This is a genomic window from Mesorhizobium sp. B2-5-7, from assembly GCF_006440875.1.
GTDB classification, from domain to species: Bacteria; Pseudomonadota; Alphaproteobacteria; order Rhizobiales; family Rhizobiaceae; genus Mesorhizobium; species Mesorhizobium australicum.
The window spans coordinates 56234-111012 of record NZ_VFUO01000006.1; the positions used below are offsets into that span (position 1 = coordinate 56234).

Annotated in this window: 62 protein-coding genes and 1 pseudogene (2 of these 63 running past the window's edge); 28 read left to right on the top strand and 35 right to left on the bottom strand. The window is 62.4% G+C overall.

What is annotated here, in order from left to right:
• The 6 genes in view from FJ543_RS24215 to FJ543_RS24240 are tightly spaced (at most 14 nt apart) and all read right to left on the bottom strand, a layout consistent with a single transcriptional unit that may run on beyond the window.
• Window positions 1-923 carry the 5' portion of a beta-xylosidase gene (locus FJ543_RS24215; protein WP_140665703.1) on the bottom strand. Its footprint begins 10 nt before the window's first position, so the window shows 923 of its 933 coding nt (coding positions 1-923); the start codon lies at window positions 921-923; the stop codon falls past the left edge of the window.
• Window positions 916-1677, bottom strand: a complete 762-nt coding sequence (locus FJ543_RS24220) for a TIGR04290 family methyltransferase (RefSeq protein WP_140715391.1) — start codon at window positions 1675-1677, stop codon at window positions 916-918. Before FJ543_RS24220 ends, FJ543_RS24215 begins: the two co-directional genes overlap by 8 nt.
• A gap of 2 nt (window positions 1678-1679) precedes the next feature.
• On the bottom strand, window positions 1680-2483 hold the full coding sequence (locus tag FJ543_RS24225) for a sugar phosphate nucleotidyltransferase (RefSeq protein WP_140665708.1): 804 nt from the start codon (window positions 2481-2483) through the stop codon (window positions 1680-1682).
• Window positions 2483-3583, bottom strand: coding sequence for a glycosyltransferase (locus tag FJ543_RS24230; RefSeq protein ID WP_140877822.1), 1101 nt, complete (start codon window positions 3581-3583; stop codon window positions 2483-2485). Before FJ543_RS24230 ends, FJ543_RS24225 begins: the two co-directional genes overlap by 1 nt.
• A 14-nt stretch (window positions 3584-3597) precedes the next feature.
• Window positions 3598-4194 (bottom strand): histidine phosphatase family protein, encoded by a 597-nt coding sequence (locus FJ543_RS24235; RefSeq protein WP_140877824.1) that lies wholly within the window; start codon window positions 4192-4194, stop codon window positions 3598-3600.
• A complete protein-coding gene (locus FJ543_RS24240; RefSeq protein ID WP_140877826.1) occupies window positions 4191-5294 on the bottom strand; it encodes an inositol-3-phosphate synthase in 1104 nt (367 codons plus the stop codon). Before FJ543_RS24240 ends, FJ543_RS24235 begins: the two co-directional genes overlap by 4 nt.
• 156 nt (window positions 5295-5450) lie before the next feature.
• Here FJ543_RS24240 and FJ543_RS24245 point away from each other — a divergent pair, with 156 nt between their 5' ends.
• Window positions 5451-7208 carry a hypothetical protein gene (locus tag FJ543_RS24245; protein ID WP_140877828.1) on the top strand — a complete coding sequence of 586 codons (1758 nt, stop codon included), beginning with the start codon at window positions 5451-5453 and terminating at the stop codon, window positions 7206-7208.
• A 6-nt stretch (window positions 7209-7214) separates the two neighbouring features.
• Here FJ543_RS24245 and FJ543_RS24250 read toward each other — a convergent pair whose 3' ends face one another.
• The 9 genes from FJ543_RS24250 to FJ543_RS24290 form a co-directional block, all read right to left on the bottom strand.
• The gene (locus FJ543_RS24250; RefSeq protein ID WP_224582624.1) at window positions 7215-7415 is read right to left on the bottom strand and encodes a hypothetical protein; all 201 of its coding nucleotides are present in this window, start codon (window positions 7413-7415) and stop codon (window positions 7215-7217) included.
• Window positions 7416-7495: 80 nt separating this feature from the next.
• Window positions 7496-8542, bottom strand: a complete 1047-nt coding sequence (locus FJ543_RS24255; RefSeq protein WP_140617540.1) for a UDP-glucuronic acid decarboxylase family protein — start codon at window positions 8540-8542, stop codon at window positions 7496-7498.
• Between the two features lie 23 nt (window positions 8543-8565).
• Window positions 8566-9669 carry a glycosyltransferase gene (locus FJ543_RS24260; RefSeq protein WP_140877830.1) on the bottom strand — a complete coding sequence of 368 codons (1104 nt, stop codon included), beginning with the start codon at window positions 9667-9669 and terminating at the stop codon, window positions 8566-8568.
• Window positions 9666-10760: a glycosyltransferase gene (locus FJ543_RS24265; protein WP_140715377.1), complete on the bottom strand. Its 1095-nt coding sequence runs from the start codon at window positions 10758-10760 to the stop codon at window positions 9666-9668. The genes FJ543_RS24260 and FJ543_RS24265 overlap by 4 nt, the downstream gene beginning before the upstream one ends.
• Window positions 10757-11887: a glycosyltransferase gene (locus tag FJ543_RS24270; protein WP_140878163.1), complete on the bottom strand. Its 1131-nt coding sequence runs from the start codon at window positions 11885-11887 to the stop codon at window positions 10757-10759. The genes FJ543_RS24265 and FJ543_RS24270 overlap by 4 nt, the downstream gene beginning before the upstream one ends.
• A 2-nt stretch (window positions 11888-11889) precedes the next feature.
• Window positions 11890-12990, bottom strand: a complete 1101-nt coding sequence (locus tag FJ543_RS24275) for a glycosyltransferase family 4 protein (RefSeq protein WP_140793140.1) — start codon at window positions 12988-12990, stop codon at window positions 11890-11892.
• On the bottom strand, window positions 12975-14267 hold the full coding sequence (locus FJ543_RS24280) for a TIGR04295 family B12-binding domain-containing radical SAM protein (RefSeq protein WP_140877832.1): 1293 nt from the start codon (window positions 14265-14267) through the stop codon (window positions 12975-12977). Before FJ543_RS24280 ends, FJ543_RS24275 begins: the two co-directional genes overlap by 16 nt.
• Window positions 14264-15343 (bottom strand): NAD-dependent epimerase/dehydratase family protein, encoded by a 1080-nt coding sequence (locus FJ543_RS24285; protein WP_140877834.1) that lies wholly within the window; start codon window positions 15341-15343, stop codon window positions 14264-14266. Before FJ543_RS24285 ends, FJ543_RS24280 begins: the two co-directional genes overlap by 4 nt.
• A complete protein-coding gene (locus tag FJ543_RS24290) occupies window positions 15340-16446 on the bottom strand; it encodes an NAD-dependent epimerase/dehydratase family protein (RefSeq protein ID WP_140877836.1) in 1107 nt (368 codons plus the stop codon). The genes FJ543_RS24285 and FJ543_RS24290 overlap by 4 nt, the downstream gene beginning before the upstream one ends.
• Window positions 16447-16661: 215 nt before the next feature.
• Between FJ543_RS24290 and FJ543_RS24295 the strand changes: the two genes are divergently transcribed.
• Window positions 16662-16934: a hypothetical protein gene (locus FJ543_RS24295; RefSeq protein ID WP_015319143.1), complete on the top strand. Its 273-nt coding sequence runs from the start codon at window positions 16662-16664 to the stop codon at window positions 16932-16934.
• Window positions 16935-17069: 135 nt separating this feature from the next.
• On the opposite strand, the gene FJ543_RS24300 is transcribed toward FJ543_RS24295, so the two are convergent.
• Window positions 17070-17666 carry a response regulator gene (locus FJ543_RS24300; RefSeq protein ID WP_015319142.1) on the bottom strand — a complete coding sequence of 199 codons (597 nt, stop codon included), beginning with the start codon at window positions 17664-17666 and terminating at the stop codon, window positions 17070-17072.
• A gap of 4 nt (window positions 17667-17670) precedes the next feature.
• Window positions 17671-17913 carry a hypothetical protein gene (locus FJ543_RS31575; protein WP_140617534.1) on the bottom strand — a complete coding sequence of 81 codons (243 nt, stop codon included), beginning with the start codon at window positions 17911-17913 and terminating at the stop codon, window positions 17671-17673.
• Window positions 17914-17996: 83 nt separating this feature from the next.
• On the opposite strand from FJ543_RS31575, the gene FJ543_RS24305 reads away from it, so the two are divergent.
• Both FJ543_RS24305 and FJ543_RS24310 read left to right on the top strand, forming a co-directional pair.
• Window positions 17997-21107, top strand: a complete 3111-nt coding sequence (locus tag FJ543_RS24305) for a CheR family methyltransferase (RefSeq protein ID WP_140877838.1) — start codon at window positions 17997-17999, stop codon at window positions 21105-21107.
• Window positions 21108-21127: 20 nt separating this feature from the next.
• Window positions 21128-21475, top strand: coding sequence for a response regulator (locus FJ543_RS24310; protein ID WP_245262903.1), 348 nt, complete (start codon window positions 21128-21130; stop codon window positions 21473-21475).
• A gap of 23 nt (window positions 21476-21498) precedes the next feature.
• Here FJ543_RS24310 and FJ543_RS24315 read toward each other — a convergent pair whose 3' ends face one another.
• The 3 genes from FJ543_RS24315 to FJ543_RS24325 form a co-directional block, all read right to left on the bottom strand.
• Complete coding sequence (locus FJ543_RS24315; protein WP_015319139.1) at window positions 21499-21738, bottom strand: hypothetical protein; 240 nt, start codon at window positions 21736-21738, stop codon at window positions 21499-21501.
• A gap of 126 nt (window positions 21739-21864) precedes the next feature.
• Window positions 21865-23043 carry a zinc-dependent alcohol dehydrogenase gene (locus FJ543_RS24320; protein ID WP_140617532.1) on the bottom strand — a complete coding sequence of 393 codons (1179 nt, stop codon included), beginning with the start codon at window positions 23041-23043 and terminating at the stop codon, window positions 21865-21867.
• 126 nt (window positions 23044-23169) lie between these two features.
• Window positions 23170-23955 carry an SDR family NAD(P)-dependent oxidoreductase gene (locus FJ543_RS24325; protein WP_015319137.1) on the bottom strand — a complete coding sequence of 262 codons (786 nt, stop codon included), beginning with the start codon at window positions 23953-23955 and terminating at the stop codon, window positions 23170-23172.
• Between the two features lie 355 nt (window positions 23956-24310).
• On the opposite strand from FJ543_RS24325, the gene FJ543_RS24330 reads away from it, so the two are divergent.
• The 9 genes and pseudogenes from FJ543_RS24330 to FJ543_RS24365 all read left to right on the top strand — a co-directional run bounded on the left by FJ543_RS24330 (window position 24311) and on the right by FJ543_RS24365 (window position 28500).
• Entirely contained in the window at window positions 24311-24577 is a 267-nt protein-coding gene (locus tag FJ543_RS24330; RefSeq protein ID WP_015319136.1) for a hypothetical protein, read from the top strand.
• The gene (locus FJ543_RS24335) at window positions 24574-24798 is read left to right on the top strand and encodes a hypothetical protein (RefSeq protein ID WP_015319135.1); all 225 of its coding nucleotides are present in this window, start codon (window positions 24574-24576) and stop codon (window positions 24796-24798) included. The genes FJ543_RS24330 and FJ543_RS24335 overlap by 4 nt, the downstream gene beginning before the upstream one ends.
• A 253-nt stretch (window positions 24799-25051) precedes the next feature.
• On the top strand, window positions 25052-25270 hold the full coding sequence (locus tag FJ543_RS24340; protein ID WP_015319134.1) for a hypothetical protein: 219 nt from the start codon (window positions 25052-25054) through the stop codon (window positions 25268-25270).
• Between the two features lie 246 nt (window positions 25271-25516).
• On the top strand, window positions 25517-25744 hold the full coding sequence (locus tag FJ543_RS24345; protein WP_015319133.1) for a hypothetical protein: 228 nt from the start codon (window positions 25517-25519) through the stop codon (window positions 25742-25744).
• Window positions 25745-26189: 445 nt separating this feature from the next.
• Window positions 26190-26594 (top strand): hypothetical protein, encoded by a 405-nt coding sequence (locus tag FJ543_RS24350; RefSeq protein ID WP_140877840.1) that lies wholly within the window; start codon window positions 26190-26192, stop codon window positions 26592-26594.
• Between the two features lie 65 nt (window positions 26595-26659).
• Window positions 26660-27133: pseudogene (locus FJ543_RS32235) on the top strand (Nramp family divalent metal transporter); the annotation flags it as partial.
• 127 nt (window positions 27134-27260) lie between these two features.
• Window positions 27261-27806: a divalent metal cation transporter gene (locus FJ543_RS32240; RefSeq protein WP_281405335.1), complete on the top strand. Its 546-nt coding sequence runs from the start codon at window positions 27261-27263 to the stop codon at window positions 27804-27806.
• Window positions 27806-28165 (top strand): hypothetical protein, encoded by a 360-nt coding sequence (locus FJ543_RS24360; RefSeq protein WP_015319130.1) that lies wholly within the window; start codon window positions 27806-27808, stop codon window positions 28163-28165. The genes FJ543_RS32240 and FJ543_RS24360 overlap by 1 nt, the downstream gene beginning before the upstream one ends.
• 2 nt (window positions 28166-28167) lie before the next feature.
• On the top strand, window positions 28168-28500 hold the full coding sequence (locus FJ543_RS24365) for a hypothetical protein (RefSeq protein ID WP_140715355.1): 333 nt from the start codon (window positions 28168-28170) through the stop codon (window positions 28498-28500).
• A gap of 29 nt (window positions 28501-28529) precedes the next feature.
• On the opposite strand, the gene FJ543_RS24370 is transcribed toward FJ543_RS24365, so the two are convergent.
• Together FJ543_RS24370 and FJ543_RS24375 are read right to left on the bottom strand one after the other, a co-directional pair.
• Window positions 28530-28847, bottom strand: coding sequence for a hypothetical protein (locus tag FJ543_RS24370; RefSeq protein ID WP_015319128.1), 318 nt, complete (start codon window positions 28845-28847; stop codon window positions 28530-28532).
• Window positions 28848-28919: 72 nt separating this feature from the next.
• On the bottom strand, window positions 28920-29207 hold the full coding sequence (locus FJ543_RS24375; RefSeq protein ID WP_224595357.1) for a DUF982 domain-containing protein: 288 nt from the start codon (window positions 29205-29207) through the stop codon (window positions 28920-28922).
• A 218-nt stretch (window positions 29208-29425) separates the two neighbouring features.
• Between FJ543_RS24375 and FJ543_RS24380 the strand changes: the two genes are divergently transcribed.
• The 5 genes from FJ543_RS24380 (at window position 29426) to FJ543_RS24400 (ending at window position 33277) form a co-directional block, all read left to right on the top strand.
• Window positions 29426-30169 (top strand): DUF4142 domain-containing protein, encoded by a 744-nt coding sequence (locus tag FJ543_RS24380; protein ID WP_015319126.1) that lies wholly within the window; start codon window positions 29426-29428, stop codon window positions 30167-30169.
• 21 nt (window positions 30170-30190) lie between these two features.
• On the top strand, window positions 30191-30793 hold the full coding sequence (locus FJ543_RS24385; protein ID WP_015319125.1) for a general stress protein: 603 nt from the start codon (window positions 30191-30193) through the stop codon (window positions 30791-30793).
• A gap of 287 nt (window positions 30794-31080) precedes the next feature.
• Window positions 31081-31890: a hypothetical protein gene (locus tag FJ543_RS24390; RefSeq protein WP_015319124.1), complete on the top strand. Its 810-nt coding sequence runs from the start codon at window positions 31081-31083 to the stop codon at window positions 31888-31890.
• Complete coding sequence (locus FJ543_RS24395) at window positions 31883-32632, top strand: metallophosphoesterase (RefSeq protein WP_140617525.1); 750 nt, start codon at window positions 31883-31885, stop codon at window positions 32630-32632. Before FJ543_RS24390 ends, FJ543_RS24395 begins: the two co-directional genes overlap by 8 nt.
• A 213-nt stretch (window positions 32633-32845) precedes the next feature.
• Window positions 32846-33277, top strand: coding sequence for a hypothetical protein (locus tag FJ543_RS24400; RefSeq protein WP_023771244.1), 432 nt, complete (start codon window positions 32846-32848; stop codon window positions 33275-33277).
• Window positions 33278-33334: 57 nt separating this feature from the next.
• Here FJ543_RS24400 and FJ543_RS31580 read toward each other — a convergent pair whose 3' ends face one another.
• From FJ543_RS31580 to FJ543_RS24415, 4 genes are all read right to left on the bottom strand, one after another.
• The gene (locus FJ543_RS31580) at window positions 33335-33499 is read right to left on the bottom strand and encodes a hypothetical protein (RefSeq protein ID WP_015319121.1); all 165 of its coding nucleotides are present in this window, start codon (window positions 33497-33499) and stop codon (window positions 33335-33337) included.
• 91 nt (window positions 33500-33590) lie between these two features.
• Window positions 33591-35216 (bottom strand): DHA2 family efflux MFS transporter permease subunit, encoded by a 1626-nt coding sequence (locus tag FJ543_RS24405; RefSeq protein ID WP_140877842.1) that lies wholly within the window; start codon window positions 35214-35216, stop codon window positions 33591-33593.
• Window positions 35213-36265, bottom strand: coding sequence for an HlyD family secretion protein (locus FJ543_RS24410; protein WP_140877844.1), 1053 nt, complete (start codon window positions 36263-36265; stop codon window positions 35213-35215). The genes FJ543_RS24405 and FJ543_RS24410 overlap by 4 nt, the downstream gene beginning before the upstream one ends.
• A 424-nt stretch (window positions 36266-36689) precedes the next feature.
• Entirely contained in the window at window positions 36690-37760 is a 1071-nt protein-coding gene (locus FJ543_RS24415; RefSeq protein ID WP_140617522.1) for a YihY/virulence factor BrkB family protein, read from the bottom strand.
• 149 nt (window positions 37761-37909) lie between these two features.
• Here FJ543_RS24415 and FJ543_RS24420 point away from each other — a divergent pair, with 149 nt between their 5' ends.
• The 7 genes from FJ543_RS24420 (at window position 37910) to FJ543_RS24450 (ending at window position 43600) form a co-directional block, all read left to right on the top strand.
• Window positions 37910-38269 carry a DUF768 domain-containing protein gene (locus tag FJ543_RS24420; RefSeq protein ID WP_140661615.1) on the top strand — a complete coding sequence of 120 codons (360 nt, stop codon included), beginning with the start codon at window positions 37910-37912 and terminating at the stop codon, window positions 38267-38269.
• Window positions 38266-38448, top strand: a complete 183-nt coding sequence (locus tag FJ543_RS24425) for a hypothetical protein (protein ID WP_015319116.1) — start codon at window positions 38266-38268, stop codon at window positions 38446-38448. The genes FJ543_RS24420 and FJ543_RS24425 overlap by 4 nt, the downstream gene beginning before the upstream one ends.
• A 215-nt stretch (window positions 38449-38663) precedes the next feature.
• On the top strand, window positions 38664-39074 hold the full coding sequence (locus tag FJ543_RS24430) for a DUF427 domain-containing protein (RefSeq protein ID WP_140877846.1): 411 nt from the start codon (window positions 38664-38666) through the stop codon (window positions 39072-39074).
• 276 nt (window positions 39075-39350) lie between these two features.
• Window positions 39351-39971 carry a (2Fe-2S)-binding protein gene (locus tag FJ543_RS24435; RefSeq protein ID WP_140877848.1) on the top strand — a complete coding sequence of 207 codons (621 nt, stop codon included), beginning with the start codon at window positions 39351-39353 and terminating at the stop codon, window positions 39969-39971.
• A gap of 1 nt (window position 39972) precedes the next feature.
• On the top strand, window positions 39973-40995 hold the full coding sequence (locus FJ543_RS24440) for a xanthine dehydrogenase family protein subunit M (protein WP_140877850.1): 1023 nt from the start codon (window positions 39973-39975) through the stop codon (window positions 40993-40995).
• A 2-nt stretch (window positions 40996-40997) separates the two neighbouring features.
• Window positions 40998-43277, top strand: coding sequence for a xanthine dehydrogenase family protein molybdopterin-binding subunit (locus FJ543_RS24445; RefSeq protein ID WP_140877852.1), 2280 nt, complete (start codon window positions 40998-41000; stop codon window positions 43275-43277).
• A gap of 119 nt (window positions 43278-43396) precedes the next feature.
• On the top strand, window positions 43397-43600 hold the full coding sequence (locus FJ543_RS24450; RefSeq protein ID WP_140661611.1) for a hypothetical protein: 204 nt from the start codon (window positions 43397-43399) through the stop codon (window positions 43598-43600).
• 299 nt (window positions 43601-43899) lie between these two features.
• On the opposite strand, the gene FJ543_RS24460 is transcribed toward FJ543_RS24450, so the two are convergent.
• The 8 genes from FJ543_RS24460 to FJ543_RS24495 all read right to left on the bottom strand — a co-directional run bounded on the left by FJ543_RS24460 (window position 43900) and on the right by FJ543_RS24495 (window position 49788).
• The gene (locus FJ543_RS24460; protein WP_015319109.1) at window positions 43900-44175 is read right to left on the bottom strand and encodes a hypothetical protein; all 276 of its coding nucleotides are present in this window, start codon (window positions 44173-44175) and stop codon (window positions 43900-43902) included.
• Between the two features lie 68 nt (window positions 44176-44243).
• Window positions 44244-44762 (bottom strand): ferritin-like domain-containing protein, encoded by a 519-nt coding sequence (locus tag FJ543_RS24465; protein ID WP_015319108.1) that lies wholly within the window; start codon window positions 44760-44762, stop codon window positions 44244-44246.
• Between the two features lie 157 nt (window positions 44763-44919).
• Window positions 44920-45921, bottom strand: coding sequence for an ATP-dependent DNA ligase (locus FJ543_RS24470; RefSeq protein ID WP_140877854.1), 1002 nt, complete (start codon window positions 45919-45921; stop codon window positions 44920-44922).
• Window positions 45922-45987: 66 nt separating this feature from the next.
• Entirely contained in the window at window positions 45988-46431 is a 444-nt protein-coding gene (locus FJ543_RS24475) for a PPC domain-containing DNA-binding protein (protein WP_140877856.1), read from the bottom strand.
• A 26-nt stretch (window positions 46432-46457) separates the two neighbouring features.
• On the bottom strand, window positions 46458-46775 hold the full coding sequence (locus FJ543_RS24480; protein WP_015319105.1) for a hypothetical protein: 318 nt from the start codon (window positions 46773-46775) through the stop codon (window positions 46458-46460).
• Window positions 46776-46887: 112 nt separating this feature from the next.
• Window positions 46888-47073, bottom strand: coding sequence for a hypothetical protein (locus tag FJ543_RS24485; RefSeq protein WP_140617515.1), 186 nt, complete (start codon window positions 47071-47073; stop codon window positions 46888-46890).
• Window positions 47074-47093: 20 nt separating this feature from the next.
• Window positions 47094-48806, bottom strand: coding sequence for an HAD-IIB family hydrolase (locus FJ543_RS24490; RefSeq protein ID WP_140877858.1), 1713 nt, complete (start codon window positions 48804-48806; stop codon window positions 47094-47096).
• A 10-nt stretch (window positions 48807-48816) separates the two neighbouring features.
• Window positions 48817-49788 (bottom strand): SDR family oxidoreductase, encoded by a 972-nt coding sequence (locus tag FJ543_RS24495; RefSeq protein WP_140877860.1) that lies wholly within the window; start codon window positions 49786-49788, stop codon window positions 48817-48819.
• Window positions 49789-50495: 707 nt separating this feature from the next.
• Here FJ543_RS24495 and msuE point away from each other — a divergent pair.
• Window positions 50496-51056: an FMN reductase gene (msuE, locus tag FJ543_RS24505; RefSeq protein WP_140878165.1), complete on the top strand. Its 561-nt coding sequence runs from the start codon at window positions 50496-50498 to the stop codon at window positions 51054-51056.
• A gap of 201 nt (window positions 51057-51257) precedes the next feature.
• On the opposite strand, the gene FJ543_RS24510 is transcribed toward msuE, so the two are convergent.
• The gene (locus FJ543_RS24510; protein ID WP_140877862.1) at window positions 51258-52541 is read right to left on the bottom strand and encodes an FAD-binding oxidoreductase; all 1284 of its coding nucleotides are present in this window, start codon (window positions 52539-52541) and stop codon (window positions 51258-51260) included.
• A 304-nt stretch (window positions 52542-52845) separates the two neighbouring features.
• Here FJ543_RS24510 and FJ543_RS24515 point away from each other — a divergent pair, with 304 nt between their 5' ends.
• Window positions 52846-53619: a glucose 1-dehydrogenase gene (locus FJ543_RS24515; RefSeq protein WP_140877864.1), complete on the top strand. Its 774-nt coding sequence runs from the start codon at window positions 52846-52848 to the stop codon at window positions 53617-53619.
• 79 nt (window positions 53620-53698) lie between these two features.
• A protein-coding gene (gene hisD, locus FJ543_RS24520) for a histidinol dehydrogenase (protein ID WP_140877866.1) crosses the window boundary here: on the top strand, window positions 53699-54779 show its 5' portion. Its footprint extends 242 nt past the window's final position; only the first 1081 of its 1323 coding nucleotides appear in the window; its start codon is at window positions 53699-53701; its stop codon lies off the right edge, out of view.

A 54779-nucleotide genomic window follows, 5' to 3' on the forward strand; every position in this document is an offset into this window, starting at 1 on the left:
GAGGCCCGCTGCGTCCGGAGCGAGGCGGACGTCATGCCGGGCGCGTAGCGGCGGATCATCGTTGCACAGAACTCGGCGAATTCCTCGGGCACCAGCGGAGGGCTGGTGTGGTGAGGCATCATTCCGCGATGCTCGGGTGTGAAGCAGAAGGTGACCGTGACGTCGAAAGCGGCGAGTGCTTCCATCTGTCGGTCGAACCAGTCCAACGCATTCGGCCTGAAGCTATCGGCCCAGGAAAGCCCCGTGCGCATATTGGTCACGCCGAGCCGCTTCATCCAGGCGACGGCATCGTCCAGCCGCGGGTCCTCGAAATGAAACCACTGCACCAGGCCCATTGCGGGTGTGTAGCGTAGGAATTCTTCCAGCGCCGGTTTTGGCGTACCGTCCTGGCGCAGCAGCCCCATGTGGAAATGGCGGTAATAGGAAGATCCCTCCGCCTCGCGATGCCGCGTCGTTGCTTCCCATTCGCGCGGAAGGTCGTAGAGGCTGTACCACTGGATTCGCGGTGCGTTGCCGAGCAGCAATTCGGCGGTGCGCTTGAGCCCCCAGACCTGTATTTCCTCGGCCCCGAAGGTCGATACGCCGACCTCGCTGACCCAGATGGGGAGGTCGGTGACGGTCGCGATCTCACCGATCTTCTGCGGCCATTCCTGAATTTGCCACAGGTTCCAGTCGAGGGGAAAGCCGTGAACAGCGACGGCGTCGACATGGTCCAGCACGCCGAATTCCTTCATGCGCGTGATAAAGCCCGGGTCTATCGGCGAGATGCCGCCAAGCACTTTTGTCAGAGCCGGGTTCTCGGATGCGATCGCGTCCGCCGACAGGACTGCCATCCTGGCAAAGCGGCTCCAATCGGGGTCGAGCTCGGGGTCCCAATGCGATTTGTTGTTGGGCTCGTTCCAGATCATCGCGGCTTCAATCATGGAGCTTTCCTTTCGACGGATATATCGCGCCGCCGCCGGCCGGATCGCCGGCAGCGCGGCAGAAATAGACCTCCTGCTCGGGATGCAGAACGATCTCGAAACCGGCGCTGCGCAGCATCGCTTCGGTGCAGGCCCGGTTCGGTATCCACCAGTTGGTCGGATCGTCGGCATAGCGGTGTTCGATGAAATGCAGCTTGGGAAATTCCGGCTGGTCGAACAAATCATGCGTCCAGAAATGATAGTTCTCTTCCAATGCGGGCAGGTCCTTGCTGCCGCGCTGCATGGACTGAAAGATCATCAGGTCGACGGCGACGTGCTCACGGATCAGGTCGAGCGCGAGCAAGGGGTGGCGCAGATGGTAAAGCACTCCCATGAAGAGCACGACATCGAATGTCTCGCGCAGGGCACCGACGTCGTAGACCGACAGCTTCTGGAATTCGATATCACAGTCCGCGATCTCGGCGGCAAAGCGGGCCTGCGCCAGATAGGCCTCGTCGAAATCGATCCCGAGGACACGGGCGGCGCCTCGCCGTTTCATCTCGATCGAGTAGAAGCCGGCATTGCAGCCAATATCCAGCACGGTCTTGCCGGTCAGATCAGCGGGTATGGCATCGGCGAATTTGCGCCATTTGATCAGCGGGTAGTTGCCGAGAAAGTGGTCGGGCGCGGTTTCGACGCCGGCCAGGTCCATATTGTGGAACCACGGGCCGAGCGCGTCGATGCGCCGGCGGATTTCGGCATGGGAATGCAACATGGTCAGGCTCCTTCACCCGGAACGACAGGCACATGCGAATGCGCGCCGGGCATGATCGTTGCGGGCTGGTGATGAGCTGACGGGACGCCGTTTTCAAGCAACCGCAGAGCTGTGCGATACCCATTGAACGTACCGACATCGACATAAGCGGACCCTGCCTTGACACCATAGGCCACACCCCCGCCCGCAAGGTAGGCGTTGATCAACGTGCCGATATATTCGTCACGACCATCCCGCTCGCGCCAGAGTGCCGCAAGCCGATGCAGGATGTGGCCGGGCATCTTGAACGCGCCCCAAACCCAGTTCGTGGCGGCGTCCTGCCGCTTGACCTGGATTTCGATCACCCGCTCCTCATCATCGGTAACGACGGCGTCAAAGAATTCCGGGCTATCCACCGGGAAGAGCAGAAATGAAAGCTGATCGTCAGGCAAGTGGCAGAAACCGTCGTCGGGAAACCAGATCGTGTCTGGAAGGCCGACGAGGACGACCTCGTCGGGCGCGACGAGGGGCGCTGCCCGGAAAATCGCATCACAGAGACCGACGGGTTGAGGCTGCACCACGAAGAGCGCTGCCGCCTCACCGTAGCCGGCGGCATAATATTCGAGGATGTCGGATTTGCCCGATCCGATGATGAAGCAAATCTTGTCGACGCCGGCCTGGACCATGCGCCGTACCAGATACTCGCTCACGGCGCAGGGACGTTCGGTCTGTCCGTCGATCCTGCTGCCGACCGGCAGCAGCTCCTTCGAGAAGCCGAGCGGTTGAATGCGGCTGCCGCGTCCGGCAGCGGGCACGATGCCCAACATCAGACTGCTTCCTTCATCGGTTCACCGACTGGGTTTCGCAAGGCATCGGCCAGGATTTTGTCCAGTTCCGCTGCGCGCTTGGCGGAAGTGTGCTCGCCCAAGACCCGTTCGCGGGCTCGCCTTCGAATGCCGTCGAGTTCGAACTCCGGCAATTGCATTGCCGCGACCACATCATCCGTGTCGCGCGCCAACAGCACTTCGCGGCCGGGTTCGAAGAATTCCGCGAGGCCTGGCCATGCGTCGGTGACGATGGCAGCCCCACACGCGGCCGCTTCGAAGAGCCGTCCCGAGGGGCACCAGCCCTTTTGCGCCATCGCTTCGCGGGTGACGTTCAGTGTCAGCCGCGACGAGGAGAAGAACGCCGGATGGTCGGCGGGCGGCAGATGCCTGACGAAGAAGATGTTGTCGCTCCATGGGAATTCCTGCGGATATTGTGCGCCGCCGATGATGAAGCGCTGGTCGGGCAGGCGCGCGGCCGGGCGGACCAGAAGCTTTTCGACGCCGGCCTGGCGATCCGCCGCGTAGGTCCCGAGATAGGACAAATCACCGGCGAATTCGGCCCGCTTCTCTGCCGGCCGGTGCTGGTCCGGATCGACATGCCCGTAGAGCGGCATCACGCGGCGCGCGCCCAGCACCGTCTTCAGCGCCTCGATCGCCGGGCCGCCGGTGTAGCTCAGGACGAGGTCGTAGTCGGCAAGGCCTTCAGGTCCGAAATAGGGCGGCCGCTCACCTTGTTCGACGCGGGCAAGCGTGACTGGAGTATCGAGATCGTAAAAGACACGCAGTCCGCGGCATGCCTGCTGCGCGAGGCGCGAAGCCTCGACGGCGTCGGGACAATAAGAGGTGACGACCACGACATCCGCTTGCTTCATCGCCCGTTCCGCGACGCGGCGGATGTCCTCCCAGTCCGGATAGATGACGACGTTGCCTCCATCGAGTTGATCCAGATCGCGGGTCCCGGCATAATAGGGGGTGTCGCGTTCGAAAAAGGTGATCGACCAGCCCAGCCGGGCGAGGGCGCGGATCAGCCCACGCCACAGCGTGGCATGGCCGTTTCCCCATGAAGACGTGACGGTAAGACCGAAAATGACCATCCGCATGGGGAATTTCCTCGTCAGGCAGCTTCGTTCAATCGCAGGAGCTTCGAGCCCCAGTCGCCCGATACGATCGTCGTGATCGAGGCGGGATCGACGTCGAAGCGAAAGCAGTCGCCTACCGGCAAGCCAAGCACCTTGCAGACGGCGGCCTTAATCACATCGGCGTGGCTGATCAGGGCGACACATTGGTTCTGATGCAGCTCGCGGACGCCGTTCATCAGCGAGACGATGCGCTCCTGGACATCCAGCATGGTCTCGCCGCTCGGTGTCCGGGCCTCCTGCCGCTGATCGTTCCACGCGCGCCAACTGGCATCGCCGTTCAATTCGTCGAAAGTCTTCCCCGACCAGTCGCCGAAGTCGATCTCGTCGAGTTCGGCGCGGATCGCGATTTCGCCGACACCGCAAGCGAGAGCGATCGGAACCGCCGTCTCCTGCGTGCGCTCGCGCGGGCTGCATAGAATGGCTGCAATCGTCTCACGGGCCATGCGGCCGCCAAGCTGCTCCGCTTGAGCCTTGCCGGCCTCGCCGAGACATACACCGGCCATGCGGCCCGCAAGGTACGAGCCGACATTGTCGTGCGCCGCATGGCGGATCAAAAAGAACGTCGTCGTCATTCCGCGGCATCCAGCAATGGCTCGTCCTTGCCGGCGATGAAAGCGAGCGTGCGCTGGCGCGCTTCGGCGTCGGTGAACTGTTCGGGTGGCGATTTCATGAAATAGCTGCAAGGACCCGTCAGCGCCCCGGCAATGCCGCGGTCGAGCGCGAGCTTGGCGCAGCGCACCGCATCGATCACCACGCCGGCTGAATTGGGCGAATCCCACACTTCCAGCTTGAGCTCGGCATTCAGCGGCACGCCGCCGAAGGTCGTGCCTTCGACGCGGATGTAGGCCCATTTGCGGTCGGTGAGCCAAGGCACGTGGTCGCTGGGGCCGACATGGATGTTGCCCGGCTCCAGGGGAACATCGAGCTGGCTGGTTACCGATTGCGTCTTGGAGATCTTCTTCGATTCCAGCCGCTCGCGTTCGAGCATGTTGAGAAAATCGGTGTTGCCGCCGAAATTCAGCTGATAGGTGCGATCGATGCGCACGCCGCGCTCGCGAAAGAGATTGGCCAGCAACCGGTGCACGATGGTGGCGCCGACCTGGCTCTTGATATCGTCGCCGACCAGCGGCAGCCCGCGTTGCTCGAAGCGCCGGCGCCATTCCGGACGCGAGGCGATGAAGACCGGTATGCAATTGACGAGGGCACAGCCGGCCTCGAGCGCGCATTCAGCGTAGAAGTGCGTCGCCTCTTCCGAACCCACCGGCAGGTAGGAGACCAACACATCGGCTCCGCTGTCGCGCAGGATCTCGCTGACATTGGCAACCGGTTCGGGCGCTTCTTCGATTTCGTCGCGCAGATATTTGCCGATCCCGTCAAGCGTCGGCCCGCGTTCGACGAGAACGCCGGTCGTCGGCGCGTCGGCAAAGCGGAACGTGTTGTTGGGGGGAGCGTAGATCGCATCCGCGACGTCACGGCCGACCTTGCTTTTGGCGACATCGAACGCACAGACAATTTCGATGTCGTCGACGTGATAGCCACCGAGATCGGCATGCACGAGCCCCGGGATCGGTTCGTTGCTTTTGGCATGACGATAATAGGAGAGGCCCTGCACCAGGGAGGATGCGCAATTGCCCACTCCAACGATACCAACACGAACTTTTTTCGATCCCACGAAACTGCCGCCCTATGCTGTTCAAAGGTAAGTTCCTTGCGCCGAACCGCCACCGTGCCGGAATGTTCCTTGGCTTGGTCAAAAATTGCGCGAAGCAGCATGGATCGAAGCTGGGCGCGCCGCGTTGCCCGCACGGCAAGCACCGGAAATCGACCAATGATCGTCTACGGCGACCACAAGCGGACCGAGAATGCACGACAGCTTCAGGAGGCGGCGATCGAAATGGCCCAAGGCCTCGATCGCATGCCTTGCGGCATCCGGCGCCATGCCGCATTGGTCGGGCTGTTCGTCAGCGTGTCGGAACTGGTCCAGGGGCTCGCGGATGTCGACTTCAAGGCCCGGGGCGTCGACACCAATTCGCCTTCGCAACGGCAAGGCGCCAGGCTACTGGTCGGGCTTGCGGCAGAGGTGGCGAGGTCGTGGCGAAACGGGTTCGCCGTAGACGGTGGCATCGACCTGCGACTTCTCCAAATGCTGGCCGGGCTCGATTGCAAGGCAGAGGTTTTGACCGGCTCGGCCGAGGGCTACGCGCACTATGCCCTTTATCCAGAGAGTTATCTCGGCGCGGCGCGGGTATCAGGTCTCGATGCGAACACATGCGTGATCGGCATCCGCAGCATCGGCCTGGGGCTCGCGGCCATGGTGGCGGCCGCGATCGGTGCGCCGGCGCCCATTAGCGTGCGCCCGATCGGGCATCCTTTCGATCGGCGCCTCAATGCCGATCCGCGTTTGGTGGCGGCCTGGAGGAACGAGCCGTCGGCCCGTTTCGCGGTCGTCGACGAAGGTCCCGGCCTGTCGGGAAGTTCGGTCCATGCCGTCGTCGCGTGGCTGAGAAAACAGGGCATCGATACGGACCGCATTCACCTGTTCCCCAGCCATTCGGGCGATCCGGGCGCCGAAGCCTCGCCGGATGTTCGGGAGACATGGGTGCGCTGCCGCAGGCATGTGGCGATGACGTTCGAACGCACCTTCCCCGAAAGCTCGCAAAGTCCAACGCTGCGCGATTGGGTAGCCGAGGCGGTTGGCAGTCCGAAATTGCGCTTGACCGAAATATCCGGGGGCGCGTGGCGCTCCCTTCACTACGCCGACGAAAAGCGCTGGCCACCGAGCACACGCGGCACCGAACGGCGAAAGTTCCTGGCCTCCGCGGGTCAAGGTCGCTGGCTTGTCAAATTTGTCGGCCTCGGCGAAACCGGGCTGCGCAAGATGCAAGCCGCCAGGATGTTGCATCAAGCCGGATTCGGACCGCAAGTCATCGGGGTCTGCCACGGTTTTCTGGTCGAACGGTGGACCGATGGAACCACGATGGATCAGCTGCCGCTGTCCAGGCAGAGACTTGTCGCGGCGTTCACACGCTATCTGGCCTGGCGTGCGACCAATCTGCGGACCTGCGAAGCCGGCGCATCATTGCTCGCCCTCGCGGAGATGGCGGTTCACAATGCTTCCGAAGCTTTGGGCGAAAGCCAGGCGGCGAGACTGCGGACCTGGTTCTCGAAGCAGACGCCCATAGAGGTGTTGGAACGGGTCGAGATCGACGGCAGGCTGCATCCCTGGGAGTTTCTGGTCGGTTCCGATGGCACGCTGATCAAGACGGATGCAGTCGACCATTGCCGAGGACACGATCTGATCGGCTGCCAGCCGATAGAATGGGATATTGCCGGCGCCTGCGTAGAATATGACTTGTCCGAAGCCGAGGCGGCGACGTTGATCGGCGGCATGGATAACCGCATGGATAGCCGCATCGACACCAGGCTCATCGATTATTTCAAACCTTGCTATTTGGCGTTTCAGCTCGGGCTGTGGAGCATGGCCGCCCAAACCGAGAATGGCTGGGAAAGAGCAAGGCTGGAGGAGACGGCAAACCGATATGAGGCAGGACTGACACGGTTCCTGGGCCAGGCCAGGGCCGATTAGTCTGCGTCAATCCAGCCTGCGCAGCATGTCTGCTTCCTGCTCGAGAATACTGGCCACCTCCTCCCGCTGCAGATGCGTCATCATCAGGCTGACACAGCACTCCAGATAGGTGATTGAGGCTCGCCGCAAATACGCAGCCGTCTCTCGTTCCGCCATCCTGTCGATATCGGTCCGAGATCGCTTGGGGTGCATGAGGAGGTCCTCCATATGTGGTCCTCCCGTCAAACCAAAAGCTTGCCTGGATGTTCCCGCGGGAATCGATGCGAAGATGTGACCGCGGTCCGGCATCAGGCAGGGAGGTTCTGCAGCCCGCCTGACGTGGGTCTCGCCCTTGTGGAGCGTCCTGCCATTTGATCGCCGATCGAGCCGCCTTCAAGCGTGGCGAAATAGCTGATCGTCCGCGCGAGCCCCTCGGTGAGAGGCACTCTTGGCGTCCAGCCGAGCAGCGTTTTTGCGCGCGAGATGTCGGGCTGCCGGCGTCGAGGATCGTCCTGCGGCAGGGGCAGGAACGTCATGTCCGATTTGGTGCCGGTCATGGCCTTCACCAATGCCGCCAGTCGCACGATGGTGAATTCGCCGGGGTTGCCCAGATTGACGGGCTTGCCCGGATTGGGATTGATATCCATAAGACCCATCAACCCATCGATCAGATCGGAGACATAGCAGAAGGATCGCGTCTGCATGCCGTCGCCGAAAATCGTCAGCGGGCGCTTCTCGAGCGCCTGCATGATCAGGTTCGAGACGATGCGGCCGTCCGCGGGATCCATTCTCGGCCCGTAGGTGTTGAAGATACGTGCGACACGAACGTCGGCCTTGCCGGCTCGCAGATAGTCGAAGCAAAGTGTCTCGGCCGTGCGCTTGCCCTCGTCGTAGCAGGCGCGTGGGCCGGTGCAGTTCACATGGCCGACATAGTCTTCCCTCTGCGGATGTTGCTCCGGATCGCCATACACTTCACTCGTGGAGGCCTGCAGCAATCGCGCGTCGTTGCGGGCGGCGAGTTCGAGCAGGTTCAATGTTCCGATGACGCAGGTTCGCGTGGTGTGGATCGGATCGGCCTGGTAACGCGGCGGCGAGGCGGCGCAGGCCATGTTGAAAATGCGATCCACCGGCTCGCCAAGGTCCAATGGACGGCAGATATCCTGCTCGATCAACCGGAAACCCGGCTGGTCCATGATCGCGTTGATGTTCTCCATGCGACCGGTAAGAAAATTGTCGGCGCAGATCACACGCCAGCCATCGCGCAACAATGCTTCGCAAAGATGCGAACCGAGGAAGCCCGCGCCACCGGCGACGAGCACCGTCTTTGCCCTTTGCGCTTTTTTTGTTTGTCGCATCGCGATTTTCTCCTGTCTGCCAGTCATGCTGCACTTCCGATATCGAGATCGAGGACCACCGGCCCCTTTTGCGTAAGCGCCGTGATGAATTCGCGAGCCCTGGCCGCACCGGTGTGGGAGGCAAGGACGAGTTCGCGTGCCCGGTCGGCCATCGCGAGACGTGTACGAGCCGATTCCCGGGACAGGATCGCGACGACCTCGTCCGCCATCCTGGCCGTGTGGATCGTCGATGCGGGAAAGAAGCTGTCGAGGCCTGGCCAGCGGTCGCTGATGATCGGCGTGCCGCAAGCCGCGGCTTCGAAAAGGCGCACGCTGGGCGACCATCCCGCGGCAATCATGGAACTGCGTGTGACGTTCAGGGTGTAGCGCTGACGGCTATAGAATGCGGCATGATCGGCCGGCGGCAAGTGTTCGATGCGCTCGACATTGTCGGGCCAGTCGATGTCGGACGGATATTGCGAGCCGGCCACGACGAAACGCCGATCCGGCATGCGCCGTGCAGGCTCGAGCAGAAGCGCGTTGAGCGTGGCTTGCCGGTCGGCGCTGTAGGTGCCGAGATAACCGAGATCCCAGCCGATCGGATCGGCGGTGCGGTGATGCCGTTCCGGATCGACCGAACAGTAGAGCGGCTCGGCGCGGCGTGCGCCGAAGGTCTGCGTCAGATCGGCAAGCATCGGGCCGCCGGCAAAAGAGAAATAGATGTCGAAGTAGGGGATTTGGCGCCAGCTCAGATAGTCGCAATCGTCCGCCGACAGCTTCGCCAGGGTCACCGGCGTGTCGATGTCGTAAAAGCAGAGTTGTCCTTTGCAAAGTGAAGCGACGGTGTCGATCACCGCGCGCCCTTCCGGTACGAAGGAGCCGATCACCACGACATCGGCCTGTTGCAGACACCGCGCGTAGTCGCGTTGCAGTTCCTGCACGGTTTCGTAGTAGCGCAAGGCGCAGAAATCCGGATCGCGCAAATCGCGGTGATTGGCGTACCACGGCACATCGCGCTCCAGAAAAGTTACGCGATGGCCGAGTTGGTGGAGGCCTTTCAACAGACCTCGAAAAGTGGTGGCATGGCCGTTTCCCCAGGACGAGGAAAGCGACAGGCCGAGAAAGACGATGTCCAACTGCCTGGTCATTCGGCTGCCTCCACGGTCCCGTGCGTCAAATGCCGTTTGAAGACCGCATCAGCCACGGCCGCCCGCAATGCGTAGGTATGATCGGCGAGAACGCGTCGAAGTGCGGCCTGGCCGATCGCCTTTGCCCGAACGGGGGTCAGCGCCTGCATGATCTCGGCGACATCGCCGCCGTCGCGCGCCACAAGGATCTCCTCGTCGGGTTTCAGGAATAGCTCGACGCCGAGCCAGGCATCGGTGATCAGGCAGGCGCCCGCGCCGGCCGCCTCGAAGACACGCGTGGCGGGTGAAAAACCGTTCGCGGCCATGCTGTCGCGGCTGATGTTCAGCACCGCCTTTGGCGTGACATTGAAGGCGTTGTGATCGCGGGTGCCGACATGGCCGAGCCAGCCGACATTGGCGGGGAGCGGCTTGTCGCCCCACCCAGATCCGCCGAGCAGAAAACGTTGTTGCGGCAGCTGGGCCGCGGGATCGAGGAAGAACGATCCGACACGCGCTTCACGATCAGGCAGCCTGTTTCCGAGGAACGCCAGGTCGCAGGCAAAACGCGCATTGCTGGCGACCGGGTGGTGCGTTTCGGGATCGAGCGCATTGTAGATTGGCACGCACTCGTTCGCGCCCATGGCACGATAGGCCCAGACTACGGGATCGCCGCCGCCATAGGTCAGCACAAGGTCGATTTCTTGCAGCGCACGATGCAGCGGGTGGTCCGGCTCGTCACGCAGCTGGGCGAGTGTGGCCGGCGCGTCGACGTCCCAGAATACAATGAGCGCATCGCTGCGGGCGTGGTCGAGCACGGCGCGAAGCAGCGCCTCGTCCTCGAAGCCGACGCCACTCGCCTTGACGACGATATCGGCCTCGGCGGCACGCGCCGCCACCTGCATCAGGGCATGGTGGGTTGCCTCGTAGACGACGACAGAGCACCAGTCCGGCGCCTCGATGTCACGGTTCTTCTGCCGGTCATAAACGTCAGGCTCATAGAAGGTGATTTCGTAGCCCAGTTGCGAAAGCGCCTTCAGCAATCCTCGGTAATAGGTCGCGGCGCCGTTCCAGTAGGACGACAAAAGGCTCGATCCATAGAATGCGATCTTCATGCTGCGGCTTCCTTTGCGGCGGTCAGCTCGGCGGTGTGCAGGGTCGTGCATTGCCAGAGCACGTCGAACAACTCGTCGACGCGGTGACGGCAGGTGTGCCGCGAGCGGATGGTCTCAAGACCCGAGGTCACCAGGGAGGCCGCAAAATCGGGATCGGCCAACACCGCCTGGAGGTGTTGCCGCATTTGCGATCCATCCTCGGCAAACAGGAAGTCGATGCCGGGCCTGAAAAGCTGCTCGACATCGGACCAAGGCGCTGAAATCAGCGGGATGCCGCAGGCAAGTGCCTCGAACATGCGGATCGTCGGAATTCCCGGCAAGCCTTGACGATAAGGACGCCGCGGGATGTGCACGGTGACACGATGCGCGGCGAACGCCTTCGGCACGTCGGCATTGGCGATCCACCCTTCGTAGCGCAGACCCGCGGCGGCCAGTTCGGCAAGTGCCGGCTCGGGATAGCGGACACCGTGAACAGTGGCCTGAAGACTGAGATCGCGCACGGGGTCGATCAGGAACTCCTTGATTTCGGCCGTCCGCTCGTCGTCGCCCCAGTTTCCGATCCAGACCAGGTCGGACGTCGCGTGGATTTCCGGGTGCGGTTTGAACAGCCGATCGTCCGCCGCTTCATGCCAGGTGAAGACGCGCTTGCCCCAGCCGGCGCGCAGATAGCTCTCGCGCAGCGCTTCGCCAAAGGCGAGAACGCCATCATAATGTTCCAGGCGGAGCGCCGAGATTGCCTCGGTGGCCGACACGGCGCGGTGATGGGTGTCGTGAAACAGCAAGGTGAATTTGCCGCCATCGGCCCGGGCACGGCCGATGCGAGCGACAAGCTCCGGGTCGGTCCATTCGTGGACGATCACCACGTCGGCCTCGGCGATCCAGGCTTCATGATCGAACGCGGCATCGTAGGTCACCGGCATCAATTCGGGGAAATCCTTGCGAAAACGTTCGATCGCGAAGGATCCCTTCTCGGCCAGCAGGTTCGATCGGCTCCAGCCGTCCGCCGGCTCCAGAGCGATGGCCTGGTGCCGGCGCGCCACCAGTTCGCGCATGACGCCGCGAAGGAAATGGGCATTGCCGTGGTTCCAGTCGGAGACGAGCGAGTGGGTGTAGAACAAAAAGCGCATCATCAGCGCTCCGCCACGGCCAGCGCCGCCTTTTCGTAGACATCGCGCATGGCCGCTGCCTGTCTCGCCAGAGTGAACCTGCGGCTTCGGCGGAGGGCGGCGTGGCCGAGCTCTCGCCTATGCCCCGCATCGCTGGAAAGACGATTGATGCAGGCTGCAAGATCATGCGGGTCGCGACCGTCAAAGAACATGGCGGCCCCGTCCCATAACTCGCGATAGGTCGGGATGTCCGAGAGCACCAGGGGCGTTGCCGACATGGCCGCTTCCAGAGCCGCCAGACCGAACGGTTCGTAGAGCGACGGAGACACGAAAATACCGGCGCGGGCCATCAGGGAGCGCACCTCGTCATGCGGCAGTGCTCCGAGAGGAACGGCATGGTTGACGGTGGCGCGCTCGCCGTTCGGGCCGTGAAGCGAACCGGCTGTAAAGAGAGGCCATTGCGTCAACGAGGCGGCCTGGTCGACCACCACCACATTCTTTCCCTCGTCCCACCAGCGGGCGGCGGCGAAGACGAGCGGCTGGCGGGTTTCTGCTGTCGGGACGGGGCGTGCGGCATTTCCGACGACGTGAAGGCGTGCGATCGGGCCATAGCAGGTCTCGAGCATCTCGGCATGGCTGCGGCTTGGGGCGATGACTGCGTCGGCCCTGTCGAAGCCGCGCCTGTTGCGCTCTTTCTGCCAGCTCCATGCGCTATCCAACGCCTGTCCCTTGACGGAATGGAACCATGTCGTCACGCATGAATGCGAGACCGCTATGACTGGGCAAGGCGCGTCCAACCCCACCGCCTGCGTCGGTCCGTTGAGATGGACAAGGTCGATGGCGTAGTCGCGTATCGGCGCACGCAATTCCAGCGGCAGACGGTCGAGCTCGCCGGCGCTGCGGGTCATCCAGTCCAGTGGCGTATTCAACCAGATGAGCGTCGCGAAGGACCGTGCCTCTTCGGCCTGTTGCCTGGATGGTTGCGGCCCCAGCCCGGCGAACACAACGCTGTCGCCGCCATTGACCAGTTCCCGGCCGAGATCAAGCGCATAGCGCCATACTCCGCCCATGGCGTCGACGGTCATCAGGATGCGGCGCTTGCGTGGCGTCAGTGTCCGCAACATGCCGCCTCCAGTTCCGCCAGCGGGCGCGGGCGCTTTTCCTGGATGTCGCTGAACTTCTGGAACGATGCGAGGTAATGATCATGAGCGCGCTCCCAGGCGAGGTCGTCAGGTTCGCCCCAAAGCTCGCGATAGCTGGGCGAACTCGGATATGGATACAGCGGCACGGGTTCATTGGCCCACACGCCATTGTCGATCAGGTGGGCTCGCCAGTGATCGACAAGGGCAGGATCGTCCTCGACAACGCCGATCAGATTGGCCTGGACGAAGGGAACGTGGCGTCTGGCCTTGACCAGCAGCGCGGCAAGCTCCTCGGTGCCCAGCCGGCAGCGCTTCGCCAGCATGGCCCGCCCTTCCACCGTCAGGCTTTCGAGGCCGGCTTCGATGGACACGCAGCCTGCCGCGCCCAGCAGTTCCAGCAGCTCGGGTTTCCACAGATCGATGCGGGTCTGGACGCCGAATTTCACATCGCGGCCGACCAACGCCTCCAGCAACGCTTTTTGGGGCAGGAAGATTTCGTCGATGAAGTAGATGTAGCCGACACCCTGGGCGATCAGCCTATCGATTTCAGTCACCACCGCTTCGTGGTTGCGGCGGCGATAGGCATCGCGGAAATCGATCTTGGCGCAGAAGCTGCAATTGTAGGGACAGCCGCGCGACGCCTCGACCTCGGCGCCGAATCCAAGCTGTTGGTCATCGAACCGGTGATGGTGATGCGAATGGGCGGCAATCCAGTCGGATGGCCATTCCAGCGGCGGGTGATCGACAAACGAACTGGAATGGACGCCGCCGTTCGACACCAGCTTGGCGTCCCGCAGATAGGCGGTTGAGGGTACCGCGCTCCAATCGTCGCGTCGTGCAAGTTCCGCGACGACTTCCTCGCATTCGCCGCGCACGACAATGTCGACGCCCAGCTTGCGCAAGGTCGGCGCCGGTGTCGCCGAACCATGTGGCCCGACCGCGACCGTGCGTCCGCCACGCCCGGCCAGGCGATTGAGGAAATCGGCCGGCACCCGCAATTCCGGCGGTGCGCAGCGCCAGAACAGATAGGTTGGCGCGGTGCTGACGACCGTCATTGCCGGCGCGAAATCAACCACGCGTTCGCAGAGCCCGGAATTGCCGAGCTTCTGCAATTGCCCGTCCAGCATCAGCACCTCATGGCCGGCCGCCTCGAGCAGGGCTTTCGAATAGCCGAGTTCCAGCGGCAGATGCGGTTGGCGGCAGCCGAAATAGATGCTGTCGTCATATGTCCAGGACGGGTTGACGAGGGCTATTCTCATGCGACGTACCTCACGGCTTCGGGGCGGGGCTCGAGCCGGTGGCGCTGCAGCCAGTCGGCGAGATCGCGAATGCCCTCGCGCCACGCAACCTGCGCCTTCCAGCCAAGCGCGGTTTCGATCTTGCGGGTATCGGCGACGAAGAAGGGCTGGTCGCCGGTCCGTTCCCCATCATGGCGGACCGAGAGCTCGCGACCGGCCAGGCCGCCGATCTCGCTCAACAGCATACGCAGGCTGAGCGCGTTTTCAGGTCCGCCGCCAAGATTGAATGCCTGGCCCTTGGTGATCTCGATCCCGTCCAGCACGGCCCTGTAGGCGGCGACCGCATCGGAGACGTGCAGGATGTCGCGCACCTGCCTGCCGTCGCCATAGATGGTGATTTCCCGTCCCGTCAGGGCGCTGAGCAGGAAGTGCGCTACCCAACCCTGGTCCTCGGTTCCAAACTGGCGCGGTCCGTAGATGCAGCTCATCCGCAGCACCGCCGTCGGCATGCCGTAGGACTTGGCATAATCGAGCACATATTGGTCCGCCGCGCCCTTGGAGCAGCCATAGGGTGTGCAGAAATCGAGGCCGCGAGCCTCGTCGATCCCGCCGGCCTGGATCGCGCTATCGCAAGGTATGTAGCGGTCGTCGTCCGCGCGAACCGCGACGTCGGGGAGGCTGCCGTAAACCTTGTTGGTGCTGGCGAAAATCACCGGGATGCGCTCGCCGCTCAGCCGCGCCGCTTCCAGCACGTTGAACGTTCCGCGAAGATTGATGTCGAAATCCTCGTCCGGCCGGACCAGGCTCGTGGTGACGGCCGTCTGCGCGGCGAGATGGAAAATCGCCTTGCATCTCATCAGGGCCGGCGCCAAGGCATTGGCGTCCCGCACATCGATGGTCTCGACCGTTAGGCGGCCACCGTGTTTCTGGGCGAGCCATTGCAGGTTCTGTTCGACGCCGGGACGGCTGAGATTGTCGACCACCAGCACTGGCTCGCCATCCGACAACAGGCTGTCGGCCAGGTTTGATCCTATGAAGCCGCTGCCGCCGACGATGGCGACCGGCGCTTCGCGTCGGTTGCGTGCGCCCGGGCTCATGACACCAACCCGCGCTCTTCGAGTTCGCGCTTCATTTCGGCGCCGCGATCAACGGCGGCCGTGTTGCGCACCCAGGAAACGAAATCCCCGAGAGAGTTCTCCAATTGCAGGGCGGGTTCGAAACCGAGCAGCTCACGAGCCTTGGAGATATCGGCGAAGCAGTTGCGAATGTCGCCGGAGCGCGCCTTGCCGAGCAGCTCGGGCGAACGGTTCGGGGTTCCCATGGCTTCGGCCAGCAATCGCGCGACTTCGCTGATCGCATAGGCGCGGCCGCTGCCGATGTTGATGACGTGGCCCTTTGCCTGACGTTGCTGCAGCGCAAGGCGAAAGGCGCGGGCGACGTCATGCACATGAACGAAATCGCGCTTCTGTTCGCCATCCTCGAAGATCATCGGCCGCTGGCCATTGGCGAGACGTGAAGCGAAATTGGCCAGCACGCCGGTATAGGGATTTGATAGCGCCTGGCCGGCACCGAAGACATTGAACAGGCGCAACGCGACCGCATCGACGCCGTAGGCTTCGCCGAAGATCAGCACGGCGCGTTCCTGGGCGTATTTCGTCAGCGCGTAGATCGAGGCGAGGTCGACCGGCTTTTCTTCATCCGTCGGCAGCGGCGAAAGGGGGTCGCCTTCCGGCGATAGCGGATTCCACTGTCCGCTTTTGATGTCGCTTGACTTGCGCCTTGCATTGTCGATGCGCCGGCCGTCGGGCGTGGCATAGAGGCCCTCGCCATAGACGCTCATCGAGGAGGCGACGACGATCCGTTCGACCGGATGCTCGATCAGCGCTTCAAGCAGTGTCGCCGTGCCGAGATCGTTGGTGCCGACATAGCGCGCGATCTCGTACATTGATTGTCCGACGCCGACTTCCGACGCCAGATGAATGACGGCGTCGACGCCTTCCAGCGCCTCGGCAACGGCTTCGCGGTCGCGAATGTCGCCCTTGATCAGTTCGGCACCTGCGGGAAGCGCGACCGCTTCACCCGCATGCACCTGCTCCAGCAGGGCGTCGAGAATGCGAACTGAATAATCCTGAGCGATGAGTTCTTGTGTGACGTGGCGGCCGATGAAGCCGCAGCCTCCTGTAACCAATATGCGTTTCACGACGACTCCTCGGACAAGTGACCTCGGCGCCCCGAACTTTTCGGCAAAAGGTTTGTTCCCTGTGCTTCAACAAAGTTCCCTTCGCGGGCTTCGCCTGAAAGCAAGCGCAACACCATCTGCCCGCGATGCGGGAACATTGCCGCCGGTATGCTGTTAGGGCGCTCGACAGCCGCCGTGACGCCGAAAAGCGAAGCCGATGATCAAGGGAGATTTCAATGTCGCAGTCCCAGACAACCACCAATCACGACGAAATTCGCAAATGGGCCGAGGAGCGGCAGGGCCGGCCGGCGGTGGTCCGCACCAAGGGCGAGGGCGGCATCCTGCGGATCGACTTTGGCGAGCCCGAGGAAGCATTCGACCCCATCGATTGGGACGAGTTCTTCCGGATATTCGACGAGAACGATCTCGCCTTCCTTTATCAGGCCAAGACCAGCGACGGAAAATCCAGCCGTTTCAACAAATTCGTCGAGCGCGATCGCAAGGGTTGAGAGGGCTGGCTGGCGGCGGATGCAGCGGGCCCCAGAAAATCTCGAAAGTCGCTGGAACAATCGACGGCCCCATTGCTTCGGCGCTGATCCAGAAAGGTGATCCAGCGAAGCGCCTTGGCCTCGGCCCAGGAGAATTCAATGCATCAGCTTTGCGCCGCGGGCTTTGGCCACTTCTCGCATGACGTCGTTGAGCCAGTTTTCGGTGGACTGGCCAAGCTGCCGGTGGTCGACGTCCCGGATCGCTTGCTCGAGTGTCCTCTCGACCAGCCGGTCCGATGCGTTGACGTCTCCCAGCAGAAGACGCGCCGCGAGGCGCAGTTTGGGCAAAAGGGTGAAAACGTCGTCTGGCGGGGAGGGCACGGAGATGTCCGCTTGTTCGGACGCCTGCGGCGGAAAAAGGGCATTGAACACAGCCTTGCTGCCCGAGGATTTCCGCAAATTGCTGGCGTAACGGAGATGCTCGGGGATGGCGATGTCGTTGTCGCCGCTGAAGAATACGAAGGGGATACCGCGGCGCATCAACTTGTCGGCGATCGGAAACACACGTCGGCCGTTGAGATTGACGTCCAGGATTGCAGCTTCGGCTTGATCGGTATGTTCAGACGCCTGCTCGACGGTAGCGGCGGGCCCGAGAATGATAGCACCCATGTTGCTGAAAAACCTCGCAAGATCTCCAGCCATCGACCATTCGTCTTCGACAATCAGAAGATGCAACCCCCGCAGATCGCGCACGTCGTCATCCTTTCTTCGAACGGAGTTTAGGATGCAAAGAAGGCACTTCCACTTTCCTGTCATCCAGCGCCGCCTGCAACCGTTTCGCAAGCACCAGCATGCGATCCGGGATGGGCCCATCGAGACCTTCGATTAATTCAGGCGCCCCCGGCACCATTGGCGCCAGGAGTTTCAGGCCAGCAGAGCGTTTTGTCATTGAACCACCATGGATATCGGGTTCAACGTCATCCTTGCTGACTTGTTCCATCCTCCCTGCGCGCTATATGGTTGTGTCCTGTCCGATCCGACGTTGAGAGGCTTCATGTCGGTCGGGCGAAAGGGGGACAAGCCGTGACAGCCCGATCAATCAAGTTCCCCATCGTCGGCATCGGTGCGTCCGCTGGTGGCATTCCCGCAATGGAAGGGCTTTTCAAGGGCATCACCGACCGGCCCGGCATGGCGTTCGTGATCATCACGCACCTCAGTCCCAAGCGCAACAGCCTGCTGCACGAGGTCATCGACCGCTACACCGCCATGCCTGTCGTGGTGGTCGAGGACGGCGTGGCCGTCGAACCCGACCACGTCTATGTGATGCCGGAAAACGTCACTCTGGTCATCGAGAATGGCGTGCTGCACCTGCGGCGCCCCAATGGGCTTACCCAGGAGCGCAAACCTGTCGATATCTTCTTCAGCGCACTGGCCGACGACCAGGGCGAATACTCGGTCGGCGTGATTCTGTCGGGCGGTGATTCCGATGGCACCCTGGGCGTGAAGGCGATCAAGGAGCGGGGCGGGCTCACCGTCGCGCAAGCGCCGGACGGCTACGGTCCGCGCAACCCCGACATGCCGCAGAGCGCCATTGCCAGCGGGCTCATCGATGTTGCCGTGCCCGCCGAGGAGATTGGGGCGAAGCTCGAGGCTTACGCCAGGGGCTTCGACACGCCGGACGGGCTGAAGAACGAAGAGGACGATCATGCGGCCGACATAGATAAGGTCCGCGAACAGATATACGGCATTTTGCGCAGCCACTCCGGCCACGACTTTTCAGGCTATAAAACCAAGACATTCCTGCGCCGCATCAAGCGGCGCATGCAGATCGCCCAGATACAGTCCATCAATGGCTATATCGACTGGCTGAAGAAGGACCCTCGCGAGGTGATGAACCTGTTTCGCGATCTGCTGATCAATGTCACCAACTTCTTCCGCGATCCCGATGCCTTCGAATTGCTGGAGCAAAAGATCATCCCGCGGCTGTTCGAGGGCAAGACCGCGACCGATACGGTCAGGGTCTGGGTTCCCGGCTGCGCCACCGGCGAGGAGGTGTTCTCCATCGGCATCCTGCTGCGTGAACACATGGAAACGCTTTCAGCCGTTCCGCGCGTCCAGATATTCGCCACCGACATAGACGAGCCGGCCCTGGCCGTGGCGCGCGCCGCACGCTATCCCGAGGCCTTGATGCAGGGTCTTTCCCCGGAGCGCAAACAGCGGTTTTTCAACGGCGATGGCGAAAGCTACGTCATCAGCAACGAGATCCGGGAACTGTGCATCTTCTCACCGCACAGCGTCATCCGCGATCCGCCCTTCTCGCGCATGGATCTGGTTTCGTGCCGCAATCTGCTGATCTATTTCGGCCCAGCCATTCAAAGCCGCGTTCTTCCTGTCTTCCACTATTCGCTGAAGCCGGGTGGCTATCTTTTCCTCGGCACGTCCGAAAGCGTCGGGCAGCACGAAAATCTGTTCGCCACCGTCGACAAGAAACATCGCCTCTTCCAAGCACGGGAGCATGCCTCGCCACATATCAGGCTGCCGGCGCTGATCGGGGATGTCCATTCCGGCGTCTTTCCCGCCGAAACCGCCGGCTTAAAGAAGGGCACGGTCGGCTATCCGCTGCGCCAGGCTGTCGAGGCGCAGGTGCTGGAGCGGTTCGCGCCGCCGCATGTCCTCGTCAACGCCGAAGGCGACGTCGTCTACTATTCGGCGAGGACCGGAAGATACCTCGAAGCGCCGCAAGGCATCCCCAGCCGGCAGTTGCTGACGATGGCGCGCCGCGGGCTTCGCCTGGACCTGCGCGCCGCATTGAGGGAGGCGACGACGACACGCCGCACTGTTGTGCGGGACAATCTCGCCGTCGAGGAAGACGACGAACGCGTCCAACCGATCAGGCTGACCATCGAACCCCTGGCCGAGAGGGGCAATGGTGAGCCGCTTTACCTTGTCCTCTTCGAGCCGTCGGGCCCGACCCAGGCCCGATCCGATGAGGACGGGGGCGGCCGTGACAGCGACAGCACCGCCGATCTTGAGCGGGAACTGCGCGACACAAGAGAGCGCCTTCAATCCACCATAGAGGAATACGAGACGGCCCTCGAAGAGGTGAAATCGTCGAACGAGGAACTCGTCTCCGTCAACGAAGAGGCGCAATCCACCAACGAGGAACTTGAAGCGTCCAAGGAAGAGATGCAGTCGCTCAACGAAGAGCTCAACACGATCAACGCGGAGTTGACCAGCAAGATAGAAGAGCTCGATCACGCCAACAGCGATCTGCGCAATCTGTTCGAAAGCACCGACATCGCGACCATTTTTCTCGACCGCAGTCTTGTGGTGCGGACCTTCACACCGGCGGCCTCATCCTTCTTCAGTCTGCGCCCCTCCGACGTCGGCCGACCGCTGACGGATCTGTCGAGCCAACTCGATTATCCCGAGTTGAAGCAGCACATCGACAAGGTGTTCGAGACAGGCGAGACCCTGAACCACCATCTTGCGCGCGATTCCAGGGGCCTGTTTCACATGGTCCGCATCAATCCCTATCGGGACAAGGGCAACAGGATACAGGGCGTCGTGGTGACACTGGTCGACGTCACCACCCTGGCGCGGGCGGAAGAGCATCAGCAGGTGCTCATCTCGGAGCTCAACCATCGCGTCAAGAACATGCTGGCGGTGATCGCCAGCATCGCCAACCGGACGCGGGACAGTTCGGATACGAAAGAAGAGTTCGCGGAGGCCTTGATCGGCCGGTTGCATGCCATGTCCCGGGCCTACGGACTGCTGACCCGCGAGAGGTGGAAAGAAGCTTCGGTCAAGGAACTGCTCCACCAGGAACTCGAGCCGTTCGGCATCGAACGGATCGAACTCGATGGCGACGACGTTAGACTCGGCCCGCAACAGGGGCTTTCCCTCAGTATGGCCATCCATGAACTGGCAACCAACGCGGCCAAGTATGGCGCCCTGTCCAAGCCTCGAGGCAGGATTGGTGTCAGATGGGCGATGGACGGCGATAATTTCACGCTTGGCTGGCGCGAAAAGGACGGCCCTCCGGTCAAGGAGCCGTTGAACAACGGCTTTGGCCTGAACCTGTTGAAGGGGGAAATCGGCTACAGGCTCGGGGGCCAGGTCGACACCTCCTTCCACAAGGAAGGTCTTGAGGTCCAGATCGCTTTTTCGGCAAACCACAAGGACGCGCCGTGAGCGACAGACCGCGCGTTCTGGTGGTTGAGGACGAGTGGCTGATCGCGGAGGACGTCGCGTCTGATCTGCGTGCGGCGGGCTATCCCGTGGTCGGGCCTGTTTCGTCCGTTGCCGCAGCACTTCGGCTGGTCGAGGCCGATAAGGTCGACATGGCGTTGCTGGACGTTCAACTGAACGCCGAAACGAGCCTGCCGATCGCGGAGATATTGCTGACTCGCGGCACTCCTTTCGCGTTCGTAACGGGATATGGGCGGGGCGATCTTCCCGCCCGGTTCCGAAACTGCAAATTCGTGGCAAAACCCGCAAGCGAAGCGGCCATCCTCACTGCCGTGGCCGACCTGGCATCGCTTCGCGCCAAGAAACCGTGATCCAAAGAGCTAGCCTGTCGCGATCAATCCAGCGGCTTGTCGGTGGGCCGGGGCGTGGTGCTCGCCTGGCGTGGCCGACCGGCATTTCGGTTGGCGACCGGATTGTCCAATGGAACGCTTGACGGGCGCGACGCGCCCGCGGTCTTTGGCGTCAGCGGTTTTGCACCGGCATCCGTGTCGCTGGCATCCCTCCTTGGGTGCGGCAGGCCCTCGGCGTTGGGTGACCGGACGGCGGGTTTCGAGGCAGAATCTTCCTTGGCCATGATGGTTCCTTTCCTTGCACGAAACGATTTCAATCATCGGCACGATTGAAAGTTCCGCGACCGCGACGGCGCCATGAAGGGGAAGGCACGAGCGAAGACGAAACGGTTCTCGTGCCGATGAACGGCTCACCCATGCGGCCGCATGACCACCTTGATGCAGCCGTCCTGCTTGTCGCGAAACGTCTTGTAGAGATCGGGCCCGGCTTCAAGGCCGGCCCTGTGCGTGATCACGAAGGACGGGTCGATCTCGCCGGTCTGGACCTTGGCCAAAAGCGGTTCGAGATACCGCTGCGTGTGGGTCTGGCCCATACGGAACGTCAGGCCCTTGTTCATCGCGGCGCCAAAGGGGATATGATCGACGAGGCCGATATACACGCCGGGGATCGAAATGGTGCCGCCCTTGCGGCAACAGTAGATTGCTTCGCGCAGCACATGTGGCCTGTCGGTGCCGAGGAAGGCAGCCGCCTTGACCTTGTCGAGCATGGAGTCTGCACTGGCGCCGGCATCGGCTTCGGTACCCACGCAATCGATGCAGCGATCCGGCCCTCGGCCATCGGTCATCGCCATCAGGGCGTCGTAGATATTTGAATTGCTGAAATCGAGTGTCTCGGCCTTGCCATGTTCGCGAGCCATGGCCAGTCGTTCCGGAACCTTGTCGATCGCGATGACGCGACCGGCGCCGAGCATCCATGCGCTCTGGATGGCGAACTGGCCGACCGGACCGCAGCCCCAGATCGCGACCGTGTCGCCGGGCTCGATGCCGGCGTTTTCCGCTGCCATGTAGCCGGTCGGAAAGATGTCGGAAAGAAACAGCACCTGCTCGTCATCCATGCCTTCCGGCACCTTGATCGGGCCGACATCGGCGAATGGTACGCGCAGATATTCGGCCTGGCCGCCCCAATAGCCGCCAACCAGATGCGAATAGCCGAACAGGCCGGCCGGCGATTGTCCCATCACCTCGGCCGCTTGCTTGGCATTGGGATTGGACCGGTCGCAAAGCGAGAACAGCCCCTTCTGGCAAAACCAGCATTCGCCGCACGAAATGTTGAACGGCACCACGATGCGGTCGCCCTTCTTGAACTTGGAATGACCGCGGCCGACCTCCACGACCTCTCCCATGGTCTCGTGTCCAAGCACGTCGCCCGATTCCATGGTCGGCATGTAGCCGTCCATCAGATGCAGGTCCGAGCCGCAAATGGCGCAGCAGGTGACCTTGATGATGACGTCACGGTCATCCTCGATGGCCGGATCCTGCACCTGATCGCAGCGTATATCGCCTTTGCCGTGCCATGTGAGGGCTTTCATCCTGTTGCTCCTGCGTTGACTATTTTGAGGTATCGGCAACTGCAGCTTTCATTCAGCCGAAGTGGGCGCCACCGACGATTACCTTGCGATACTCGCAAAGGGTCTGCGTCCGCAGACAGGTAGAGATCAGTCTCTGGACGCTGAACCCGGCTCGGCCATTTTGCGGTGCTGTTCGGCCAGCGTACCTGCCGGAGTGATATGCGCGGCGGCGACCTGCAGCTTGTTCTTCCAGCCGCTGATCACTTGTTCCTCTCCCGCCATCATCGCCTCATAACCGGTTCTGGCGACATCTGCCGGATTGTCCTTCTCGTCGGTGCCGACCTTGGTATCCATCATTTCGGCGCGTTCGAAGAACCGCGTTTGCGTCGCCCCGGGCATCAGCACCGTGACTGTGACGCCGGTGTCCCGCATCTCATGGCGCAGCGCGATCGAGAAGGAATCGATGAACGCCTTGGTGCCGTTGTAGACGGCCTGGAAAGTGCCGGGCATGAAGCCGGCAATCGATCCGGTGAACAGAATTCGGCCACGGCCGCGGCGTGCCATCCTGGCGCCGAGCTCATGCGCAAGGTAGACCGTGCCGGTGATGTTGGTGTCGATGACCCGGCGAACCTTCTGCCAGTCCTGGTCGAGAAAGCCGTCGCCGAGGCCGCGTCCGGCGTTCAGGAACAGAAGGTCGATGTCGCGATCGCCGACCCGCGCAATGAGTTGATCGACGCCTTCGACGGATGCCAGATCTGCCTCGACGGCTTCAACGGTCACATCATGCGAAGCCAGAGCCTCGGCCGCCTGTTGGACCGCGGGCTCGTCGGCGGCTATGACCAGATTATAGCCGTCCTTGGCGCATAGTTTGGCAAGTTCCCTCCCGATGCCGCTCGATGCGCCCGTCACCACGGCCAGCTTTGCATTGGTCATCATGTCCTCCGAAGTTCGTTCCGGCCGAACCAGCGGGGTCCCTGATTGTTCCGCGTGGACCGGATCGAATGCCGGGCTGCCGAAGGGCCATGCCAGTCGAAACCCTGGGCGCGTTCAAGCGCAAACAACGCGAAGATGACGACGTGGAACAACTGAGGCCGATCCAGGTTCGGTGTCGTGCGGCGTCGTCGCTCCCCTTGTTTGGCGCCGCGCGATCGGGTTCCCCTCAGCCTGATCAGCCCGCGCGTTCCCCGGCCGGGAGGCGCGGGCTTTCTCATGAGCTTGGCGGTCGTGTTTCGAGTTCAGCTGGGAACAACCCACACACTCGGCAGTTCGGCGCGCAGGAGAAACGAAAATGCAATATGCCGATGAAATCGCGCTCAGGCGCGTGAAGATGCTGGTCGAACAATATGTATCCGCCAGAAGCAGGAGATATGACTTCGTCTCGACCGAGTTGGCGTGCAAGGCCATTCGTCAGCTGGTTCGCAGCCCCATCGACGATAGCGAGCTGGATCATTTGCTGGCTAAAAGTGCCGTCAAACAAGGGCTTTCCATCCGGTTCGATCGAATAGGTCCCTTGCAGGTTGCTTCACCCGAACTCATCCAGGAAAAGTCAGTATGAAAGCGATGTGGTTGATTTGGTCGGCATCGGCGTTGCTCGCCCTGGCGGCGTGCAACAACAATGCCGACCCCGTCAAATCCAAGACGGATACGATGAACAGCCAGCCGGTGAACAAGAATCCAACGACGGATACCAATCCGACACCGCAGTCCAGCACCGGCGGGGACCAGCAAGGCACGCAGCCGACACAGCCGGCATCACCGAAGCCATCTGGTGGTTAGGGTTTTGCCGTTGCTTGCCCGGGTAGTGACGCCGGCGAGAATCGTGAGACGCGCATGAGTTGCAAAGTGACGCCGCGTCTGGTTTCGATATGATCGCAACAGCAAGGGCGCACGTCGCTGGCGCGACCCGGCCGAGCTCGATCCCGTTGCGTTGCTTCGCGGCTGCGGTGACGGCCGGCGCCCGGCCTCGGTGCCACCTGGCTGTGGAACTATTTTCGTCAGTGGCTGTTCGGCAGGCGAAGGGAGCCGCAGGATGGAACGACGCAACGCACTACTCTCGCTGGTGATAGCCGCTGTCATCATCGTCGGTTTCCTGATCGGCTTTCTCTACGTCGATGTGGGGTGGCGCACCTCGCCCCTGAAACGAGCGCCTGAGCAGAACCAGGGCGGCAACGCTCCGGCGGACACCTCACCGGCTGCAGGGGTCAAGAAAGATCCCAAGGAAAATACCGAGATGCCGGGGCAGCAGTGATTCTCGGCTCGCCAACAGCCGCAACTTGGTCACCAGTGGCGCCGTCTTTCATGTCATTTCAGCTCAACGCGTTGTCTGTCATCCCACCGTACTGTTTCTGATGTTCCTTCTGCTCCTGGTCTGGTTGGTTGCTGGTTTTCCCGGTCTGGCTCTGCCATCGCGCTTCGCATAGCTTGCGTGCTTCTCGGAACATCTCCGCAGGACTGACCATTATCGGCATGGAGAGCAAAGCTATGGAGCTTGGTGATGGGTATCCTTTCCGATCTGGACAAGAAGCTGACGGACAACATGTATGAACATGGCAGTGAGCTCACCGACGCGGTAGCGGACCTGCCGCGGCCGGTCGTTGAAACCGTCGACCGGCTGATGCTTTTCATTCAGCCCGAAGCGCGCGAGACAGTGAGAAATCAGGTTCTCGGCCTGGTCCACGAATACAGGATCGAGAACCCTGCAGATCCAACAGAGCAGGAGTGAATTAGCCGTTCTGGTCGATCGCGTGGGGCGCGGGCTGGCTGCCGCTATCGTTGCTCGTTCTATGGCTGCCGAGCCACAACCAAGCCGCAATGATGACGGCTGCCACGATGGCTATCCAGACTATGAGACGAGGCATTGCCGAATCCTCTGTGCAGCAGTCCATCACGTCGATGATCAGGACGGGTCGCCACCTTCCCGTGTTCCAATCCCACAATCGATGCTTTGTTCCGCTTGAATTGGGTCTCGTTGCCGGCGGGCCTCTGTCGTTGGTCCTTATGTCTCGCGGTCGGCGCCTGTCCGAGCGGTGGCGTTTGATTGACGGGCACACCGGGCGCTCTAGATCAATTCACGCCGACCGTGACTTCCATCGGCTCGGGAGACCATTCTCGTGGCGCACCAAACGCCGGCTTTGACCTTTAGTGGCCCTTATCCGAGGCTGAGTTGTATGCGCGTGCTGTTGCTCACGGGCGTCTTGGCGGGATGCTCGTCTTCCGGCCAGATCGAGAAGCAATCACGAACGGCGGCCTCCGCGGCACAGACCGTATCGGTAATGCTCGATGCCTGGATGGATGGGGCGGCGCCGTTCGCATACACAGCCGGCACGCTGCGGTCGACCGGCAAGACTCTGGCCGACGCCGAGGCACAAATCCGATCGGCCGGAACGGCTGAACCCGCCGAGCAATCTGCTTTGGCGGCAGCGGTCAAGGATCTGTCAGCCGCGGTGGCTCGCGCCGAAGCGGGATTGCAGGCGGACAATCGAGCGGAGGTCCAAAACGCAAAGCAGGATCTTCGACGGGGCTCGCGCACGCTGGCGACCGCCTATGCCAGATATTTCGCGCCGAAGCCATGAAGAAGCTCGTGGAGATATCGCTTGGCGTGGTTACCAGCGTTGGCGGCTTCCTTGAAGTCGGATCGATGGCGACGGCGGCCCAAGCGGGCGCAACCTTCGGCTTCCAGTTGATCTGGGCCGTGGTCCTCGGCACCATCTGCATCATCTTTCTGGTGGAAATGGCCGGCCGGTTCGCCGCGGTGAGCCATCACACGATCTGCGACGGCATCCGCGAGAGATTTGGTTTCAACGTCTTTGTGTGGCCGTTGCTTGCCACCTTGCTGCTCAGTCTCATGGTGCTCTCCGCCGAGATCGGCGGCGTTGCCATCGCACTCGAACTTGCCACGGGCATAGGCTTCCAGTGGTGGGCTCTGCCGGTGGCTTTTCTGGCATGGCTGCTGCTCTGGAAAGGCACGTTCGGTTTCATCGAGAAAGGCGTGTCGATGCTGGGCCTGGTGACGTTGTGTTTCGTCGTCGCGGCCGTGATGCTGAAACCCGATTGGACGGCGGTCGCGGCTGGCGCAGTGCCTTCGCTGCCAACCCACGACACCGCCAATTACTGGTTCATGGCGGTCAGCATCCTCGGCGCCTCGATATCGCCCTACCTGTTCATGTTCCTCGGGAGCTATCGAGGACCAGTGGGACAAGAGCTACCTCGGCGCCAACCGGGCCATAGCGGGACTGGGGATGACCTTCGGCGGCACCATTTCGATCGGCGTGTTGATCGTGGCCGCTCTCGTGCTGGCGACGCACGGCATCAACCAGGTCGACGACTATCACCAAATGCCGTTGATGCTGATCCCGGTATTCGGCTTCTGGGGTTTCATCCTGTTCGTAGCCTCTCTCGCCATTGCCTGCTTCGGCGCTGCACTCGAAGTCGCGCTGCAACAGGCTTACCTCGTGGCGCAAGGTTTCGGCTGGACCTGGGGCGAGGACCGCAAGCCGCGCGACAATCCAGGCTTCAGCGCCGTGTATACGATATCGTTGTTGCTTGCGGCCATCCCGATCATGCTTGGTGTCGATCCGTTGAGGCTCACCATATTTTCCATGGCGCTGACGGCGGCCAGCCTGCCGTTGACGGTGGTTCCATTCCTGTTTCTGCTGAACGACGAACGCTACGTCGGCGAGCATCGCAACGGCATTCTCTCGAATGCCGCGGTCATCTTCATCATCGCGCTCGGCTTTGTGCTGGCCGTGGTGACGATCCCGCTGCAGATATTCGGAGGCACATGATGGAGTTGCTGCGTGATCTCCTGGACAAGCAGGTGGTCGACCGCCGCCAGGTCAAAATCGGCAAGGTCGACGGGCTGGTGGCCGAATTGCGGCAGGGCAAGCCCCCAAGGATCGTCGCGATCGAACTCGGCTCCATCACTTTGGCGCGTCGCCTTGGCACGTGGCCGGGGCGATGGATGGCGCAACTCGCGGCAAAGCTGGGTGGCAAGCGCCATGGCGAGCCGCATCGAATCGCCTGGCACAAGGTGAAGGATATCGGCGTCGACATCGAGTTCGATATCGATGTGCGTCGCACGACGATCTTCGCCTGGCAGGACTGGTTGCGCGATCATGTCATCGGACGCATTCCGGGAGCTTGATGATGACCATCGTCAATCTTGAACATCTGGCTGGGCGACGCGTGCTTTCGCAGCGGGGCAAGAGCATCGGCTACATCGAGGAAATCCGCGCCGAACCGGATGGCGACGATTTTGTCGTTACCGAATTCCATGTCGGCGTCTACGCCGCTTTCGAGCGTCTTTCGGCCTCGGCCATAGGCGTGGCCGTGCTCGATCTCTTTCGGCTGCGCCGCCGCGATGGCCTATACCGCATCCCTTGGGACAAGCTCGACATTTCTAACCCGGCGCGGCCGCGGCTGCTGTGTCCGATGACCGAACTTTCCGGCATGAAGAGCGCACCCGATCTTCGCGAATAGGCCGTCGCCGCGCTTTCTCGCAGACGTCTTCACCGAAGCATGCTCGCCGCCAGAAAAACCGCGGCCGCTACCAAAACGACGGCTGCAACGACCAACAGCGGCCAGTTGCTGCGAGGTCGTAGTTCCGGCTCGCCTTCGACCGGCCGCATCGCATTGGCGAAGCTGGCGTCATTTTCGAATTTCGGCCGGCGAGAACGTGGCGGCTCCGTAGGGATCGGATTTTGTGTGTCCGCCGCCTCGGCATCGGTCTCCATCGGAGCAACGGCAGGATCGAAGCCCGGCGTTTTGTCCTGCGTCTCTCCCCCCTGGATCTCGCCTCTGGCAGAGGCTGGTGTAGGAATTGACATCTTGGCACTGACCTCTCTCGTTCGAACCAGGCTCTGCCAAATCCGCAGCGGTGGTGCGCATAGCGCCAACGACTAGATTTGATCGCCGAGCAGAATCCTGGCGTCCTTGGCCGCAACAATGAACGCCTGTCGTGCAACCCTTGGAGGCTTTTCGCCACGCATCACCGCAAGGCAGGCCCTGATCGCGGCAAGACGCCTTTCCGACGTCGGCTTTGGCCAGTCCCGCAGCAGCACTTCGGCGGCATCGGACACAGAGACCACAACTCTGTCGCGGTCTATGCGGCCAGGTTGAATAACGATCGGTTTTCTGAAATGGCCTGTACGCACCCGCCCCTCCAAGACCTTCGCCTGTTGCTCCACGGAGCCTTCCGCGGACGGCGTCTAACGCCGCGACAGTCGATTTGTTCCAGTGCACCTGGCGTTTGGAATTTGGAATAACGACGCCTGAGCCGCTCGTCTCCACCCATGGTTTTCTGGCGCTGCCGGGTCTAGCGGCATGGGGCCTGGAGAGCGGAACAAAGCGCATCTTGGCTTGTTAGGACGCAGCGCAAATTCGCTCACCGACAAGGACAAAGCCGATGAAAACACGACACCTTCTCGCATCCCTCGCGGTTGCTTCCACGGTTCTCGCAATGCCTGCCTTCGCGGCCGACAGCGCCCAGGATTTTGTCGACAAGGCTGCCGTCGGCGGCAAGTTCGAAGTGGACTCGAGTCAGATTGCCTTGGGCAAGGCCCAGGACCAGCGCATCAAGGATTTTGCCCAGATGATGATCCGGGACCACGGCGCCGCCAACACCAAGCTGCAAGCGGTCGCCGGCGAACAAAAACTGAAGGTGCCCTCAGCGCTCGACGCTCAGCATCAGGGCGATCTGGATAAGCTCAAGAACGCGCAGGGGCCGATTGATCCGGCCTATGTCGACGCGCAGCGCAAGGCGCATGACGAAGCCGTCAAGCTGTTCGAGGATTATGCCAGCGGGGGTGACAACGCCGCGCTCAAGACTTTTGCCCAGCAAACGGTCGGCACGCTGAAGATGCACCAGCAGGCGATCGAAAAGATCGCCGCCGGGCAAGATTCCGTTACGGGAGCGACAACGCCGGCGGTGAAGACCGACAATACTCCCAACGCCGCCGCCCTCGTTCCTGGCGCAAACAGCTTCACCGAAGCCCAGGCCAAGAGCCGTATCGAGAACGCCGGATATTCGAACGTGTCGAAGCTGACCAAGGACGATCAGGGCATCTGGCGCGGCCAGGCGGCCAAGGGAGGCGAAAACCTCAACGTTGGCGTCGACTACCAGGGCAACGTGGTTGCCGCAAGCAAGTGAGCGTGGATCAGGAGAAATCACATGAAAACCGTAACTGGACTGTTCGACAATTATGACGACGCGGCCGATGCGGTCGGCGAGCTTGAGGCGACGGGAGTCCCGCATTCCAACATCAGCATCGTCGCCAACAACTCGGATGACTGGTACGACGCAAATCGTTCCGAGGCCGCTGAAGACGCTGGCAGCGGTGCCGGAATCGGAGCCGTGATCGGCGGCGCCGGGGGGTTGCTCACGGGACTTGGCGTCATGGCCATCCCGGGTGTTGGCCCGGTGGTCGCGGCCGGATGGCTCGCCGCCACCGCCGCCGGTGCGGTTGCCGGTGCCGTGGCCGGTGGAGCGGCCGGCGGCATCATTGGCGCTCTGACGGAATCGGGCGTGCCCGAGCGCGATGCGCACGTCTATGCGGAAGGTGTACGCCGCGGCGGTACCTTGGTGACGGCCAAGGTGGAGGACGAACTCGTGCCGAATGCCGAGCAGATTTTGGGGCAATCCCGATCGGTGGACCTGGCCGAACGCCGCAGATCGTACGAGGCCGACGGCTGGACCGGCTTCGATGCCAATGCAGGCGAATACGTGCCGGGCGAGATCGATCGCGACGGCGGACGTGCAATCAATCGACCCTGAAAGCGGCTCACGTTCCTCTGACTGGCACGCAGCGACGAGGTCGCGGAAATCGATCTTGCCGCGCTATGCTGGGGCGCTTCGCGGCGTTAAGCACCATCGAATCCATCTCGAGGGCATCCGGGCTGGGTTCGATCGCGTTTGAAGCCATGTACCCAGCGGAATCTCCGCCGCTCAGAACAGATCGCTCCATGACGAAACTGACCCCGCCCGCAAGGCGGAACCATGGAGGGGTCGACGTTGTTGTCCCAGCGGCCAACTTGTCGGTTGGCGGCTAGGAGCCATCATTGATGACCACCGATCGATCACGCGAAGACGTCCTGGTTTCGCTCCCGTTGATCAATGCAAAGGCGGCGCCGACGCTTAAGCACGCCGGGGCGGAGGTGTTCTACATGGAAGCCGTCCGCGAGCTCACCGCCACGGACATTCCCTTTCTGGTCGCTGGAACCTATGCGGTAAGCGCCTATACCGGCGTCACTCGCCAGACCAAGGATCTCGATATCTTCTGCAAGGCCGGTGACTACGCGCGGATCCTCGCCCATTTCAAGGAGCTTGGATATGCCGTCGAAATCGTGGACGACCGGTGGCTTGGCAAGGTGTTCAAGGGCAGGCATTTCTTCGACGTCATCTTCGGATCGGCCAACGGCATGATGCCTGTTGGCGATCGATGGCTCGAGCACGCCAGACAGACCGAGTTGCTGGGCAGCCGTGTGCGGATCATCGGGCCGACCGAACTCATCTGGTCCAAATGCTTCATTCAAGACAGGGGCCGGCACGACGGCGCCGATATCGCCCACACGATCCTCAAGGCACACGACCAGATAGATTGGCACCGGCTGCTTTCCTATCTGGAGGTTCATTGGGAGGTCCTGCTGATGCAGCTCATCAACTTCAGATGGATTTACCCAAGCGAGCGCGATCACATCCCGGCATGGCTCCTCGATGAACTCCTCGACCGCCTCGCCAAGCAACGGCAATTGCCGTCCCCCAGGATGAAGATCTGCCGCGGGCGGCTGCTGTCGCAAACCGACTACGAGATCGATGTCAAGGAATGGGGCTTCGCCGGCGTCGGCGGCGTGGGAGATTTTCGTGATGCCTGACCGCCTGGAGAACGTCGCGCCGAAGGATAACGCAGGGACGCTCAGAGTTGCTGCGATGGGGGATTTGCATGTCAGGGAAGATCCCCGAACCTCGTATCGCGATCTCTTCGGCGAGATATCGAGGGAAGCCGAGATTCTCGTCCTGACGGGAGATCTCACCAATCTCGGCAAGCCTCGTGAGGCGGAGATGCTCGCCGAGGACCTGCGCAACTGCTCGATCCCCGTGGTGGCGGTGCTCGGCAACCACGACTACGAATCCGGCGCGGTGGACGACGTCGCAAACATCCTGCGCCAGGCGCATGTTCACCTTCTCGATGGCCATGCGGTCGAAATCGAGGAGGTCGGCTTCGTCGGCGTGAAAGGGTTCGTCGGTGGCTTCGGATCGCGCATGCTCGGCTCCTTCGGCGAACCCGCGATCAAGGCGATGGTCTCGGAAAGTGTCAACGAGGCAATGCGCCTCGAAAACGCGATGCGCCAGGTACGGGCGAAGCGGACGCTCGTGGTCCTCCACTACGCGCCGATCGCTGAGACCGTCGAGGGAGAACCGCTGGAGATATTTCCGTTTCTTGGCTCTTCACGCCTTGCCGAGACGATCGATCGGTTCAAGGTCAGCGCCGTTGTGCACGGTCACGCGCATCGCGGCTCCTATGAAGGTCAAACGCCCGGCGGCGCCAAGGTCTACAATGTCGCCATGCACGTGGCCAAACCGAACGGCCGCCCCTATGCCCTGCTGGAACTCTGACGCCATGGCATCGTGCGAGCATTCAGTTGGAACGCTCTGCCAGGAAGTGGCGGCGCGATAGTGCGAGCTGATCACGGTTGTTTGCCCGCGACATTATTTTTGGAGTTCGTCGCCAGCGGCGAATTCGTCAAACCTCCGTCTTGTCGAAGCCCTGCCGGGCGATAATTTCTTCAGAAGGCGTGGGTGCTTCTCCCTCTCAGACAGGAGCCGACCATGAAACATCAGACACTCGACCAGCTCCAAACCGTCGCCAGGATTGAGCCGCTGGCGCCGTTTTCGGTAATGACACGTAATGAACGCATCGCGCGTTGGGCTGAACTTCTCGAGCAAAATCCCGAACGATGCCTCGGTGCGCTAACCGGCACGGAACATTTGCGTCCTGAAGCACGGGCCATCGCACGTGGGGAAGGATCGGCACTCGCGGTTGCCTTCGAAGACCCGATCTTGCGTGCATCGGGGCTGGGGGACGACACATACGGCGAGGCAAAGCGCTTCTTCGAATTGAGCGACTGGCAACTCCACGACATTGTCTGTGATTGCCACGTCGGTGCCACCATGAAAGCCCGATGGGCCGCAGCTCGGGTCCGTGCAACGATCAGCGGGAACAGGCTCTTTGCGTTCCTGAGGCGGTGCTTGATGCGGTGAGACCAAGGGGAGGTCGTTGCATGTCAGCGACGACCTCCTACACCGCCAATGCGCAAGCTATCGCCGATCGTCCTCGCGATAGAGCTGGTCGGTAGCGCGGTCGCTTTCCCTGCGTTCAACCGGACCACGGTTACGGCGGGTTACCAGGACATAGGCAATCAGTATGACCAGCAACGCTGGCCCGCCGGCGACGACGATTAGCCACATGATACCGTCTGACATGGGAAATCTCCTTTCCTTCACAACCGGCAAGAAGACGATCCGTTCCGCTTGGAGCGGTTCGCGGTGCGGACCGGCCGGCGATCGGTTCCTGTCATCCAGGGGGTCCAGACGCCTCCCCGCTATTGCCGGTCGGGTTTCCTTGCGAAGACCGCAGCAGAAGGGCGAGAGGAACCAGCAGCGCCGTTGCCACCGCGCAGTAGCGAAAGACGTCGATATAGGCGAGCAGTGAAGCCTGGCGGGCGATCAACTGCCCGATCCAGCCAATGGCCTGCTGCTTGGCCTGGAGCATCGAAGAACCCTCGGCGACGAAGTGCTCGGTCGCCTGCCGTACCACCTGCTGGTAGGCGGGCGACGATTGCGCGGTGTGGCCGACAAGGTTCGCCTGATGGAGTTGTGCGTTCTGGGCGATCACGGTGTTGGAGAGCGACACGCCGATGCTGCCGCCGATATTGCGGGCAACATTGATCAAGGCCGAGGCCTGGTTGCTCTTTTGGGGCGCCAGACCGACATATGCCGCGGTCGAAATCGGGATAAACAGGAACGGCAATCCGATCATCAGGAGGATGCGGGCAAAGGCAAAGAAGCTGAAGCTGGCGTCGGGCGTAAGCGAAGTCATATGCCACAGGCCGATCGCCACCACCGCCATGCCCGCCATGATCAGGTATTTTGGCTGGACGATGCCGGCGGCAAATCCCGAAATCGGCATGAGCATCAGCATGGCGATGCCGCCCGGCATCATCGACAGGCCCGATAGCGTCGCCGTGTAGTCGAAGGCGGTCTGCTGCAGCTGGGGCATCAGCTGCGTGGTGCTGAACAGCACCGCACCGACCGCCATCATCACCAGGAAGGATGTACCGAACTGGCGGGTGAACAGCAGGCGCATGTCGACGATCGGATCGCGGTGGCGAAATTCCCATGGGATCAGCAGGGCGAAGGAGATCGCCGAGATAATGGCGAAAGTCGTGATGAAGCTCGACGCGAACCAGTCGTTGCGCTGGCCCTCGTCGAGAAAGATTTCGAGGCAGCCGAGCGCGGTCGCCACCAGGATGAATCCGACCCAGTCGATCCTGAGACCTCCTTTCAGCCGCTGCTGGCGTTCGCGTTCGAGTACCTCCGGTTCGACCAGCAGCCACTGCACCAACGCCAGTGACATGATGCCGAACGGCACGTTGATGAAGAAGATCCAGTGCCACGAAAAATTGTCGGTCAGCCAGCCGCCGATGGTCGGCCCGACCGTCGGCGCGACGATGACGGCGATGCCGTAGAGGGCAAATGCCTGCGAGCGCTTTTCAGGCGGAAAGGTGTCGGCCAGGATGGATTGCTCGCTTGGCGCCATGCCGCCGCCGCCGAGGCCCTGCAGGATCCTGAAGACGATGAGCATCTCGAGATTGGGCGCCAGCCCGCACAGCAGCGATGCCAGGGTAAACGTCGCGACGCAAAGCATGTAGTAGCGCTTGCGGCCGATCACGCTGGCCAGCCACCCACTGATTGGAATGATCACGGAGTTGGCGACCAGATAGGTGGTGATGACCCAGGTACTTTCATCCATGCCGGCAGCCAGGCTGCCGGCGATGTTGCGCAGCGCCACATTGGCGATCGAGGTGTCGAGCACCAGCATGAAGGTGGCAATGGAGACAATGATGGCGATGAGCCAGGGGTTGCGCTCACCGGCCGCGGATCGGCTTTCGCCCTGGTCGCTGGCGTTGTCGCGGCTCATCGCACCTTGACCGTCGGCACCACCGACAGGCCTGGGCCGAGCAGCACATCGGGCGGGTTGTCGAAGACGATCTTGACCGGCACACGCTGCACCACCTTGACGAAATTGCCGGTGGCATTTTCGGCGGGCAGCAGGCTGAAGGCGGTGCCGCTGCCGGCCTGCAGGCTGTCGATATGGCCATGAAAGGTCTTGTCCGGATAGGCGTCGATATCGATGTCGACCGGCTGTCCGGTTCGCATCCTGTCGAGTTGGGTTTCCTTGAAGTTCGCCTTTACCCAGACTTCGTTGGGAACGAACATCATGAGCACCTGACCCGGCTGGGTGTAGGTGCCGATGGCGGCCGAAATGCTTGTCGCGCGGCCGGCGACAGGGGCTGTAATAGTGGTACGGGTCAGTGCCGTGCGGGCTTGATCCCGGCTGGCCTGTGCCTGGTGAAGCTTGGCTTCGCCGCTTTTGGTCTGTGCCTGCAGCACTGTCACCTGGCTCTTCGCCGCGGCCACGTCCGCCTCGGCGCTGTCCAGGGTTGCCTGGTCCTGTCGAAGGGTCGATGCAGCCTGCTGCGCCTGCTGCTGCGTCACCGTGCCCTTCGTCAGCAATTCGCGATTGCGCTGGTCTTCGGCCTTGGCGAAGTCGAGCGCTGCCTGGGCCAGCGCCACCTGCTTCTGGGCGGCGTCGATCTTGGCATTTTGCGCCTCGATCTGGGCCGCCACATTGGTGATGTCGGCCTGAGCGGCGGCTACGCCGGCATCCGCTTGGCTGAGCGATGCCCGGTAGTCGCTGTCGTCGATTTGCAAGAGAACGTCACCCTTGCGCACCGGCTGGTTGTCGGTGACGGCCACATCGGTGATACGCCCGGCAATCTCGGCGCTCACCGTTACCGTGCGGGCATCGATGAAGGCATCATCGGTGGATTCATACTGACGCGTATTCAGCCACCAGACCGCCACACTCATCGCAACAAGCAGAAGCAGGAGGACAATTGCCGCTGTCCAATAGGGATGGCGCCTGGGAAAGCCCAGCAGGTTCGATTTCTGCGGCCTGTCGTCCATTTGCCGATCGTCCGATTTGTCGTGCCGCGAACTTGGCTGGCTGGCGAGACGCTTGCTTTGTCCAGCCCTGTCGTCGGATGGGTCCGGCTCGCTTTTCTGAGGCTTCGTATCCACGGAACTGGCTTTCAGCAGACTGAAGGGTGATGTCCGCGATGGCGAACGCGGTTTCAACGGCAAAGCCTTGGCAAAGGTTCCTGTTTTGACTTCCCGCCAGCGCCATGGGCAGCGACGCCCTTCAGCCAGTCGGTGTGTGGCTGCTCATCCTCTTTGGCCTGCCCGATTGGGCAATAGGACCGCCCTCGCATCAACCTGGGGCGCTGAGTACCAGCATTCCCGTTTTATAGACGATAGCCGCACTTGGTGAGAGTGGCTCGAACCTTGTCGCTCGTGCAGGTGACGATGGGACATCTACCTGAAAGTTTCATCAGTCCGCAGTCTTGCCCAATGTGTCGGCGACGACCGCGCCGCGCTCACCCATGGGAACCGCCGGGCCTGTGGTCGAGTCACAGGCTGTCTGATGTTCCATTTCCGCGTTGATGGCGGCGCCGGCGATCAGGATGATGACTGAAATCCATGTCCACATCATCAGGCCGACCACGGCACCGAGCGAGCCGTATGTCGCGTTATAGTTGGCAAAATGCTGGAGGTAGAACGAGAACAGCCACGACGCGATAATCCATGCCGCGGTTGCCGCAAGCGCTCCCCAGCTCAACCATCGCCATTTCGCATGTTCCCGGCTCGGCCCGAAGCGGTAGAGCAAGGAAATGCCGGTTAGGATCGACACTACCAGGATGGGCCATCGAGATACCGCAACCACGGTTTCTGTCCAGGCATCAAGGTAGAAAAAGCGCAACAGCGCCGGGACAACACCCACCGTAAGCAGCAGCACGATGCCGATGAGCAGGGCTCCGACCGTGAACAGGATCGACATCAGATTGAGGGTAATGAACGAGCGTTTCTCACGCTCTTCGTAGGCGATGTTCATCGCGTCGAAGAGCGCCTTCATGCCGCTGTTGGCGCTCCAGAGGGCGATTGTCAGGCCTATGAAAAAGCCTGTGCCGAGAGCGCCTGCTTTCTGGCGGGCCAAGGCCTGCAACTGATCGCGGATAAGATCGAGCCCGCCCTGCGGTAGCAATCCCTGGAGGTAAGCGACATGGTCGGCGACCGTGACCGGGTCCGCGACGAAGCCATAGATCGAGATGAAGGCTGCCAGGGCGGGAAACAAGGCGAGCAGGAGATAGAAGGTCGCGCCGGCAGCCACCAGCAGAACCCGGTCCTTATTGAACTCTTCCCAAAGTCGCCAGAAGATGTCCTTCCACCCCAGCCCAGTGATTTGAGATGGCCACGTGGCGTCGCGCCCACGGCTTCCTGGCTCCCGCCCTGCCGCGGCGTTGCTGTCCTTCGTTGTCGAGGCCGCGCGGCCGGCTGCTTCCTCATCGATCAGCGAGGGCTGCTTGTCGTTCGGCGGAGAGCCTCGTTGTGGTTTCAAAGCCATTACCGGGTTCGCTGATGTCCAAAGCGTGGCTGACAACGCGGGATGAAGACACCCGTTCCCGATGCGCGGCCGATCACGATTTTCCTCCTTCCCTGCATCTTTTGCGGCCGATCGGCGTTTGAAATTGGTCAAGTGAACGGGTGTGTCCGATGAGAACGACAACCAGGGATAAGCTCAGGGGCGAAGCGGAGTTGTCCGAGGACGCCGACCTGATCGTCAATCGAACAGCCCACTTCATTTCGGATTGGATCGAAGAACACGTCGTTGACGAGCCTATCCCTATGTCCGGCATCGATGCCGCGGAGGAACTCGCAAATCAGTGCGTGGCGGATGCGCAAGATGAGGGGATCGCGGCGCAGGACATCCAGGATGAGGTGGGCGATCTTACTGAATACATCGCGGAAACGATCGATGAAGGGAACGGCTCCCCCTTGGAAGGGGTGGCCACGGCGGCAACCAAAATCGCGGAACCTCGTTTGTCGAGTGTCAACCCGAGGAGATGGCGATGACGAGGTTCCTATCCTTTCTGATCCTGGCAACGGGTCTTGCGCTCACCGCATGTGACAACAACACCGAGCCGACGAAGGCCAACACCGACACCGTCACCAAGAACCCACCAGTCGACCAGGACGCCAGACCGAAGTCGACGACGGGTGGCGATCAGCCAACTGCCCCAGCGACCAAATGAACGTGATTTCCTATTGCTATACGCCGCTGCCGCTTGCGTGGCTGGCCTGACGGATGAGGTGCTCCGGTCATTCCCCTGGCGCGGCTAGGCTGATGACTGCGGACGCCAGGATTTCCGGAGGGACCGGAACCTCAATCCACTGCCGCGCATTTCGACTTCACGCGTGGAAGACAAATGTCATCCAACCATCAAGACGCTGGCCAAGGAGAATTCAGATGCAAGGTTCAGAAGCGATTTCCAGGCGCCCTATCGGCGGCATGAGCATAGAACCATTCCTCGGCACGGTGACGGTCCGGTTCTCCGACGCGATAGTCGCCGCAAGCGACCGTGCGAAAATTCTTCGGGAGGAGGGCCATGAGCCGGTCTTCTATATCCCCTTCGAGGATATCTATTTCGACCTCCTCGAGAAGACCAACACCACCAGCGAGTGCCCGTTGAAGGGAACAGCGAGCTATTGGCGTGTTCATGCTGTCGGCGGCTCGGCCGATGACTTCATGTGGGCGTATGAGACGCCGGATACCGCGGCCCTGGCCATCGCGCGTCATGGCGCCTTCGATCCGAAAAGGGCACGTATTGACGTCGATCCGAAGGAGGATAAGCGGCACACTCCACATGTCATGGAGTAGGATGCCGCCTCGACCGTCGTTCTTCTTGCTTGCCGGCATGCCGGCAAGTGGCCGCCGCCAGGTCAGCGGCACCGGTGCGAGTCCGAGCCTTCCCCTCATCGATCCACCCTTCACCAAGAAGCCTCGTTGCGGCCGCTTCGATCGGGTTTAGCCGCGCCTCACCGCCATGCGGGAGCAAAATCACTCTTTCGCGATCAGGCAGGGTTTTGTCGCACTGCATTCGGAACAATGCCCGGAGTGAAAGGTTAGCGGCGAAAGCCAGCCCAGGAGCGAGCCATGTCCGAAACCCTCGTCCCAAAGCCAATTAGCCTCAGCCGGAGACGTTTCATGACGGGCACGGTTTCGGCCGCTGCGGTCGCACCGCTCCTGCCTCCCAAGGCCGAGGCGGAGGAAGTGGCCGCTTCCCGTTCCAAGCTGCGGGAGCCGGTCGTCACCTCGCTTCGTATCAACAGGCAAGCTTACGAGCTCTCGCTCGACACCAGGACCAGCCTGCTCGACGCCTTGCGTGACCACGTTGGGCTGACCGGGACGAAAAAAGGCTGCGACCATGGGCAATGCGGTGCATGCACCGTGCTCGTCGACGGAAAGCGGGTCCTCTCCTGCTTGAGCTTCGCGGTGATGATGCAGGGCAAGGACGTGACGACCGTGGAGGGGCTCGCCTCGCGCGACGGCGCCCTGCATCCGATGCAGCAGGCCTTTATCGACCATGACGCCTTCCAGTGCGGCTATTGCACGCCGGGCCAGATTCTGTCGGCCATCGGCTGCGTCAACGAAGGCCACGCCGGTTCCGAAGCCGATATCCGGGAATATATGAGCGGCAACATCTGCCGGTGCGCCGCATACCCCAACATCGTGGCCGCGATCGTGCAGGCCCGCGACGAAACCGGGAGAGCCTGACATGCGTCCTTTCGTTCTCGAGCAACCGGCCAACATCCCGGCGGCTGTCGCCCTCGCTTCGAACTTTGCCGCGCCGGATCGGCCGCCGACCCAGTCAGACATACAATTCATCGCTGGCGGCACCAATCTGGCCGACTACATGAAGCTCGACGTTGCCCGGCCGAACCGCCTGCTCGATCTCAATCGTCTCTCCGAGCCGGCGCTTCGGCAAATCCGCGTCACCGCCGAAGGGGTTCGTTTCGGCGCGCTGGTGCGGATGGGCGAGGCGGCTGACGATAAGGACGTCAAGCTCCACTATCCGGTCATTGCCGACAGCCTCAGGCTGGCAGCCAGCGGCCAACTCCGCAACATGGCCAGCCTTGCCGGCAACGTGCTGCAACGGACGCGGTGCGAGTATTTCAGGGAGATCTCATGGGCCTGCAACAAGCGCCAGCCGGGTTCGGGCTGCGCGGCAATGGACGGTTTCAATAGGCAACACGCGGTGCTGGGCGTCAGTGATGCCTGCATCGCCACCTATCATGGTGATTTCGCCCAGGCACTGATTGCCCTTGACGCCAACCTCCATGTCGAGGGTTCTGGCGGCGCGCGCGAAATCCGGTTCGCCAACCTGCATCGCTTGCCCGGCGATACGCCGCATGTCGAGACCGGCCTCGCCGCTGACGAGATCATCACCGCCATCGACGTGCCCGCGGGTCCTTGGACCCGGCGTTCCCGCTACCTTAAGGTTCGTGACCGCGAATCCTATGCCTTCGCCCTGGCTTCCGCGGCGGTCGCTCTCGACCTCGACGGCAACAGCGTCCGCGAGGCACGCATAGCCCTTGGCGGCGTCGCCACGGTCCCGTGGCGGGCGAGGGAAGCGGAAGCGGTCCTGCACGGCAAGATGCTGGACGAGGCAATGGCGCGGGCGGCCGCGGAGACGGCTTTCGCCGATGCCAGGCCGCGCGGCCACAATGCGTTCAAGATCGAGCTTGGCAAACGGACGCTGGTGCGGGCGCTCCTCGAAACCCGTGACATGAAGGTGTGATCATGAACGCAGCCGCTCCGCAGCCCAAGGAGAACATGGGTGCCCCGCTGCCGCGCATCGACGGGCGGCTGAAGGTGACCGGCCAGGCGAGTTATCCGGCGGACCTCGCGGCGGCCAATGTCGCCTATGGCGTGCTGGCCACCAGCAGTATCGCCAGGGGCACGGTGACGGCACTTCACCTGGACAATGCCCGAGCGGTGCCGGGCGTGCTCGACATCGTGACCTATGGCGACATGGACGCGGTGGACAAGCCGAAATTCGGCAATACCGCCGCCGCCTCGATCGCGCCGGTGCATGACCGGAAGGTCTTTCACGATGGGCAGATCATTGCCTTGGTGGTCGCCGAGACCTTCGAGGCGGCGGAGGAGGCTGCGCTGCTGATCCGCGCCGACTACGCCGAGGAGAAACCGAGTGCGGGCTTTGACAGCCCTGGAGCAACGACCATTGCCGCCGCGGGCAAAAGCCCGATGTTCAAGGAAGACGTCAAGGTCGGCGATTTCGATACTGCCTATGCCGCTGCTCCGGTCAGGATCGATGCACGCTATTCGACACCAACGCAGCACCACAATCCGATCGAACTGTTTTCGACGACGGCAATGTGGCAGGGCGATCAACTCACCATTCATGAGCCGTCCCAGAACGTCACCGGCTGGAAGGCCGAACTTGCCAGGCAGTTGAAGATCGATCCGGCGAAGGTTCGCATTGTCAGCCCATACATCGGCGGCGCATTCGGCTCGAAGGGACCGATGACGGCCCGCACGGCGATCGTCGCGGTTGCGGCAAGGCGTCTCGGCCGGCCGGTGCGTTGCGTGGTCAGCCGCATGCAGGCGTTTGGGACACAGACCTATCGCGCCGAGACCAGGCACCGGATCCGCATGGGCGCCGACAAGGACGGCCGCATAACCGCTTTCGCGCATGAGGGCTGGGAGGTGACATCGCGCCCCGATCCCTACGTGGTCGGGGGAACGTCGGCGACCGGCCGCATGTATGATTACGGCGCGGTGCTTACGCACGTGTCGCTGGTCCAGGCGGACCGCAACACGCCCGGCTACATGCGTTCGCCTCCCGAGACGCCGTACGTCTATGCGCTGGAGAACGCCATGGACGAGATGGCGGTGGCCCTGGCCATGGACCCGGTGGAGTTCCGAAGGGTGAACGAGCCAAAAGCCGAGCCGATCGGGAGAAAGCCGTTCTCGAGCCGCTCGCTGATGCAATGCTACGATCAGGCGGCGGACGCATTCGGCTGGACGAAGCGGGACGCCAAGGTCGGGTCGATGCACGACGGCGACTGGTTGATCGGCATGGGTTGCGCGACGGCAGTCTATCCGACCTCGTCGGCTCCCTGCGCTGCGCGCGTATGGCTGACCGTCGACGGCGATGTGCGCGTCCAGAGCGGCTCGCATGAAATCGGCACCGGCGTGCGCACGGTCGCCGGCCAGATGGCAGCAGAGCGCCTCGGTGTCGCCATGGACAGGGTGAGCGTCGAGATGGGCGACAGCACCTTGCCCCCGGCGCCCGTGTCGGGAGGGTCTATCTCCACGGCAAGCGTCTGTTCGGCGGTGCTCAAGGCCTGCGACGCGATCAGGACGAAGCTGTTTGCCGCGGCGACCGGCGAAGGTGGTGCGCTTGCCGGCGCCCACAATGAGGAACTGGATATCCTCGATGGCAAAATCATTGCCAAGGGCGGCGCTTCGGCAAAGGTCGAGGACGTCTTGAAAACCATGCGGGTGGGGGCGATCGAGGAGTATGCCGAGTATGCGCCCAAGGGGGCGAGCCCCGAAGCGCTCAAGAAGCTCTATGCCGGCCAGCCGGAGTTTCACGGCGGCGAGCAGGACGAAGATTCGGTGAAATATGCATTCGGCGCGGAATTCGTCGAAGTTCGCATCAATCGCCTTACCAGGGAAATCCGCGTGCCGCGCATTGTCGGGGCCTTTGCCGCCGGCCGCATCATGAACACGCGCACGGCGCGCAGCCAACTGATGGGCGGAATGATCTGGGGCATCGGCCAGGCGCTGCATGAGGCGACCGAGGTCGACAGCCGCTATGCCCGCTACGTCAATCGAGATCTGCAGGACTACCTCGTGCCGGTCAATGCCGACATCAAGGATCTCCAGGTGATTCTGGTTCCGGAGATTGACCACGAGGTCAATCCGGCAGGCGTCAAAGGCCTCGGAGAACTGGGCAATGTCGGCACGGCGGCCGCCGTTGCCAGCGCGGTCTACCATGCGACTGGCAAACGCATCCGCGATCTTCCTATCAGGATCGAGCAGCTTATCGTCTGATCTGGCCTACCCCATAGGCGGTCCGATTCACGAAATATTACGTGAGGGAACGTCCGGGCCGCCAGCGTCTTTGACCCTTGAGGCGGTTGATCGCCTCGCATAACTCAAAGGAGAAGAAGATGCCCAATCAAGGTGGTAGCCATGAGCAACATGTGAAAGCAGGCCAGCAGAGCCACAAGAACATGGACGATAAGAACCGCCGTCAGCAGCAGGCGGCCGGTGACAACCATCGCCAACAAGGCGGCGACAGCGCCGGCACGACGCGTGGCGGAACCCATGAACAGCATGTGAGAGCTGGCGAGCAAAGCCACAAGAATCGCTAGCAAACCTGTGTGGCTCCGTGCCCGTCCCGAGCGCTCGGGACGGGCTCTGCATGCGACCGTGCTGGGCAGAGCCGACCCGCACAGTTCGCCGAAAGAAAGAGAGACAGATTTGATGCCCGATCCGAGAGAACCCGACCCCAACCGCGACGTACCCATGCCGGCTCCCAATTGGAAGCCCAAGCCGATCGGCGAACCGGAGCCGGAAGGATTGCCCGATGAGGCGCCGTTACCCAATCCTGACGAGAACGAAGAGCCCCCAATGCACGCGGTCGGCTGAGCGGAATCCGCCCGTAGTTTGGTCACTCCTCGTCGAAGCGGCCGCCTTCCCTTGAAGGATCGCGTGACAGCACCGCTTCCTCGACATCGTCGGGCAATGCCTCGTCGCTTTCCTGGTAGGCGTTGTCGTCATCTTCCTCGGGCAATTCGCCGTCGGCCTCGTCTTCCACCTCGACGTCATCCGGAAGGATTTTCGCGCCTGCTAGCGCGTCCCAGTCCTGCTGCTCTACCGTGGGACCTTCAGTCTCCGTCGGGTCTTCCGTCTGAACTGCGGGTTGCTCTCTTTTGCGGGGGTCCATTGTCGTTCTCCGAAATCCGGGGAGTTTGCCCCGGATCGCCTGAAGCGCCCGGGGCAACAGCTCGCCAGCTAGGCGGCCTGTTCCAGGGCACGCTCGTTGACGCCGCCCTCGCCAAGGCTGGAAAGTGCCTCGTCGGTCGCCGTCTCCTCCTCGAGGGTCTCGTTGAGGAGTTTGACCACGTCGCTCTTGCCGAGCTGTTCGGCCCAAGCGATCAGCGTCCCGTAGCGCGCGATCTCGTAGTGTTCGACGGCCTGCGCAGCCCCGACCAGCCCAGCATCCAGCGCGGGGTCGCCCTTGTATTCCTGGAGGATTTCCGAACCCTCCTCGATGATGCCGTCGATGGCCGGACAGGTCTTGCCCCTGGCAGGCTTGTCGAGGAGTTCGAAGATCTGTTCGAGGCGGTCGACCTGGCCCTCGGTTTCCTGCAGGTGTTTCTCGAATGCTGCCGAAACATCTTCGGATTCGGCGCCTTTTGCCATTTTCGGCAGCGCCTTCAGGATTTTCTTCTCGGCGTAGTAGATGTCCTTCAGCCCGTCGAGGAACAGGGCTTCAAGCCCTTTCGTTGCCGCTTTCTTCGCAGTCGCCATGATTGTCATCTCCAATTGTCGTGAAGCCCACCAGCGGTGTAGCTGGAGCACAACTTGCCGTGAGGACGGTTGTTCCAGCCATCTCGCAAAGAGGCGACCGTTGCGTCGGCTCTCATCGCGACCGGGCTTCGCAAGCGCGTCCGCGGCACGAACTCCATCACTGGATCTGTTGTATGGTGCATTGACGCGGCGCCTTGTCCGGCCGCCAGCGCAACAGTTTGGTGCCATGCCGGAACCTGTCGCCGGTGACATGGTCGAAGCGGACCTCGACCACCAGTTCCGGCCGCAGGGGCTCCCATTCGCCGCTGCGCTGCGTGCTCCAGCGGCTAGGCCCGCCCGGCGCCTTGCCGGTGAAGCCGGGTCCGCCACGCAGCTTTTCCAGCTTTCGGGTGACGCCAGCCCGGTCATCCCTGCCGATGGTCGAGGTAAAGCCGACATGGTCGAGCTTGCCCCTATCATCGTAAAGGCCGAGCAGGAGCGAGCCGACCTCCTTGCTGCCGGTCAGATAGCGGAATCCTCCAACCACGCAGTCGGCCGTACGCAACCGTTTGACCTTGACCATCGCGCGTTCCCCTGGACGGTAGGGGTCGGCCAGCAATTTGGCGACCACGCCGTCGGTGGAACCATGACCGGCTTCCTCAAGCCAGCGTCTGGCGGCCGCCGGATCGGTCGTGCTGGGCGAGAGCCGCAAGCCAGGCTCGGCGTAGTCCTGAACGAAGCCCTCGACCGCCCGGCGTCGTTGCGACAACGGCTCGCCGAGCAGGATCGTGCCGCCCGGCGCGACCGGCATGTCGAACAGGATCAGCCGGGCAGGCGTTTGCGCGCTCAGCTTGCGGATGCGGCTTTCGGCTGGGTGAAGCCGCATCTGCAGCGCGTCGAAAGAAAGCTGGCCTTCGATCTCTATGACGATCTCGCCATCGACCACGAAATTGCGGGCCTCGACTTGCCGCAGCATGGCGACGAGCTCCGGGAAGTAACTACCGAGCGGTTTGCCGGATTTGGCGCGCAAGTCGACATCCGTGTCGCCTTTGAAGGCGAGGCAGCGAAACCCGTCCCATTTGGGCTCGTATTGCCAAAAGCCTTCCCTATCCGGCAGAGCGTCGGCTGCCTTGGCCTCCATGGGGGGCGTGTTCAGGGGTAGGGCAAAGCTTTCCGTCATTGCCTTACGTCGCTTTCTGGGGCACGCGCCGGCGGCGAAGCCCGCCAACCGACACCCGCGGCAGCTTCAGGCCCCGAGATCGATCAAAGCCACGCCGAATTCGGCTCTCTTGCGGCGCCGCAGGTGACCCGGCGCTTCCACCACGGTGATTTCCAATGTCGGCCGAACGGTGCCTTCGAGCAGATGGCCGCCTTTGGTCGTGCCGTCGCTCAAGCCAAGCACCGCGTGGACATGAAGGCTTGGCTTGCCATCATCGTCCGTCGCAACATCACCGATCGCGCTCAGGACCTCGCATTGTTCGTCGATCGGGATTTTTCGATAGCTCTTCGCCTCCAGGTCGAACCAACCGACAGTGGCCCGTTGGAACGCGCCGATCGCCGTCAGGGAGGCGCTGCCGATCTTCTGCTCGACCGCGAAGCTGGTCAGTGCAGCGAACGCTTCCTCGCCCGGGTCGAGCACCACGACAAATGTCCGTTGGCCATTGGCCTCGTTGACGAGTCGCGATTTCATGCCGGCGTTCCAATCCTCGCGGTCGGTCAGTGGGCGTGGTGTTCGGCGTTCCTCTTGCGGGTCGCCGCCGCCTTCTTTGCCGATTCGGACCGGCTGGCGGCCGATCGGGAAGCGGACGCCTTTCCGCCGCTTTTGCCGCCCTTGTGCGCCGCTGGGTGACCTGTGTGCTTGCCACGCCCGGAGCCGCCTTCCTTCTTGCCGCCACCATCGTCCTTGTTGACCGTCGCCCATGCGCGCCGCTCGGCTTCCTTGTCGGAGACGCCACGCTTCTCGTAGCCTTCGGCAATATGGTCGGCCTTGCGTTCCTGCTTGTCGGTGTATTTGGATTTATCGCCTCGGGGCATGATCGTTTCTCCTTCTCGATGGAGGTTGAACGCCAAGTCGGCGCCCGGGTTCCAATCGCGGTCAGCCTTGCCCGACACACCCTGTCGCGGCGGCTGTTGCAACAAGGCAGGTTCAACCGATCGCGAACCTGACCACCGCCGCCAGGATCAGGATGCCGACCAGTCCTGCCACGAAGATGATCCGGCGCGTGCGGGTTCGCAGGATGATCTCGCCTTGCGAAGCCTGGCGCGCGGAGAAGACAGGTCCATTTTCGCCGCGTCCGTCTTTGTCGTCTTTGCCATGCCGGTCGTCGCTCATGACCGCCTCCTGTCGGGCTGTTACGCCTCGGGCGCCGTCGCGGGTGCCGTGTAGCGCCGCCGAACGGCATCGAGCACCCGTTTGCGGCTCTCGTCCGCCGAAAGCTTGCTGTCCTTTTCCGCCTCGGCGGTTTCGCGGGCGAGGTCCTTGTCCCTGATCTGGTGGCGGAACCATTTCGAATAGTCGCCCGCGCGCAAATGGAACTCCCAGGTCTTGTCGTCTATGCCTTCGGCCATCTGAGCAAAGATCATCAGATTATGGGCCCTGAGGTTCATCGCGTCGTCGGGACCGCGGAAATAGAAGCTGCCGGTCTCATCGAGTTGACCCTCGGCATATTTGCGGCTGTGGCGCTTGAGCGACTGGCGAGGTTCTATGACCTTGACCGTCGTGAGTTTTTTGCGCGCCCCCGGCCGCCAGAACAGAACCCGATCGCCCTTGGGCGTGGGAATGTCCTTCGGCGGCTCGATGCCGGTCTCATGGCAGAAGGTCTTCACCACGTCCTTCGCCTTCGGGCCAAGGGCGATGACGGCCGTCATCAGGCGCAGGGCGTCGGTCGAAATCGCCTCGGGATGGACGGTGATCAGGATCGTGCCCGGCAGTTCCAGGGAGAGCACGGCGCGGGTGTCGTCGCGCCGCTTCGGAAGAAGATGGTGCGCTTCGTCGATGACCAGCCAATGCGGCCTTGCGGTGCGGCGACGGAAACTGCCAAGGCCAGGCAGCAGGTCGGCAAAGAAATCTGGCCGTTCGTTGACACGCAGCGCCAGCCCGTTGACGACGACATTGCTGTCGGCCTTGGCGATCAGGTCGAGCACCTGCGCCTTTGTCGGCGCGCTCGATGCATCGCCCAGCCGAACGGCGCCCTCGAGGCCGTCATAGTCACCCTCCGGGTCGAAGACGCAAAACTGAAATCGGCTGTCGACGAAGCGTTCCGTCAGTGCGGTGGCCAAAGTGGATTTGCCGATGCCCGAACTGCCGGCGATGAGCACGCTTTCGGTCGGCGACAGATAGATGTCATCGCCACCGGACGATCCCAGAACAATCCCGCCATGACGCTTCGGCACGATCCCGTGGTCGCTTTTTATTAGCTTGGCGATCAGTTCCTCGACGCCTTTGCCGCGTGCGCCGCGCGTGACCAGGTCCGCGGTGCTTTTGACCGCGGGAATGGCATTGTCGACCGCAACGCTGCAGCCGCAGGCCTTCAGGAAGGCGTGATCGTTCTCGGCGTCGCCGATACCCACAACATTGTGCGGCGACAGGTGAAGGTCCTCGAGCGCGGCCGCCAGACCGGTGGCCTTGTTGACGCCGCTCGGCAGGATCATCACCGCGCCCTTGTTGAAGATGATTTCGAGTTCGAGCCCCATCTTCTTGATGACCTCGAGCACGGTCGCCTGATGCGGTTCCCAGGTGGCGACGATCGACCGTCCCACGGAAAGTGGCTTCACCCCCTGCTTTTTCAGCCTGGCGACGAATTCGGGCTCCGGCGATGGTGAGATCGCCCGCTCTTCCTCGCTGGCCGGTGTGTAGATCAGGGCGCCGTTTTCGGCGACGACCTTGTCGAACAGGCCGACATCGGGAAACACGCGCTTGAGGTCGGGCAACTCGCGGCCAGTGACCAGAAGCAGTTTGCGGCCACTTTTCTTGAACCGCTCCAGTGCCGCGAGCGTCTTGTTGGAGACCGTCCCGTCATGTGCGAGCGTCCCGTCATAGTCGGTCGCCAGGGCAATGAAATACATTGCGCTGACCTCAGTAGCCGCCGACGATCGGCAGGATCTCGCCGGTGATGTAACTCGAACAGTGCGGGGAGGCGAGGAAAACATAGGCGGGAGCCAGTTCCTCCGGTTGGGCCGGCCGTTTCATCGGCGTGTCGGCGCCAAATTTCGAGACGTCGTCGGCTTCCTTGTCGGACGGATTGAGCGGCGTCCACACCGGGCCAGGCGCGACCGCGTTCACCCTGATGCCCTTGGCGATGAGGTTGCCCGAAAGCGCGCGCGTGAAGGCATGGATGCCGCCCTTGGTCATCGAATAGTCGACCAGCTGCTTCGAGCCTTCTATGCCGGTAACCGAACCCGTGTTGACGATCGCCGAGCCCGGCTTCATGTGCGGCACGGCTTCCTGCGCCATATGGAAATAGCCATAGAGATTGGTCTTCAGCGTCGTGTCGAAATGTTCTTCGGTCAGGTTGCCGAAGTCGCTGGAATGGATCTGGAAGGCGGCGTTGTTGACCAGCACGTCGATGCGGCCGAATGTTTCGACCGTGGTCGCCACGGCATCGTGGCAGTCCTGGCGTTCACTGACGTCGGCCTTCAACAGGATGCAGCGTCGGCCTTCTTTTTCGACAGCGGATTTTGTCTCCTCGGCATCCCTGTCCTCGGCCAGGTAGACGACTGCGATGTCGGCGCCTTCGCGAGCGAACAAAACCGCGACCGCGCGGCCGATACCCGAATCGCCACCAGTGATGAGAGCCGCCTTCCCTTCGAGTTTCTTTGATCCGACATAGTAGGGTGCATCGTAGAGCGGAGCAGGCTCGATCGCCGCTTCATGCCCGGGTTTCGCCTGATGTTGCTTGGGGAAGGGCGGCTCGGGATAGGGGCGCGCGCCTGCCTGCATGGCGTGCTCCGCCTTTCCGTTGCGCTTCGATTTGTCCTTGGCATCGATGCCGCGCTGGATATGGCGCTGCTTGGCGACTTCACCGGCCGTTTGTGACTTCGTCTGCATGGTCGTCTCCTCGGCTGAAGAAAGTTCAACGCGCGGCAGACCGGCGGTCTGCGCGGCGCATGGCTTGTCAGAAGGTATCGCCCCCGTTCGCGTCAGTCCTTGACATAGGCGCCGGGTTGGCGGCCCGACCTTGGAGCCTTCGCGTCCTTCGAGTGCTCGGAGATCGCCGGGCCCGCGCCGGATGTCTTCTCCGTTGCGGGGCTGGGCGTCGCCTTGCGAGGCGGGTTCTGTCCTTCTGACTGGTGTGTCTCTTCATTTGTCTGATCCGCCGGTCGCGTAAGCCCCATTCCGCCTGCCGGCGGCTTGTTGCCCGCTGCGTCAACCGAGAAATCATCGTTCGGATCCGGGCCGGTCCTGGCGGGATACTTCCGTGCGCCGGTTTCATATTCGGTTCTGTCGCGTGCCATGGCTTCCTCCGTATTTGGCTGAACGGAAAACAGCCGCCGGGCGATCAGGTTCCGAACAAACGGTGATGGTCCCCCTTTTCGCCACCGGTCGCATCGCCCTTGGCGTGCGACGGCTGCCAAGTGCATCTGGATCGGGTGACGTCATCATCCGGCATGCAGGCGGGCGATCTGGCTCCCCGGGAGAAAAATCTTTTCCGATTTCGTCCCACGGCGACCGTGAATTCCTTTTGTTCGGCAGCAATGTCTATAAAAACTATGGACATTGGCAAACTGGTTCGAAAAGATCACAGGGCATCCATCATGACCAATCCGGCCATTGTCGGCTTCTCCGGCAATTTCACGCGGCCCTCCAAGACCCGTGGCTTCGTGGACCATATCGTGACGGAGATCGCCGGACGATACGGCCTCGCCGCCAGTACCCATGACATCGTCGATCTCGGTCCCACCCTTGGCAATGCCAAAGCCACTCGGGACCTGGACGAGCAGGCCCGCGCCGTTCTCGAGCGGATCCTGACCGCCGATGTCCTGGTGGTCGGCTCGCCCACCTACAAAGGCAGCTATACCGGGCTGTTCAAGCATTTCTTCGATCTCGTCGATCCGGCAGCCCTCAGGGGCAAGCCGGTGCTGCTGGCGGCGACCGGCGGCGGCGATCGCCATGCATTGATCGTCGAGCATCAGCTGCGGCCGCTGTTCGGCTTTTTCGAAGCCTTTGCGCTGCCGACGGCCATATACGCCTCGGAGAAAGATTTCGCTGATGGCGTGCTGGCATCCGAAGCGATCCAGACCCGCATTGGCCTCGCCGTGGACGATGTCGGTCTGGCGCTCTTCGGCCGGCAGCGCGCCAGGATAGCCGCCGAGTAGCGTGCTCGGAACATATCCCGCTCCGACCGCTGGCGCGCTGAGGCGCTTGGCTGAAGCCGGCCGTTGAACGCGCCTGCGCGCCGCAGGGCGACTTGCAGTGCACGGTCGCAAATCAGCAGGCGCTGATGCTCCGCATGCATGGACGACCACGCCCGAAGATTGTCCGATGCCAAGACCGGAGCATAGCGGCGTGCTTTTCCGTTATCGGCCGAACCGGTCCTTCACCCGGCCCGAAAGGATCGCCGCTCTGACGCCAAGCGGCCAGAAGCGGTGGAGCCGGATCGGCTTCAGCCCCGATATCGGCATCGGGAAGGGAATGGTCTCGTCGCCGCGAAGGCGGTTTGCCAGCGCATTGCCCATCGCCGAAGCCATGGCAACACCGCGGCCATTGTAGCCAAGGCAGATCAGCACGCCGTCTTCCGGCTCGTGAACGTGTAGAAGATGGTCCTTGGTGACCGCGACCCGGCCGTTCCAGCCATGTGTCCACCCCGCTCCAGCAAGCGCCGGCCAGAGCCGTAGCGCATAGTCGGTGAGATAGCGGATGGCGGAAGCATCGCCGATGGGCCTCATCGGTCCCCGTCCGCCCATGAGGAGCCGGTTCTGGACGTCGATGCGGTAATAGACGGTGATGTTGCCGGCTTCGTAGACGACCGGCCTTTCGGGAAGAATTGCGGCCGCGACCGTGGGCGACAGCGGTTCGGTCGCCGCGATGGCGCTGAACACCGGAACCAGCGACTGCTCCAGGCCAGGCCACAAGTTTCCCGTGTAGCCGTTTGTCGCCACAAGGACCTTCTCGGCGCTGACGGATCCGTTTGCGGTCTCGAGGAGCCAGCGCCCGGCCTGCCTGCTGAGCGAGAGAACCTCGCTGCCGCCAAATATCCGCGCGCCGGCCTTCCGCGCGGCGGCCGCCAGGCCAAGCGCGTATTTCAAGGGATGGAGGTCGCCGCCGCGAGCATCGAACATGCCGAACATGTATCTGTCCGTGCCGGTTCGCGCCGCCATCGCTTTTGCGTCAAGCAAGCCGACCGGCATCCCCCGCCGCTCGCATTGGTTGGCCGTGGCCCGCACCGCGGCTGCCGGCTGCGGCCGGATGGCCGCGCGTATGGTGCCGTTCTGCCGGACCTCGCAATCGATCGACAGGCGCTTGATGAGGCTGAAGGTGAAATCCGGAGCACCGTAGGAGAAGTCGATCATCCGCGACCCCAGCTCGGGGCCGAACATGGCTTCGATCGTGTCGGGATCGTATTTGAGGCCGGGATTGACCTGGCCGCCATTCCTGCCCGAGGCTCCCCATCCCGGCTGATAGGCCTCGAGCACGCAGACGTCGTCGCCGGCTTCCGCCAGATGCAAGGCAGTCGACAGGCCGGTCAAGCCAGCGCCGACAATGGCGACCCTTGCCCGCTGCGCGCCGGCAAGGGAGGGGTAGTTGCCGGGGCCGCCAGCCGTATCGCGATAGAGGCTCCGGGGCGGGCTGCTTTCGTTCATGGACGAGGCTCTCACGACAAGGCGGCCGGCTCGAGGGGCACGATAGCTTTCAATGGCCGATATCCCGCACGCGCGGCAGACCCAGACTTTCGTGTCGGGTACGCCAGGCAATTCTGCTTGCTTTCGGGAGGTTACGACATTTGCGACAGGGCTGCCGCCCGTGGCATCTCGTATGAAGAGCCAACTACGCGATCCTGGTGCGGCGGCTGACGTCACGTTATCGCAATCAGCTTTGTTTGTATATGCTTGTATATGTAAGTCGATCTGGTAGTCTCTGGGCTATGGAGCGGCCAAGGAGGATCACATGCGCGACGCTTCTCTTTTCGACCTCTCCGGCAGGAAGGCGCTTGTCACCGGCGCCAGCCGTGGCATTGGCCGCAGCATCGCCGGGGCGCTGAGCGCGGCCGGCGCCGACGTCGCGGTCACGGCGCGTAGCCTGGACTCGCTTGACGAGACGACGGCGGCCATCCGCGCGGCCGGCGGGGTTGCGCGCGCCATTGCGCTTGACGTGACCGATGTCGACCAGTGCCGCACGGTCATCGCCGAGGCAGCCCGCCTGCTTGGCGGCTTCGACATTCTCGTCAACAATGCCGGAGTGGAAGAGGTCCGGCCCTCGCTCGACGTTGACGAGCCGCTGTGGGACCGGATCGTCGATACCAATCTCAAAGGGGCGTTCTTCTGCGCCCAGGCGGCGGCACGGCAGATGCGGGACGCCGGGCGGCCCGGCGCCATCATCAACCTCTGCTCGTTGACTTCAGAAGTCGGCATTCCGACGGCGGTGCCATACGGCTCGTCCAAGTCGGGCCTGCTCGGCATGACCCGGGCGCTGGCAGCGGAATGGGCGCAGCTTGGCATCAGGGTCAACGCCATCGCCCCGGGCTATTTCAGGACGGCGATGACGGAGGTGTTCTACGCCAACGAGGCGTGGCGGCAATCCATGCTGGCCAAAATCCCGCAGCATCGTTTCGGCGATCTGCGCGATCTGCACGGCGTCGCCGTGTTCCTTGCTTCGGATGCCTCAGCCTACATTACCGGCCAGTCCATTCCGGTGGATGGCGGTTTCCTCGCATCGATCTGAGGCGGCTCGCCCAGGTTAGAGAACAAAGTCTTCCGCAATGTGACCGGCCGGCACATTGCTCTGAACAGAAGGAGCACCCATGTCCGACATCAGCTTCCACGATCTGTCCTCCCTCGATGCCACGCAACGGGCCGGTCTGCTGAAACGCGCCGAGGGCGATCTGTCGGCCTTCGTCGAAAAGGTCCGTCCGATCATCCAGGCCGTCAGGGAAGAGGGTGACGCCGCCCTGATCCGCTTCGCCAGGGAGTTCGACAAGGCCAATGTGAGGGAAGGCGGACTGAAAGTGTCGGAAGCGGAGTTCGATGCGGCCTTCGACAAGGTCGAGAAGGAAGTCGTGGAGAGCATCAGGTTCGGCATCGAGAATATCAGGCATTTTCATGAAGAGCAGAAGCCGGAGACCATGTGGCTCAAGGAGATCCGGCCGGGCGCCTATGCCGGCGACCGGTATACGCCGATCGCATCGGTCGCGCTCTACGTGCCGCGCGGCAAGGGCGCCTTTCCGTCGGTGACGATGATGACGTCGGTTCCGGCTGTCATTGCCGGCGTGCCGCGGATCGCAATCGTGACGCCGCCAACCTCGGACGGTTCGGTGGACGCGGCGACGCTGGTCGCCGCTCGCCTTGCCGGCGTCGGGACCGTCTACAAATGCGGCGGTGCTCAAGCCGTTGCCGCCATCGCCTACGGCACCGAGACGGTGAAGCCGGCGCTCAAGATCGTCGGCCCGGGCAGTCCCTGGGTGGTGGCGGCCAAGAGCGTGCTGTCCTCGATCATCAATACGGGCCTCCCGGCCGGACCGTCGGAAGCCATCATCTTTGCCGACGACAGCGTCGACGGAGGCCTTGCCGCGCTCGATCTGCTGATCGAAGCCGAGCACGGGCCGGATTCTTCAGCCTATCTGGTGACGCACAGCCGCAAGGTCGCCGAAGCAGCCCTTGCTGCACTTCCCGACCACTGGTCGCGGATGACCGAACAGCGTGTGGAATTCTCGCGCGCGGTGCTGACCGGAAAGCGCGGCGGTATCGTGCTGACGGCGTCGCTGGAGGAAAGCTATCGCTTCATCAACGACTACGCGCCCGAACATCTGGAAATCCTGTCGAAGGAGCCGTTCGCGCATCTCGGCCACATCACCGAGGCGGCCGAAATCCTCATGGGCCCGCATA

Coding starts and splice junctions, on each gene's coding strand:
- FJ543_RS24220 (WP_140715391.1), bottom strand. CDS start 1,677: ATGTTGCATTCCCATGCCGAAATCCGCCGGCGCATCGACGCGCTCGGC.
- FJ543_RS24225 (WP_140665708.1), bottom strand. CDS start 2,483: ATGTTGGGCATCGTGCCCGCTGCCGGACGCGGCAGCCGCATTCAACCG.
- FJ543_RS24230 (WP_140877822.1), bottom strand. CDS start 3,583: ATGCGGATGGTCATTTTCGGTCTTACCGTCACGTCTTCATGGGGAAAC.
- FJ543_RS24235 (WP_140877824.1), bottom strand. CDS start 4,194: ATGACGACGACGTTCTTTTTGATCCGCCATGCGGCGCACGACAATGTC.
- FJ543_RS24245 (WP_140877828.1), top strand. CDS start 5,451: ATGATCGTCTACGGCGACCACAAGCGGACCGAGAATGCACGACAGCTT.
- FJ543_RS24250 (WP_224582624.1), bottom strand. CDS start 7,415: ATGGAGGACCTCCTCATGCACCCCAAGCGATCTCGGACCGATATCGAC.
- FJ543_RS24255 (WP_140617540.1), bottom strand. CDS start 8,542: ATGCGACAAACAAAAAAAGCGCAAAGGGCAAAGACGGTGCTCGTCGCC.
- FJ543_RS24260 (WP_140877830.1), bottom strand. CDS start 9,669: ATGACCAGGCAGTTGGACATCGTCTTTCTCGGCCTGTCGCTTTCCTCG.
- FJ543_RS24265 (WP_140715377.1), bottom strand. CDS start 10,760: ATGAAGATCGCATTCTATGGATCGAGCCTTTTGTCGTCCTACTGGAAC.
- FJ543_RS24270 (WP_140878163.1), bottom strand. CDS start 11,887: ATGCGCTTTTTGTTCTACACCCACTCGCTCGTCTCCGACTGGAACCAC.
- FJ543_RS24275 (WP_140793140.1), bottom strand. CDS start 12,990: ATGTTGCGGACACTGACGCCACGCAAGCGCCGCATCCTGATGACCGTC.
- FJ543_RS24280 (WP_140877832.1), bottom strand. CDS start 14,267: ATGAGAATAGCCCTCGTCAACCCGTCCTGGACATATGACGACAGCATC.
- FJ543_RS24285 (WP_140877834.1), bottom strand. CDS start 15,343: ATGAGCCCGGGCGCACGCAACCGACGCGAAGCGCCGGTCGCCATCGTC.
- FJ543_RS24295 (WP_015319143.1), top strand. CDS start 16,662: ATGTCGCAGTCCCAGACAACCACCAATCACGACGAAATTCGCAAATGG.
- FJ543_RS31575 (WP_140617534.1), bottom strand. CDS start 17,913: ATGGAACAAGTCAGCAAGGATGACGTTGAACCCGATATCCATGGTGGT.
- FJ543_RS24315 (WP_015319139.1), bottom strand. CDS start 21,738: ATGGCCAAGGAAGATTCTGCCTCGAAACCCGCCGTCCGGTCACCCAAC.
- FJ543_RS24320 (WP_140617532.1), bottom strand. CDS start 23,043: ATGAAAGCCCTCACATGGCACGGCAAAGGCGATATACGCTGCGATCAG.
- FJ543_RS24325 (WP_015319137.1), bottom strand. CDS start 23,955: ATGACCAATGCAAAGCTGGCCGTGGTGACGGGCGCATCGAGCGGCATC.
- FJ543_RS24330 (WP_015319136.1), top strand. CDS start 24,311: ATGCAATATGCCGATGAAATCGCGCTCAGGCGCGTGAAGATGCTGGTC.
- FJ543_RS24335 (WP_015319135.1), top strand. CDS start 24,574: ATGAAAGCGATGTGGTTGATTTGGTCGGCATCGGCGTTGCTCGCCCTG.
- FJ543_RS24340 (WP_015319134.1), top strand. CDS start 25,052: ATGGAACGACGCAACGCACTACTCTCGCTGGTGATAGCCGCTGTCATC.
- FJ543_RS24345 (WP_015319133.1), top strand. CDS start 25,517: ATGGGTATCCTTTCCGATCTGGACAAGAAGCTGACGGACAACATGTAT.
- FJ543_RS24350 (WP_140877840.1), top strand. CDS start 26,190: ATGCGCGTGCTGTTGCTCACGGGCGTCTTGGCGGGATGCTCGTCTTCC.
- FJ543_RS32240 (WP_281405335.1), top strand. CDS start 27,261: ATGACCTTCGGCGGCACCATTTCGATCGGCGTGTTGATCGTGGCCGCT.
- FJ543_RS24360 (WP_015319130.1), top strand. CDS start 27,806: ATGGAGTTGCTGCGTGATCTCCTGGACAAGCAGGTGGTCGACCGCCGC.
- FJ543_RS24365 (WP_140715355.1), top strand. CDS start 28,168: ATGACCATCGTCAATCTTGAACATCTGGCTGGGCGACGCGTGCTTTCG.
- FJ543_RS24370 (WP_015319128.1), bottom strand. CDS start 28,847: ATGTCAATTCCTACACCAGCCTCTGCCAGAGGCGAGATCCAGGGGGGA.
- FJ543_RS24380 (WP_015319126.1), top strand. CDS start 29,426: ATGAAAACACGACACCTTCTCGCATCCCTCGCGGTTGCTTCCACGGTT.
- FJ543_RS24385 (WP_015319125.1), top strand. CDS start 30,191: ATGAAAACCGTAACTGGACTGTTCGACAATTATGACGACGCGGCCGAT.
- FJ543_RS24390 (WP_015319124.1), top strand. CDS start 31,081: ATGACCACCGATCGATCACGCGAAGACGTCCTGGTTTCGCTCCCGTTG.
- FJ543_RS24395 (WP_140617525.1), top strand. CDS start 31,883: ATGCCTGACCGCCTGGAGAACGTCGCGCCGAAGGATAACGCAGGGACG.
- FJ543_RS24400 (WP_023771244.1), top strand. CDS start 32,846: ATGAAACATCAGACACTCGACCAGCTCCAAACCGTCGCCAGGATTGAG.
- FJ543_RS31580 (WP_015319121.1), bottom strand. CDS start 33,499: ATGTCAGACGGTATCATGTGGCTAATCGTCGTCGCCGGCGGGCCAGCG.
- FJ543_RS24405 (WP_140877842.1), bottom strand. CDS start 35,216: ATGAGCCGCGACAACGCCAGCGACCAGGGCGAAAGCCGATCCGCGGCC.
- FJ543_RS24410 (WP_140877844.1), bottom strand. CDS start 36,265: ATGGACGACAGGCCGCAGAAATCGAACCTGCTGGGCTTTCCCAGGCGC.
- FJ543_RS24415 (WP_140617522.1), bottom strand. CDS start 37,760: ATGGCTTTGAAACCACAACGAGGCTCTCCGCCGAACGACAAGCAGCCC.
- FJ543_RS24420 (WP_140661615.1), top strand. CDS start 37,910: ATGAGAACGACAACCAGGGATAAGCTCAGGGGCGAAGCGGAGTTGTCC.
- FJ543_RS24425 (WP_015319116.1), top strand. CDS start 38,266: ATGACGAGGTTCCTATCCTTTCTGATCCTGGCAACGGGTCTTGCGCTC.
- FJ543_RS24430 (WP_140877846.1), top strand. CDS start 38,664: ATGCAAGGTTCAGAAGCGATTTCCAGGCGCCCTATCGGCGGCATGAGC.
- FJ543_RS24435 (WP_140877848.1), top strand. CDS start 39,351: ATGTCCGAAACCCTCGTCCCAAAGCCAATTAGCCTCAGCCGGAGACGT.
- FJ543_RS24440 (WP_140877850.1), top strand. CDS start 39,973: ATGCGTCCTTTCGTTCTCGAGCAACCGGCCAACATCCCGGCGGCTGTC.
- FJ543_RS24445 (WP_140877852.1), top strand. CDS start 40,998: ATGAACGCAGCCGCTCCGCAGCCCAAGGAGAACATGGGTGCCCCGCTG.
- FJ543_RS24450 (WP_140661611.1), top strand. CDS start 43,397: ATGCCCAATCAAGGTGGTAGCCATGAGCAACATGTGAAAGCAGGCCAG.
- FJ543_RS24460 (WP_015319109.1), bottom strand. CDS start 44,175: ATGGACCCCCGCAAAAGAGAGCAACCCGCAGTTCAGACGGAAGACCCG.
- FJ543_RS24465 (WP_015319108.1), bottom strand. CDS start 44,762: ATGGCGACTGCGAAGAAAGCGGCAACGAAAGGGCTTGAAGCCCTGTTC.
- FJ543_RS24470 (WP_140877854.1), bottom strand. CDS start 45,921: ATGACGGAAAGCTTTGCCCTACCCCTGAACACGCCCCCCATGGAGGCC.
- FJ543_RS24475 (WP_140877856.1), bottom strand. CDS start 46,431: ATGAAATCGCGACTCGTCAACGAGGCCAATGGCCAACGGACATTTGTC.
- FJ543_RS24480 (WP_015319105.1), bottom strand. CDS start 46,775: ATGCCCCGAGGCGATAAATCCAAATACACCGACAAGCAGGAACGCAAG.
- FJ543_RS24485 (WP_140617515.1), bottom strand. CDS start 47,073: ATGAGCGACGACCGGCATGGCAAAGACGACAAAGACGGACGCGGCGAA.
- FJ543_RS24490 (WP_140877858.1), bottom strand. CDS start 48,806: ATGTATTTCATTGCCCTGGCGACCGACTATGACGGGACGCTCGCACAT.
- FJ543_RS24495 (WP_140877860.1), bottom strand. CDS start 49,788: ATGCAGACGAAGTCACAAACGGCCGGTGAAGTCGCCAAGCAGCGCCAT.
- msuE (WP_140878165.1), top strand. CDS start 50,496: ATGACCAATCCGGCCATTGTCGGCTTCTCCGGCAATTTCACGCGGCCC.
- FJ543_RS24510 (WP_140877862.1), bottom strand. CDS start 52,541: ATGAACGAAAGCAGCCCGCCCCGGAGCCTCTATCGCGATACGGCTGGC.
- FJ543_RS24515 (WP_140877864.1), top strand. CDS start 52,846: ATGCGCGACGCTTCTCTTTTCGACCTCTCCGGCAGGAAGGCGCTTGTC.